The following is a 44,133-nucleotide window of genomic DNA, read 5'->3' on the forward strand; positions in this document are numbered from 1 at the left end:
TCGATCTCCCCTACTTTTTCATGCTGAACGGTAACACTTGCATTTTTTGCTCGTTGAATTACTGCTTTCATCCCTTCGAACTCCTTTTATTTATATCCGTTCTGATTTACACCCTTTTTTGTGTGAAGGTTTGCCCGCCTTAATGAAGTGTGCGGGTTACTGTATAAACATCTTTAATCTGTTTAATCCTGTCTACTATTCTCTGTAAATGATTTGTGTTTTGAATCATAATCGTCAGCTGAATGACAGCCATTCTGTTTCTGTCGGACCGGCCGTTTACATACGTAATATTCGTTTTGGTTTCATTTACTGCCTGCAATACTTCATTGACTAAACCGCGCCGGTCATAGCCGGAAATTTCCAAGTCAACATGATACTGTTTTTGATGACCCTGGCTTCTCTCCCATTCCACATGGATATGGCGCTGTTTTGCCTCTTCTGTTTGCACATTCGGGCAATCTGACCGGTGGACGGAAACACCTCTGCCTTTTGTGATATAGCCTGTAATTTTATCGCCCGGCACCGGATTGCAGCATTTGGATAAGCGCACAAGCAGATTATCCACACCGGCAACTTTAACACCGGAATCTTTTTTCTGTAACTTTCTTTCATTTACATCAGCGGTTTTAACATCTTCTATCGCTTTGGCGAGGTCCTGCTCCTGTTGTCTTTCACTCCGTATTTTATCTGTCAGACGGGTTGCAACCAGTGCGGCGGTTATCCCCTGATAACCAACAGCAGCATACATGTCGTCCTCATTGCTGAAATTAAACTTTTCAAAAACCCGCTGCAAGTTTTCCTGGGTCAATGCATCTTTCGGATCGATGGAAAGAGCACGAATTTCTTTATCTACCGCTTCTTTGCCTTTAGATATATTTTCTTCGCGCTTTTGCTTTTTAAAAAACTGTTTTATCTTATTTTTTGCCTGTGACGTTTGCGTAATTTTTAACCAGTCCGTTGATGGACCATAGGAGTGTTTGGAAGTCATTACCTCTACAATATCTCCATTTTGTAGATTATAATCAAGCGGCTCCATCTTACCGTTTATCTTCGCACCTACTGTCTTATTGCCAATCTCCGTATGGATTTTATAAGCAAAATCAAGAGGTACAGAGCCTTTCGGAAGTTCAATGACATCCCCTTTAGGTGTGAAAACATAAACCATATCGGAGAATAAATCAATCTTCAGCGTTTCCATAAATTCCTCGGCATCATGCGTCTCATTTTGCCATTCCAGTATTTCCCTGAACCAGCTTAGTTTCTTTTCAAATGATTCTTTGTTATTTACTGATTTCCCTTCCTTATACGCCCAATGTGCTGCAATCCCGTATTCAGCTATCTGATGCATTTCTTTTGTGCGTATTTGTACCTCCAGAGGATCCCCTTTAGGACCAATCACTGTTGTATGCAATGATTGATACAGATTTGGCTTTGGCATCGCAATATAATCTTTAAACCTGCCGGGCATTGGTTTCCAGCATGTATGGATGATGCCGAGCACTGCATAGCAGTCTTTAATGCTGTTGACCAGAATTCTTACGGCAAGTAGGTCATAAATCTCATTGAACTGCTTATTTTGCTTGGTCATTTTTCGGTAAATACTATACAGATGCTTTGGCCGCCCTGATAATTCAGCTTCAATATTCACTTCATCCAGCTGTTTGGACACTTCTTCCATAACATCTTCAATATAGGATTCCCTTTCTTCCCTCTTTTGTTTCATTAATTGGACAATACGATAATATTGCTGAGGGTTTAAATAGCGTAAAGCGGTATCCTCCAGCTCCCACTTTATCGTGGAAATACCTAGGCGATGTGCAAGCGGCGCAAATATTTCCAGTGTTTCATTGGAAATACGAAACTGTTTTTCAGGCGGCAAATGCTTCAGTGTACGCATATTATGCAGACGGTCTGCCAGTTTAATTAATATTACCCGGATATCCTTTGCCATTGCTACAAACATTTTACGGTGATTTTCCGCTTGGATCGCTTCCTGGGATTTATATTTAATTTTACCAAGCTTGGTAACGCCATCTACAAGCATGGCAACCTCATGATTGAATATATCCTCAATTTTTTCCAATGTAATCTCTGTGTCCTCGACGACATCATGCAAAAATCCGCCTGCAATTGTTTCAGCATCCATTTCCAAACCCACTAGTATTCCGGCTACCTGGACCGGATGAACAATATAAGGTTCTCCTGATTTTCGAAATTGATCTTTATGCGCCTCTTTTGCAAATTCATAGGCTTTGCGGAGAAATGAAATATCATCTGCGGACAGATATTTTTCTGCTTTTTTTATAATTTCTTCTATTGTTAAAATGTCGCCTTTTGCCATATAAAATCACCTTGTCTGTATTCCGATTTACTGTCTGTGTATGAAAGAAGGAGAGGTTTTCTCTCCCTTAAAAAATATTTCTATAATTAGGCTTGTAAAAATAAGAAAAATTAAAAGTATTTTTGTCTAAATATCATTATATTAATAATTATATGCTTTTCTGTTTTATATGTACAATCATACATTTTATATATTAAGAGGGGTCTGACATTGGAATACTTCATTTCCGCCAGACCACATCAATTAACTGCAATCCATTATTCAAATCGCATTAAAGTTAAAACATCATATCCTTCCAGCTTCCTCATTCCTTCCAGATAACCCAGTTCAATAAAGAATGCGCATCCTGCGACGATGCCGCCTAGCTGTTCCACCAGGTTTATCGTAGCTTCAATTGTTCCGCCGGTCGCAAGTAAATCATCTGTTATTAATACACGCTGTCCGGGTTTAATGGCATCTTTATGGATGGTTAAGACATTCTTCCCGTATTCAAGCCCATAGTCTACTTTAATTACATCCCGGGGCAGTTTTCCTTCTTTTCTCACAGGCGCAAATCCTACTTCGAGTGCATAGGATACCGGACATCCGATGATAAATCCCCGGGCCTCGGGTCCGACAACTATGTCAATCTGTTTTTCTTTTGCATAATCTACAATTTCATCAACTGCTGACTTAAACGCCTCTCCATTTTCCATTAATGGGGTGATATCCTTAAATTTAATTCCTTCCTTTGGCCAGTCTTCCACAATTTTAATATGTTGTTTATAATCCATAAAATATTCCCTCCCTGGGACGTTCTGTATAATCCATCCAATTTGAGAACCATTTTTTTAGTTCTGCATAGCTTGAGTAATACAAAGTTTTTTCTATTTCAATGTCATCCAACCTTTGTTTATATGCCAGTGATTCATCCAAATCTTTTTTAATCGGCTGATGACTTACATTGACTATCCCGTTTTCAATGTGCACAAAGGCCAGTTCGTGAAAAACCTGAAACATAAAAATTACCTGGTCTTTATTCCAGCCGCGGGCCTTCATGATTGTTCCTATCGCTTTTTTTACTTCGAGCTGCTTTTGTTTCCGCAATACAATGTAAAGCCATTTGAAGTCCTCTCGTGAAGGCAGTGCCTGTAAATAACTGCTTTTTTCAATATAGTAACAGACATATATATTTTCAGGGTTTGTATATTTTACTAGTTCTTTTAATTTTTCCAGCGTTGGCGGCAGGTTTAAAATATACAGATTCTTTGCTTGGGGAACGGATTCCATCTCTGTTTGATATGTAATTTGCCTCAAATTTCTCAATTGGCTGTATTCCTTGCTGGATACAATAAGGGCTGCAGGATCATCATTTATCATATTTTGAAAGTTCAAACCTCTTTTACCTCTATAATCGAATAACTGCCATTCATCTATTTTCATATCCCTAAATTGAATTTGAAGCTTTCTGTTTCCATTCCATTCGTTCACGCCAAGTTCTCCAACAATGGAAACCGCTGTATCGGCTGTAAGTTTAGTATAATGATTTCCCATTCCGAAACCAATTGCATCCAATTGTGCATTATCTTCCCTAAACTGCAGCTTCAGATGATTTTTATCCGCACCAATCTGTCTTGCTTCCTGAGGAACTGCTTTTACTTCAATGATAGGTTTTGGATTTTTCATTCCAAATGGAGCCAGCATATTTATATCCTTTATTAGTGCTTCGTCAATCTCCGCTATGGTTAATGTTTGACTGATTTCAATCTGCTGTTTAAAATCATCTTCGGACAGCTGGGAAAGAATACGCTTCTTCAATTCCTTCTCCAAGTGAGGTACATTTTCATTAGGAAGCGTCATACCGGCAGCCTGTGCATGCCCTCCGAAATGGGTAAATAACTCTCTTACTTCCATACAATTTGCAAAAAGATCAAATGCAGGAATGCTTCTTGCTGAGCCTTTTACACTTCCTGATTCCGGTTTATACGCCAGGACAATGGCTGGCCTGTCATATTTTTGTACCAGTCTTGAAGCGACAATACCAAGCACCCCTTCATTCCAACCTTCTTTACATGCAATGATCACCGGCTGTTCATATTTATCCGTTGTCACCATTTTTTCTGCTTCACGAACAATTTCTGCTACTATTTTCTGTCTTTCCTGATTAATCTCCTGAATCTCCCCGGCAATTTGCCGGGCTTCTTCCATGTCCTCTGTCATGAAGAGCTCTACCGCCAATCCTGCATCCTGAAGCCGGCCGACAGCATTAATTCTTGGACCAAGCGAAAAGCCTACGTCTTCTTCTGTTACCTTGCCTTCTATATTACAAAGCCGTTTTAAAGCTTTTATTCCTTTATTTGATGTTTCCGTCAGTGCTTTCAGTCCGTAATAGGACAGTATTCGGTTTTCACTAATTAACGGAACCAAATCGGCAATAGTTCCCAAGGCTGCAAACTCCAATAAATGCTTTGGAAAGTAGCCAAGCAGTTTTTCGGCAAACTTAAATGCTACACCAACACCAGCTAACTCCTGAAACGGATAGTCCGGGGAATGTTTCGGATGCACAATCGCAAAAGCATCCGGCAATTCTTCCTGTATTTCATGATGATCAGTAATAATTAAATCAATTCCAAGTTCTTTTGCTACATTGGCTTCATGAATGGAAGCAATTCCCGTATCTACAGTTATAATCAATTTAAATCCCTTATCATGGGCCAGTCTAAAAGCATGCTCATTTGGCCCGTATCCTTCTTTAAAACGATTTGGTATGTAAAAATCACAATACGCACCAAGTTCTTTTAATGCCTTTAAAAGCACTGCTGTAGAACTAACTCCATCTGCATCGTAATCTCCATAGATCAGTATTTTCTCCTGGCGATTGACAGCTTGATGAACCCGCTCACCGGCTTTATCCATCATGGCGAGCTGTTCCGGCTTATATAAATCTTCCAGGGACGGGGAAAGAAACTTAGCTGCAGCTGTTTTTGTTGTTATTCCCCGCTGTAATAAAAGTTCCTGAATTACAGGGGAGTATCCAATGGAGTCATCCATCCACTGATCGAATTCTTCTCTATTCAAGTATTTCCAATTTGCTTTACTCTGTAACATAAATTCACCCCTGACTCACCTATTATACAAAAAGTGAGGCAAGGGGGGCAATGACTTAGTCTTTTTTATCAGATTCAGCCATATTATTTCCTCTTTTTCCCTTTTTATGTTTTACATTTTCCTTCGAAATTTTATGCTTCTTTTTATCCCATAAGCCTTTATCCACCAGTGTTTTGCGCATATAGTCATTTTCCTGCCTCATGACACGGTTTTCTTTTTGAAGCTGAAACACCTTTACTGCCCCGGCTGTACCGGTAATTATGCCTCCCATTAATACCGAAAACAGGATGATCAGAATTAATGGTGATTCTCCGCTCCAAAACAAATAATTTACCTCTACAGCCTCTACATTGGTGATAGCAAATACCGCAACAATAATCACTAAAATAATAGATAATATTACGTATGCTTGCCCCTTCATCCAGGTTCCTCCTTTTTTTCCATTCCAGCCATTAAGGTTTCTTTTTATATTTTATTATTTAAATTACCCATATTCTGCGATGATTAAGCAAAAAAGGATATTCCATTAACATTCAGTCAATAGAATACCCTTTTTTCCCTTTTATACCTGTGGACCTTCTACACGTTTTTTCTTCCTGAAATCAATTGGTTTATCCTTAATGGTTCTCCCTCGCCATGTGAGCCACAGCTGTGAAGCGAGGAAAAGAGAAGAATATGTTCCGGCTAACAAGCCAACTGCCAAAGCAACTGCAAAACCGAAAATAGACTCTGCTCCCAGTACTAAAAATGCCAGAACTGCGATTAGCGTACTGAATGAAGTATTAATCGTACGGGTTAATGTTTGGATCAGACTCTTATTCACAATACCAGCAAGCTGTTTGTATGTTTTCACCTGTTTTTCTTTTCGCACATTTTCCCTGATCCTGTCAAACGTCACGATAGTGGCATTAATCGAATAACCTATAATTGTCAGAATTGCCGCTACTATGGTTACTTCAAATTCCATCCTGGTTATACTGAAAATAACCAGTACGAAAAAAGCATCGTGTAATAAAGCAATGACTGCCGTGATCCCAAAGAACAATTCAAAGCGGAATGCCACATAGATAATCATAAACACAGAAGCAATGGCTACTGCATAGATAGCGTTTTTAACCAGTTCTTCTCCAACAATGGGGGAAACGACACCCACGCTTGGTTCATTCCCGTATTCCTCTATGAAATATTCAGTAACCTCAGCTATCTTACTTTCAGAAAGCACTGTATCAAATCTTGCAGCAGCCCCCTCATTATTTTCCCCGGAAAGTACAATGGATTCTGCTTCTAGCTCAAGCTCTGCCAATGCATTCTCTACTTCTGCAGCATCCAGGCTTTCCTCTGCAAGAATCTCAATACGGGATCCGCTAGTAAAGTCAATGCCCGGGTTAAGCTGAAACATAACGAGTGATGCCGTTCCAATTACAACTAAAATTAACGTGGCGTAAATGAACTTTTTGCGGTGCTTGACAATATTTGGCTGTCTATTAAACACCTTTGCCTCCGGCTCTTTCTTTTCCGATATATCCTGTATATCTTCTTTCTTTACAGCAAACCAGCTTTTTCGCTTGTTCAAGAACCGGCTTTTTACCCATAGGCCCAATAACAGCCTGGTGCCAAATACAGCTGTCAGGAAGCTGACTAAAATACTTACGATCAGCATCGTGGCAAATCCCTGGACTGAGCTAGTTCCGAAGATAAACAATACCACTGCAGCAATCATTGTCGTAATATTAGCATCCACTATAGCGGACAGAGAATTTTTTGTTCCCGCTTTAAAAGCAGCCATGATTGATTTTCCTGCTCTCAATTCCTCTTTTATCCGTTCAAATGTAATAACGTTGGCATCTACTGCCATACCCATTCCGAGAATTAATGCAGCAAGACCGGGCAAGGTCAAAACGCCATTCATTAATTCGAACACAAGTAAAACAATGTAAATATATATAATTAAGTTAATCCCTGCTACTATACCCGGAAAACGATATACTATTATGATAAACAGCAGGATTAAGCCTATACCTATAAATGCGCTGAAAACGGTTTGATTTAAAGCCTGTTCTCCGAATTGTGCCCCAACAGAAGTGGAGAAGATTTCATTCATATGTACCGGCAGCGACCCCGAATTAATTATATTTGCCAACTGCTGAGCAGATTCCACGGTGAAATTACCGCTAATCATGACATTTGCTGTATTCAGGGGTTCCGAAACACTGGGTGCAGAAACATATTTGGGATCCTCTTTCGTCATTTCCTCCCTGAAAGAGTCTCCTTCCTGGTAATCCATCCAGATAACCAATAAATTATCGGGCACGCCTTTATTCATAATTTCCGTCGTTACTTCGGCGAATTCCGAGGCATCTTTCAATTGAAGTGTTACAATCGGTGCATTCGTATTTGGATCAAAATCCTGTTTTGCACTTCCCTCTTTAACATCGGAACCGTCCAGCATTTCATTATCATCAACATCCCGAAATGAAAGTCTGGCGGAGGTTGACAGTAAATCACGCGCTTCTGTCTGATCATCCACACCGGCAAGCTGAACCCTTATCCGGTCTTCTCCTTCAATATCTATACTGGCTTCACTTATACCTAAACGATTAACACGGTCATTTAAAGTCTGAACCGTGGATTCCATTAATGTTCTATCTATTTCCTGCCCTTCATCCACTGGTTCCACTTCATATAATACTTCAAATCCTCCCTGTAAATCCAAACCCAAATTAATGTCTTTTGCAATTCCTGTAACCGTTGTCCCAACCGTTATAAATAATGTAATAACGATGAGGAAAAAGGCAACAATTCTGCCTCTCTTTTTCATTTAACCCAATTCCTCCCTTTTGTCTCCTCCATAGCTTTATGTAAGTCAATCATTTATATTTTCCGTTCCCCCCTGCATTACTGCACTAATGGAATCCATTAAATCGGAATCCTGATAGACTTTTAATGTAAGAAAATTCATGTAAATTGTTGCACTCAGGTGAAAGATATCCTCTATTACTTCATGGATTCTTTTTTCAGGATCTCCTTTCCAGACCTTTTGTTCTAAACAATTCCAAATTTCCTCTTTGGTAGCTTTTGGATAGCCCATTAAATGCAATTCGCTTACTTTGGATTCCAATGCAGGCTGAACGGTTTCCTTCCATCCTGACACCCTTTGTTTAACTTCCATCTATGTAACCCCGCCTATCATGAGAATATATTATTATTATGTTTTCTCTTGTCATGCTTGGCCCACTGCTTTGCATATATATCATTGTATATGAAATTTTATAATTTGAGAAGGCAGGTCGACAATAATGACCAAACAAACATTTTTGCAAGGTACATTGATACTCATAGCCGCCGGAATGATTACACGATTTCTCGGTTTTATTAACCGCATTGTAGTTGCCCGGCTGATGGGGGAAGAAGGCGTCGGCCTTTATATGATGGCCCTGCCCACCCTATTTCTGGTTATGACCTTAACCCAATTGGGACTTCCTGTTGCGATATCAAAAAGAGTTGCCGAAGCGGAAGCATTGAATGACCAGCAAAAAATCAAAAAGATACTAGTCGTTTCATTGGTTATCACCGGCACTTCCAGCATGATTTTTATGATTGGCATGATAATTTCGGCACCATTAATTGCCACTACTTTATTAACAGATGAACGTACATTGTACCCATTGCTTGCCATCAGCCCGATTGTTCCGATCATTGCAGTCAGCTCCGTGCTCAGGGGCTATTTTCAAGGGAAGCAAAACATGAAGCCGCAAAGTTATTCCCAAGTAATAGAGCAGATTGTCCGCATTTCTTTTGTCGCAATATTTGTAAATCTCCTGCTGCCATATGGTGTTGAATTTGCGGCTGCAGGTGCAATGATCAGTATTATTATTGGTGAATTTGTTTCTCTCTTGTACATGCTGTTTCAGTTTAAAAGAAAAAAAGTTATCAAATTGCGGCACCGATTTTTTTCCTATTTAAAAACAAGCAAATCCACCCTTAAAGAGTTGTTTTCAATAGCACTTCCAAGTACAGGCAGCCGGGTAATCAGTTCCATATCCAATTTTCTGGAACCGATATTGGTTGCCCAGAGTTTGGCACTTGCTGGAGTTTCCAGCACACTTGCCACGAAACAATATGGAGAACTGACCGGATATATTTTCCCACTTTTATTTTTGCCGACTTTTATTACGCACTCTTTATCAGTAGCTTTGGTTCCTTCCATATCGGAAGCAGAAGCCAACTTGAATAAACAGCTTGTCCATTACCGGATTCATCAATCGGTAAGAATATCCTTCGCTTCCGGGGCGTTGGCCACTATTGTACTGTCACTTTTTTCGGTACCCATTCTATCATATATGTACGGGACAGCAAATGCCAGTCATTTTTTAGTTTTAATGGCTCCTTTTTTCATTTTACTTTATATTCAGGCACCATTACAAGCTGCTTTGCAAGCGCTTGATCTTGCAAGACCTGCAATGTGGAACAGTTTAATAGGCGCCGGATGTAAATTAGCTGTTTTATTTTTTCTTGCTTCCAATCCCAAATTTGGAATTACGGGAGTTGCGATCGCTATGTCAGTAAGTGTAGTATTGGTCACTTTATTACACATGGCATCATTATATAAAACGATCCATTTCCGCCTGCCGCTTAAGGATATTATTAAAATGGTTCTGTTATTATTGCTGACATGGCAGGCAGGCACCATGGTCAAGCGGTTATATGACACGCTAGAACCAAATTTAATTCTATTCCTGCTTGCTTTATGCATTCTCAGTCTGATTTACGGAATATTACTCTTCCTTTTAAAATTCATTACGAAGGATGAGTTACGACAAATCCCTATTATTCAAAAATGGGTATAAGTTAACCACATTAGTGCTCATTTTAATTAAATATCCAGATACTGATTTGGAAATAGATTGTAACATTCGCTGATATATGGGCCAAACGTGCTTTGTTCCGGATACTGTACATGTTACGGAAAAACTTCTTTCTTGAACAGTAATCAACTGCGTGGTTATCATATATAAGGTAAATTTTAAAAACCAAATTTTTTATCCTCAAAACAATATCACAAGCGGTCATTTAACGATATACGCCCCGCATCCGGCCAATACGGCGGATCAGTAGTGAAACTCCTCTGCATGCTTAACCTGTCATTATCATCCGCAAGCCGGGGGACTGTGATGAAAGAAATTATTCTTATCTTTAGTCATCAAAAAAACCTGACATTAAAATGTCAGGTTTTTTTGACCATGATAAGGTGAAACACATTTCTACTGTCCCATATAAGGCAATAAATACCGGAAATAAACATAAATACTTGAAATTATTAGTGACAAAATTACAATTGGGATACCATAAATCATAAAACGGAAAAAGGAAATTTTCTGGTTTGCCCCTTCAGCAAGTCCTGCTACAACCACATTAGCAGATGCTCCGATCAACGTGGAGTTTCCTCCCAGACAGGCACCTAAAGCAAGCGACCACCAAATCGGATCCAAATATACCATTCCATAGCTTTCCAATTCCTGTACAACCGGGATCATGGCAGCAACAAATGGAATATTATCCACCACTCCCGAAAATAAACCGGACACCCATAATACAAGTAATGCCGTCTTCGTATAATCTCCATCTGTAGACATTACGATAAACCTTGTTATTTCATCGATAATACCTGTTTCCTGCAAACCGCCAACGAGCATAAAAAGCCCCATAAAGAAAAATAAAGTCACCCATTCCACTTTTTCAAAAATATGTTCTGCTGCCAGCTCTTTTTCTGTAAGCAATAACAGCAATATTGCACCCGACAATGCAATAATAGTCAGATCTGCATGCACAAAAGCGTGCATTAAAAACCCGGTTATTGTTACTGTCAAAACGGAAACGGACTGATAGAGCATGGGTGTTTTCTTTAACTGGGAATGCGCATCCAAATTCAACAGTTCTTCCTTTTCGGCTTCTGTCTTAGTCAGCGATTTTCGGAAAATGACATACAGCCCTGCACATAGAAGTATAAACAACATAATAGCAATTGGAGACATATGTACAAGAAATGACAGAAAAGTTAAGTGTTCTACTGCCTGTCCAATCATAATGTTTGGAGGATCACCGATTAATGTTGCAGCCCCGCCAATGTTGGAGCTGAAAATAATAGCAAGCAAGTACGGGAATGCCGGCAGTTTTAACAGCTTGGTTATTTTAAGAATAACCGGTACAAAAATAAGTACCGTTGTTACATTATCCAGCAATGCAGAACCGAATGCAGTCAGTGTGGCTGCACCCATCAATAATGGCAGGGGCTTACCTTTGACCAATTGGGCAAACCTGATTGCTATATAGGCAAATAACCCGGTTTTTTCTGTTATTGCAATTAAGATCATCATGGAAAATAACAGTGCAATAGTGTTCCAGTCAATATACCTTATAAAAGCGTCCTCCGGTGTGTAAATGCCTGTCAGCAATAATAAAACACTCCCGGCAAGCGCAACTACAGCGCGGTTAATTCGGTCCGTCATAATAAAAATATAGCTGATAACAAATATAATACTTGCAAGAATAATATCCATCTTTCACCTGCTTTCACAGAATGCCGGAAAATTTTCTATCAGCTTAGGGAGCAGAATGAGATACAAGTAAACTTCTCAACATGTCCACTCTTATAAATCTATATGAAGCAAGAAGTGAAATTATTTATTCTATTTTTAAAAGAAATGAATAGGATAAATATAAATGGACAATCTTAGGGGGGGATTTTGTTGCGAAAACATCAATTTATTGGGCTATTGTACGGCTGGATTATCGTACTAGGTTTAATTCTACTGGCAAGTATTGTGTTAGGCTTTCTTCTCCGGTTTACAACTTTCCATGAACCGGCACTAACGTGGGTTGCATTGGTTATAGGATTAATATCGCTGTTCATAGGAGGATTGGTTGCCGGGATTAAAGGAAAAGAAAAAGGGTGGTTTTCCGGCATATTTACCGGAATTGGTTTCACTTTATTTACTTTCCTAGTTCAATATATGGGATTCGATCAGGGATTTTCCCTGGAGCAATCCATTCATCATGCAGCCTATATACTGGCAGCATTATTCGGGGGCGTAGCCGGAGTAAACATTTTAAACTCCAATTAGAAAAAAGGTTTCACTTGTCTTTTAGTAAATGTGTTAGGTTCTTATACTTAAGACTTAAAAATTTTTGCTTTCTCAAAACTGCTTATCGGCACAGCTGTTCCTCGTCCCACCATAAACATTTGGGACTGCGGTACAGCTGTTCCTCGTCCCACCATAAACATTTGCTGAATATCATATTTTTTTAACGTGAGGGTAAAAACAGGCTGTCCCAAAATAGGTTTGGGACAGCCTGTTTTATATGAAGATAAGGAATCAGCAGGTTACTGCTTCACTTCACGTACTGCTGAACGGTCATATGTAAGTTTTGTACCGTCACTCGATTGAATCACGATTGTATCCTCATCTATGGCATGAATAGACCCATGCAGCCCGCCAATTGTAACTACACCATCACCTTTTTGCAGATCTGCCTGCATTTGCCTTACTTGCTTCTGACGTTTTTGCTGTGGACGGATTAACAAGAAGTAAAAAATCACAAACATTAAAATAATCGGTGATAACGAAATTAACAGTTCCATGTATTTCCCCCCTTTCCGTTTTGAGCTAGAAATTCTTAGCGTCTGGCTTATTAAAGCCATACTGCTCAAAGAATATTTGTTTAAAGTCACCAAGTCGATCATCGCTTATCGCTTCTCGTACTTGCTCCATTAATTTTAACAGAAAATGCAGGTTATGATAAGTAGTAAGTCTGAAACCGAAAGTTTCATTGCATTTTATTAAATGCCGGATATATGCACGGCTGTAATTTTTGCATACATGACAGCTGCAATGCTCATCAATCGGCCTAAAATCACGGCTGTAAGCTGCGTTTCTTACTACAAGTCTCCCATTTGAAGTCATGCATGTCCCATTCCGGGCAATTCTCGTTGGAAGGACACAATCAAACATATCGATGCCGCGAATTGCACCGTCGATTAAGGAATCCGGCGATCCCACACCCATTAAATACCGGGGTTTATTTGTCGGCAATAACGGGGTTGTATACTCCAGCACCTTATTCATTACATCTTTTGGCTCACCAACCGACAGTCCGCCAACAGCATAGCCGGGAAAATCCAAGGATACTAAGTCCGCCGCACTTTGTTTTCTTAAATCCTCGTATTCTCCTCCTTGAATAATGCCGAATAAGCCTTGTGTATGCTCATTCTGATGTGCGCTTAAACATCGTTCTGCCCAACGGGACGTTCGTTCCACCGATTTTCTCATATACTCATGGGAAGCCGGATATGGCGGGCATTCATCAAAAGCCATCATGATATCGGAGCCAAGCGCATTTTGAATTTCCATCGCTTTCTCCGGTGAAAGAAACATCTTCTCCCCGCTTAAATGGTTTCTGAAATGGACACCCTCTTCCTTTATCTCTCTCATATCACTTAAGCTGAAAACCTGAAAACCGCCGGAATCAGTTAAGATGGCGCCATTCCAGTTCATAAACTGGTGCAGTCCGCCAGCTTCCCGAATAATATCTTCTCCAGGGCGCAGCCATAAATGATATGTGTTGGATAGAATAATTCTTGCATCCATCTCCCGCAATTCTTCCGGACTCATCGTTTTTACCGTTGCCAGTGTTCCTACCGGCATAAAAGCCGGAGTATCAAATGAACCATGCGGTGTGTGAACCCTTCCCAGTCTTGCACCGGTTTGTTTACAGGTTTTAATGTATTCATATGTTATAGGTGTCATATATTATTCGTTCCTTTTTATAAAATTAACATAGCATCACCGAAACTAAAGAAACGGTAACGTTCCTTCACGGCTTCCTCATATGCATGGAGGACGGTTTTCCTGTCAGCAAGTGCACTAACAAGCATAATCAATGTAGATTTAGGCAAATGAAAATTTGTTATCAGGGCATCCACCGCTTTAAACTCATAAGGAGGATAAATAAAAATATCCGTCCATCCGGTTGATTCCGTGAAAATCCCCTCGTTATCCCGCATGATTGTTTCCAAAGTTCTTGTAGAAGTAGTCCCTACGGAAAAAATTTTTCCGCCGTTTTCTTTCACTTTATTCAGTATGTCAGCTGCACCCTTTGACATATGAAAAAATTCAGCATGCATATTATGTTCTTCAATGGTTTCCGCACTAACCGGACGAAAAGTCCCAAGCCCTACATGCAAAGTAATAAACACAATCCTTACACCCATGTCTTTTATTTCATCCAGCAATGCCTTCGTAAAATGCAGTCCCGCAGTCGGTGCAGCAGCGGAACCTTCTTCCTTTGCAAATACAGTCTGGTATCTTTCCTTTTCCGGCAGCTGCTCTTTGATATATGGAGGCAGTGGCATTTCCCCGAGCTCATCGAGCACTTCATAAAAAATGCCTTCATAAGAAAATTCAAGAACCCGTCCGCCGTGCTTTTTCTCTTCGGTGCAAATTGCCTTAAGCCTTCCATCGCCAAAGATAAGTCCGGTACCTTGTTTCACTTTTTTGGCAGGTTTTACAAGCACTTCCCACCTGTCTTTTTCCTGTTGGTGAAGAAGCAGGATTTCTACATTTGCTTTAGTATCCTTCTTCGTGCCATACAGCCTGGCCGGAAGAACCCGGGTATCATTGAGAACCAGACAATCCCCCGGGGAAAGGTGCGATTTTATGGAAGGAAAATATTTATGCTGTATTTCGCCGGTTTTTCTGTTTAATACTAGCAGCCTTGATGCTGATCTGTCTTTTAAAGGTGTTTGTGCAATTAATTCATCCGGTAATTCAAAATCAAAATCATCAATTTTCATGATGCATCTCCTTTAGCGAAACCTGCCTATGATAAAAAATATTAACGTCAGTATAAGACTGACTACAATGGAAGTCATGATTGGAAAATGGAATGAAAAATTTCCTTTCCTGAAACTTATATCACCGGGCAGGCGTCCAATAAACGTCCATAGTAACCCTATAATCAGAAAAATAATACCGAGGATTATAAAGAGTTTGCCAAAATTCATCTTTCATCATTCACTTTCAAGTCAAAGTGATGGTAGGCCTTCTCTGTAACTATCCTTCCCCTTGGTGTACGCTGGATAAACCCAAGCTGCAATAAATACGGTTCATACACCTCTTCAATCGTCTGGGATTCCTCCCCAATCGTAGCCGCAATAGAATCAAGGCCAACAGGCCCGCCTTTGTAATGCTCTATTATCCCTTTTAGCAATTTGTGATCAATATGATCCAGTCCCTCTTTATCCACCTGCAGCATCTTAAGTGCTTCACCGGTTGTTTCCAGACTGATTTCCTTCTCGCCTTTTACTTGGGAAATATCCCGCACGCGCTTTAACAGCCGGTTGGCAATCCTCGGTGTGCCTCTTGACCTTTTGGCTATTTCCTCCGCAGCTTCCTTGGTAATTGCCGTTTCAAAAATATCGGCAGTTCGTTCAATAATCGCACATAAATCCCCTGTTTCGTAGAATTCCAATCTGCTTAAAACACCGAATCGATCGCGCAGCGGGGCAGACAAGAGACCTGCCCTTGTTGTGGCACCGACTAGTGTAAAAGGCGGCAAATCAATGCGGACAGATCGGGCGCTTGGACCGCTTCCGATGACAATATCCAAAAAGAAATCTTCCATAGCAGGATATAATACTTCTTCCACCGATTTTGGCAAACGGTGTATTTCATCAATGAACAAAACATCCCCTGGCTCCAGCGAGGAAAGAATAGCTGCCAGATCACCAGAACGTTCAATAGCAGGGCCGGAGGTAGACCGGAACTGGACACCCATTTCATTAGCTATAATCAATGCTAAAGTTGTTTTCCCCAGACCGGGCGGTCCGTAAAGCAGAACATGATCAAGCGGTTCCTCCCGCATTTTTGCAGCCTGGATAAAAATCCCCAGATTTTCCCTTACTTTTTGCTGGCCGATATACTGTTTTAACGTATCCGGGCGGAGGCTTAATTCTACTGGTTCATCCTCTTTTTGCATTTCACCGGTAATGATTCGATCTTCCATCATGGGCCCCCCTTCCTAGTTCTTCATTAATAACGATAATGCCGTGCGGATAATTTCATCTGTTTTTGCATTTTCCAGTTTACGGAGTTCAGGCAGAACAGCTTTTATTTCTCTATCCGTATAGCCAAGCGAAAGGAGTGCCTCCTGTGCTTCCTGGAGACCGGAATTCATTTTTTCGCTTATTTCTTTTTTTCCGCTGCCTTCACCGGAAATGGAGATTTCCGATGTAAGCTTTCCTTTTAGATCCAAAATAATCTGTCTTGCTGTTTTTTTTCCGACACCCGGAAATCCCGTCAAATACTTTTCGTCTTCCTGTTCCACAGCAGCCGCGAAATCCTGAATATCAACAGATCCCAAAATAGCCAGTGCTCCTTTTGGCCCAATGCCGGAAACAGAAATCAGTTTCGTAAATAAGTATTTTTCATCCCTGTTCTTAAATCCGTAAAGCAGCTGCTGATCCTCCCGAACATAATGATATGTATAAATTAATAATTCCTGGTTTAAATGGGATTGAAAAACAAAGGGATTGGGACAGATAACTTCATACCCAACACCCTGGACATCCACGATAACCGCATCATCCTGAATCGTGGAAAGATTTCCTTTTATATATGCAATCATTTCCTCTTCTCCTTTATTTTCTCTCCCCATTTTAACATAAGCAAGGAAAAAGGCTAACTTAGCTTCCGGAGGGGCAACTGTAGCCAAAATTATGGGGGCATCGCTTTAAGAGGGATTATTCATTTTCCTGTGAAGATGAAAAGTATTGAAGGCAAGAATAGGCAGGGCTTTCCTGCCTTGTATTTCCTACCTCTTAGAAGCTGCGTCTTCCGTGGATTAATTATCAGACACCTGTAAATTGTGGTGAATATCCTGTACGTCCTCGTTTTCCTCCAGGGCCTCTATCATACTTTCCAATTTACTTTCATCTTCTTCTGAAACTGTATTATAATTCTGCGGAATTAATGTAACTTCTGAATCAGCAACTGTATAATCATGATCCGTTAAATAAGCAACTACTTCACGAAAGCTTTCCGGCGCAGTATATATTTCATAAGCTCCGTCTTCCACAACAATGTCTTCAGCTCCTGCTTCCAGCACATCCATCGTAATAGTATCCTCATCAATATTTCCCTCTTCATTTTCTATGAGAATATAACCCTTTCGGTCAAACATGAAAGAAACACTGCCGTTTTCCCCAAGATTGCCGTCATTTTTCTTGAATGCATGCCGTACTTCTGCTGCAGTTCTGTTCTTGTTATCCGTCAGTGTATTAACAATAACTGCCACACCGCCGGGTCCATAGCCTTCGTAGGTAATTTCTTCAAAGATGGCACCATCAAGAGTGCCTGTTGCCTTTTTAATCGCACGATCAATATTGTCATTTGGCATATTATCCGCTTTGGCTTTATCTACCGCTGCCCTTAAGGATGCATTCATGGACACATCCCCGCCTCCTTCTTTGGCTGCCTGGTATATTTCTTTTGCATGACGCATAAATATTTTGCCCTTCTTTGCATCCTGGGCATTTTTTCTTCTTTTTATGTTATTCCACTTAGAATGACCTGCCATCGGACATTCTCCTCTCTCATAGTGAATCTTACTTCTTCTCTACTTTGCAATAAATTCCCTTTTTACTATAACAAAATATAATGCTTTCATAAAGGCATAATTTTGTATGAATCTTTTTAGTAAAAATACTCACTCACTTGTCCTTTCGTAAAGCACTTAAATTACTGTATGTGATTTCTTTTTGTTCGCTGCATGCAGCTTTATGGGGAGCAGGGATTTTGGAACTGCGGTACGCGGTTCCTCGTCCCACCAAAAACACTTGGGACTGCGGTACGCAGTTCCTCGTCCCACCAAAAACACCTGGGACTGCAGTACGCGGTTCCTCGTCCCACCAAAAACACCTGGGACTGCGGTACGCGGTTCCTCGTCCCACCAAAAACACCTGGGACTGCGGTACGTGGTTCCTCGTCCCACCAAAAACACTTGGGACTGCGGTACGCGGTTCCTCGTCCCACCAAAAACACTTGCTAGAAATTTAGGCTTTTAATGTTCAAATTAAAAAGCCTTTGCATCAACAAAGGCTTTACTCATTCTCCATATTAAAAAAGTTCTGAAGCATTTCACCAAGCTCTTCTCCTGTTTCCCTTGCCTTCCATCGGCCATCAAGGTTTTTCATCCGATCCCAGTATACATCATCCGTGTACACAACAATCTGCTTATTTGTTCCTGGAAGTATATTTCTGACTTCTTCTTCAATTGACGCGCTTACATCTGCGTCACGATTCGTTCTCTCCGGAAGTATAACAGCTATTACAATCCGGTCGTCTGTCTCTGCAACCTGTGCCTGAATAATCTCCTGTTTCCCCTGTAAATATTCAGCAATTTCCTCAGTGCGGTCATTAGTATAAATATCTGAATACCCGCCTTCATAGTCCTGCTCATTAACATTTTCCTGTTGGGTCTGCGGGTAGCCGCCACGTTCTCCAATTGTTTGTTCCCGAACATTCAGGCGGTCTTTTTGTTCCTGTTCTGTTTCAAAATGAATCGGCTGGGTAACATTGTCATTTTCCATGCCAGTTTCTTCTTCACCATTATTTCCACATGCAGTCAGGAAAAGAAATAGTAAACTGCATGGTACAATGATCCGTTTCATCATACATAAAACCTCCCTACATTCATTAGTTTGCATAAGGGAGGTTTTTTTACACTGTTAATTACAGGGAATTAACTTCTTTTATAACGTGGAAGCGCATCACGTTTATGGGCAGTTTTTGCGTGCATTGATTCAATGATATTTTTGTCTTTTTCAGGAATTTCTTTCCCTTTTAAATAGTCATCAATTTTGTCATAGGTTGTGCCCATTTCATCTTCATCTGTTTGGCCTTCCCATAAATCGGCACTCGGTTTTTTCCGCACAATATCGGAAGGAACTCCTAAATAATCTGCCATCTCCCTGATTTCCTTCTTGGTAAATTCCACGATCGGCAGAATATCCACTCCCCCGTCACCATATTTCGTGAAGTATCCCGTATAATATTCTGAAGCATTATCTGTTCCAACCACTAAATAATTATAATTTGCTGCCAAAGCATATAATGCGCTCATCCGCAGTCTGGCCCGCAAATTGGCTGAAGATAATTGGTCATTAGCATCAATAAAAGAATTGCTTTCTTCCAACTGATTTTTTATTTCCGAGTACATCGTTTTATGCGTATCGGTCAAGTCAATAGTAATATCGTTAATCCCGCAGCTTTCTATCACATCATGAGCATGACCCATATTTTCCTCTGATGTGTAAATCGGGAGTAAAACACCAAGGGAGTTTTCCGGCACTGCTCTTTTGATTAAATGTGCCACAACGGCCGAATCCAGCCCGCCGCTCACACCTACAACCAGTCCTTTTGTCCCTGACGCTTTAACCTGATTTTGCAGCCATTGAACAATACCGTCCACATGCTCCTTCATAACTATCACTCCTGCTTTCCATCTTATTGTATTTAGTTTAGCACTTTTCTTATACTTTTAAAAAAATATTGCCGATAGGTCCACTCTTGGTCGAGTGAAGTTAAATATTTAGAAACATCTGCCGGCTTCTTATTCAGAAAATGGAGCCACTCCCTTATTATATCGCTTGGTACAGCCACTGCATAAGCCCACATTTTTTGTTGATTTTCCGGGATCATATTATACTTTGTCAATTCTTCTATTTCCCATTTTTCATATGGAAGAAACCTTTGCCCAAGCTGAATAAAATCATATATCTGTGCTGTACAATGCAATAGGTCGAAGTCAATAATGAAGGTTTGTTTTGCGGTTTGAATTAAATTATGAGATGCTACATCCCCATGGACCCAGGTGCCATTACGTTGTGCTCTGTTTTCAAGCAGCTTCCATGGAAATTGACTCAGAAGCTGTAATTGAAAAGCTGTTGTTTGAACAATATCTTTAAATAAAAAATCAAAACCATGTTTATAAAATAGGTCTTCAGTTTGCTTAAATGCCAGCAGCCGGTCATGCCATTTGACAAGAAAATGTTTTCTCGTCACCGGTCTTTTAAGGTAAATATTTCTTGCTTCCCGGTGAAAGTTTTTAATTGTATATACTGCCGCTTTTCGATCTTCGGCACTTTTATAATTTAATTTCTCCCCTTCTGTGTAGGGTGCTATTGTAAAGTAATTGTTTCTATAAGATAAAAACTCACGGCCATTAGGAAAAGGATGGAAAGGAATAACAAACTCATTATGGATGGATTTAAAAAAATCCCATTGTTGCAAAAGCACTTCTCTGTTTTTATGTCTTTTTAAAATATATTTTTGATTATTTTGTGTCTCCATAAGTAAAACATGCGCCTTTATACCGGATACTTTCTTTATATTCAATTTTCCTTCTTTCCACAAAAAAGAAGAGAGACGATTTGTTAATTCGTCTCTTCTTATATCTTTACTCTTCATGTTCAGTTTGTTCCTTATCTTTTCTATAATAGTTTTGCGGATACCCCGGAGGATTTGGATAAGCTTGGTTCATGTCCGTGGAAAATGGCGGCGGATACAAATTTGATTGCTGCTGAGGCGACGGTCCAAAGTTGGGTTGTTGCTGCGGTTCCGTGGTATAGTCGGTATGTTGCTGCTGATGTGGTGACATGAAACCGGATTGCGGCATATTTTCATTATTGACATCCTGATACATTGGGTACGGCATCATATTTTGATATGGCATTGGCGTACCCTGACAGCCGCAATCATTTTTTCCGTGCTGCTCCGTTGGTAAAGCAGCGTGATGATGGTGGTTAAATGCCGGTGCCATCATTGGGTATGGTGCTGCCGGAAAACATGGATGAACCATATAACAGCAAGGCGCCATAGGCACTGGCATTGGTTGAGAAGCAGGCATCATCTCTTTCTTCTCTTCTTTGATTGGTTTTGGTGTCGGTAATGGTTTGGGCTGCATTTTTGGCTTTTCTTTTTTCATTTCAGGCTGCTTTGGCATCTCCGGAAATTTTATCGTTGTATGATAATCGTAATCCTGTTCGAGTATTGGCATTTGTATTATTGGCTGCAGCGGCATCTGCGGCATTTTCGGCAATTCCGGCTGGACTTTTTTAGGGGGCTTTTTATCATCCTCTTTGATCACAGGCATAGGCTTTGGCGATACATCTTTATAAGGCTGTTTCACCTGCTCCTTCTTCGATTCTTTTGCTGTTTTACCATCATGCTTTACTGCTTTTGTGGATGAGGGCACTTTAATTTTCATACCCGGCATTATCATATCCGGGCTGGAAAGATGGCTATTCAGCTGTTTTACTTCCTCAAAATCCACCCCATATTTTTGCGAAATTTCCCACAATGTATCTCCCTTTTGAACAACATGTATTTTCAAAACAATCTAAACTCCTTTCATATCGCTGGGCTAATTACTCTATATCAACATATGCATAAATTGGGTAAAAGTTGAACCAAATTTATATTTTTTAACATACCATCATAGAAACAGGAATAAAAAACATCAATTAGGCATTTTTCATGCAACATAAAGAATTTCATTAGCTCTGCCTTTTCAGAAGTCTTTTATTTAGTAAATCGTATGAAAGTTTATTGTTTACTACCTGGAAATGAAAAAAATCGCCCTTTTGTTTGGGCGATTTTTTCTTTTCATTCATACGGTTTAAATTTTCATTTGATATACCGGATAGCTGCCAAGAAAAGTAACCTGGCAGCCTAAAGCCTCCAGTTCCCCTTTTACGCCGGGGAATAAAACGTCATCATAGGGCTGGTTCACATCAATAATAAAAAAATAATTTCCCAATCCTGTTTTCATTGGACGGGATTCTATTTTGGATAAATTCATTTTTCTCCATGCAAAGGCTGATAATACCTGATGAAGTGATCCCGGCTGGTCACTTGGCAGCGTAACAAGCAGCGTTGTTTTTTCCAGCTTGATATCATGCTCTATATGAAGCGGCTGTTTGCTGTTTTTACTCACTGCAAGAAAACGTGTATGGTTGTTTGGAAAATCATGAATATTTTCCTCATAAAGCCGCAATCCATATTCTTCTGCTGCCAAATAGTTGCCAATTGCAGCAATGGTACTGTTGCTTTCCCCGACTATTTGTGCTGCTTTCCCTGTAGAAGAAGTAAATGCAAGTTTTGCATTTGGCAGATTTTTATGTAGGTATTGATGGCACTGGGCAATGGCGTGACTATGGGAATGAACCTCTGAAATATCTTTTAAATCTCCTTTGAACTCCCGATGCACAAGTAAGTGCTGCTGAATAGGCACAACAATTTCTGCCATAATAGGCAGCCGCACCTGATGAACCAGATAATCAACCGTTAATTGAACGGTCCCCTCAATCGCATTTTCAAGCGGCACCACACCTATATCGATCCGTCCCTCCCCCACTGCATCTATACATTCCGGTATCGTTTCAAAGCTTTCCTTAATTTCACCATTAAAAGCTGTATCAACAGCCAGTTTCGTAAATGTTCCTTTTGGACCTAAATAACCGATCTTCGTTGCCAACACGTCTCCTCCTCAAATTATCCCATTATCCCTGTACATTTACACCTTACTCAATAAATTCAAATTCATAATTCAATAGCCGAATCGTATCCCCGTCTTCAGCACCACGTTCCCTCAGTGCATCATCGACCCCCATTTTCCGCAATTGCCTGGCAAATCTTTGTACAGCTTCATCATGGTTAAAGTCAGTCATTTTAAACAGCTTTTCTATTCTGTCACCGGATAAAACGTATGCACCATCATCATCACGGCTAATTGTGAATGGAGCTTCCTGTTTCTGGTGGCGATATACTACCTTCTCCTCCACCTCTTCTGTGATTGGCGCAGTTTTTGGAATGGTATCCAGTATATCAGCAATGGCAAACAGAATATCTCTCAATCCTTCTTTAGTCAAAGCCGATATTTCATAAACAGGGAATCTTTCATCCAGCTTGTCCTTAAATTTTCTCAAATTCTTTTCCGCATCCGGCATATCCATTTTATTTGCAGCAATAATCTGCGGCCGCTCCAGGAGTTTCGCATCATATTCCTGTAATTCTTCGTTAATTTTAAGAAAATCTTCATACGGTTCCCGGCCCTCTGTTCCAGCCATATCAATGACATGCACAAGTAATCTAGTCCGTTCTACATGGCGAAGAAATTGATGTCCCAGCCCGATTCCTTCATGGGCACCTTCGATTAAACCCGGCAGGTCCGCCATGACAAAGCTGCGCTGATCACTTGTATCCACCACACCCAGATTAGGGGACAATGTCGTAAAATGATAATCGGCAATCTTTGGTTTGGCTGCACTGACGACAGAAAGAAATGTAGATTTGCCGACACTCGGGAAACCTACGAGCCCGACATCGGCAATCAGTTTCAATTCCACTTTGATTTGTCTTTCCACACCGGGTTCCCCATTTTCCGCCATATCCGGCGCTGGATTCCTCGGAGTGGCAAAGCGAGTATTCCCTCTGCCCCCTCTGCCTCCTTTAGCAATAATTGCTTCCTGTCCATGTTCTGTTAAATCAGCAATGGTTTCTTGCGTTTCTTCATCAATAACAGTTGTCCCGGGCGGAACTGAAATAATATAGGGATCTGCGTTTTTTCCATGCTTATTTTTACTCATCCCATTTTCTCCGCGTTTTCCTTTAAAGTGGCGGTTATACCGAAAATCCATTAACGTATTGAGACCTTCATCAACTTTAAATACAATGTCTGCGCCATTTCCGCCATCTCCGCCAGCAGGGCCTCCTTTTGGAACATATTTTTCCCGGCGGTAGGCAACAAGGCCATTTCCTCCATCTCCTGCTTTTACAAAAACACTAACCTGATCTACAAACAATATAATTCACCTCAAGTATTTAAATCAATTTGAAAACTGCATAACATTCCGGAAGGTGTTTGTCTTACTCGTACATGATCATGAGTTAAACTGCTCAATTCCATTCTCTGCCTATTTTCCCCTTTAATCAAAAAACTTATTTCCACGATCGGGGAATTTGGCACATCTTTTATTTCCATGCTTATTTCATATAATCTATTAGTTCCATATGTTTTATTTACGGCAGATAAAATGTTTGTGCATTGGGATTTTAAATCATTATCCAAATGGGACAGTTTTTTTTCCGTTGAAATGTAATATTCGAATTTAATATGATCAAACCTGATATTCATCTGCAGGACCCAAAGTGTAAACACAGGAATATTCAAATGCATTAATTTTCGTTCTTCATTATAATGCACGATCGTCTCTTTTAACTTTTGTTCTGCTTTGTCACTTTTGTTCATACTAATGTAGCCCTGTACAATCTGCAAATGATTCATTAAATCATGACGATAATGCTGCAGGAGTTTTACTACCTCGGCATCTTCCATTATACCGCCTCCTTATGTAACAAGAAGTATAGCAGAAAATCCGGTAAAGGTCATGCCTGAAAATGGATTTATTTGGCTTTATGGAAACAAGCAAATGCTTTAAAAACCTATAAAAAAAGAGAGGCTGTTAATGAGCTGCAGCCTCTCTCTTATATCTTCATGAATCCATTTTTATGCTTCCTGTGCAACAGGATAAACACTTACTTTTTTGCGGTTGCGGCCAAAACGTTCAAATTTCACAACGCCGTCAATTTTGGCAAAAAGTGTATCATCTCCGCCCCGGCCTACATTTTCTCCCGGGTAAATTTTAGTGCCTCGCTGACGATAAAGGATTGCTCCACCTGTTACAAACTGGCCATCCGCACGTTTCGCTCCAAGGCGTTTGGACTCTGAATCACGACCGTTCTTTGTGCTACCCGCACCTTTCTTCTGAGCAAAAAATTGCAAATCCATACGTAGCATATTCATGCACCTCCTTATCCACTGTATACTTTTATAAACTTACTATATTCTTCTTCAATAGATTTTAATGAAATAACCATGCCTTCAAACAAAAGTTGCAATTTTCCCATATGCTCTTCCGAAACAGAATCCGGAATGCGTACATAAAGGTAACCGCCTTCATCCCCTTGCTTTACCTCAAGATCTGTTTCAGTCAGTACGGAAGCAGCATTTACGGTACCAATCGACACTGCCGAGACAGCGGCACATACTAAATCAAATCCATAAGGGCCGCTTTCAGCATGTCCGGTTAATTCAAAGGCTGTTATTTCATTGCCTGAGCGGAATACAGTTGCTTTTATCATAATAAATCCCTTTAAGCCTGGATTTTATCAATAACCAGTTTTGTAAATGGCTGTCTGTGGCCCTGTTTACGCTTATAGTTCTTTTTTGGCTTATATTTGAATACAGTAACTTTCTTTTGACGCCCCTGCTTTTCCACTTTGGCAGTGACAGTTGCACCTTCCACATATGGTGCTCCCACTTTCACATCATCTCCGCCAAGGAAAAGCACTTTGTCGAATGTAACAGTTTCTTCTGCATCTGTATCCAATTTTTCCACAAAAATTTCCTGGCCTTCTTCCACTTTCAATTGTTTACCGCCTGTTTCAATAATTGCGTACATTTCTGCACCTCCTTAATAAACTAAGACTCGCCATACAGGCACCCGTATTCCCGAGTTTAGAACCTGTTCTGTGCGGTTGTAGCAACGGTGCTACGATGAATAACGTATTGATATTATCATATTTAAACCGGGTTTGTCAACGACAGCACCAGCTTTTTCTATTCCGGAATGCTATAGCTGATCAGCAAATCAGCCGGTATTTTCTGCAATTTCTCCCATTGTTTTATTATAATGCTTCAAGTAAAAATAGTTGCGCAAACAATCACTTTCATCCATCATGATTCTTTTATGATCAGGAAATGTAATATATACCGCATGCTTTTTTTGCCGTTTAAAGAGGGAAAACACATCCATCAAGGAACTGTTATGCGGCAAAACAATAGATTTAATTCCATTAACCGAACTTTCCCCTTCATAGCGTTTTATTAAAAACCGCATGAATACAAAATAGCGATGTTTCCATTCCGCCCTGTTTTCCATAAACAAAAAAAGCATAATTAATAAAGCACTTAAAGTAAATGGAAACACTAATAGCTGCAATAGAAGCAGAAAAATACTCATGCACATGGAAAAAAGAATAATAAAATGATAAGCTTTTTTAAAAGAAAACTGACTTGACAAAAATAAAAACAGCAGCTTTCCACCGTCCAGCGGCCAAACCGGCAATAAATTAAAAAGCAGTATAACGGTGTTATAATAAAAAATAAGTTCTATAACCGAGGCTGGCAAAAACTGCATACCGGACATAATTAATATGACAAAATAAATGACCACATGCTGAAAAGGACCTGCTATTATTACAAGAGCCTCTTCCCATATTGGCCGATTCCCGTGCTCTTCCGTTTCCATCACACCGCCAAATACCCACAGCATAATCCTTCTTATCCGCCATTTAAAGAAGGCAGCCGTTACAAAATGACCCAATTCATGAATGAATACAATGGATAGAATGATGCCCAATTCAAAGAAAGTACCTGTAAGAAATGAGATAAGTATAAAGACGATCAGGATGGGATGGATATGAATTTTTTTAATGTTATTCCTGATCATCAACTTGGATCACCTGTACCGGGTCAATATAATCATTATCTTTTTCGATAGCAAAATAGACAGTGTCACTTTCTGACGGTGAAAATTGGCCGACCCGTTGATTGCTTCCCACATACTGGTATAAATGAACATCAATGGAGCTTAAAAAGCCATACGTAGAGTTAGTGCCATCCGGATGCTGAATAATAATGGTTTTATTCGTTTCCTTGTCATTCCCGGCAAAAATTACGATCCCTTCACGAAGTGCAGCCACATCCGTTGTTTCACCAGGTTCAATCATTATTCCCTTTCCATTTGACTGGAATGTTTCCGTAACATTTCCGTTTACCGGCAGTGCAAGCAGATCATCCTGTACGGCAGCGCTTTCGGATCGAGGTGTGAATGCCAAGGGACTCCCGAATGTTTCCTGGTACCACGCATTAACTTTTGCAAACGGAAAATGCTGGGTTAAAGCAATGCTTGACCATCTTTTAGGGGATTCCAGCACTTCTGAATCTGTTTGCCACAGCAAGGCCGCACCAAAAAAAAGCATGATGGAAAGCGTGCCTTTCAGGAAAAAGCCTGAAACGGCTCTATCCTTCTTACTGCTGACCGAGGCATCAGAGAAAACCGGAAGATACCCATGCTTTTCCTCTTCTTGAGGCAGAGGTGACATAATCTGTTTTTTACTTTCTTCCCTAAAAGGATACCCGCGTGTTTTTTTTCTTTGCTCAATTGATTTGCGAACCTTCTTTACTCCTCTTTTCATTTATCCTTCATTCCTTCACATGCTTTTGTTCCATTGTATGTGAAGGGTGTACAAGTTATGATGAAAGAAAATATAGCAATGGAAAAAGATGAAATACGATAACAGTGCTTTTTTTCCAGCGTTTCCCGTTTCGTAGATTATCGCACTTGTCCCATCGCAGTTCTTATAATGGAAATCTCCCTCTTCAGTACAGCAGATAAAAGTGTACGCCTGCACATTGATCAAGCGTCTTCTTTATTTCAGTGAAGGCAATAGAAGTCTGGGCCTGCAGTAAATACAACCCCGCCAAAATCCCCGGGACCACGCTGAAAGGTTCGCCCCAACAAAACTTATTCCGGATACCGGATGCGGGAGACAGTCATGGATGTAGATTTAAAAATTTGTCCACAGCTTAAAGCTATTGATAAGCAATGAAAAAAGCAGAAGAAAATTCTGCTACTTTCTTCTGCTTTTTCATTATTATAGGGTTAATTGGCTACCCTAACAACTGATGTTAACTGCGCATTCCAAAAAGCCTCTTCACGCGCTGCATCATTCCTTTATTATCCTCAAGGGATTGTAAAGGCACACTTTCTCCTAATATTCTCCGAGCAATGTTCCGATAAGCAATGGAGGCTTTTGACTTTGGCTCCATTGCCACTGGCTCCCCGTTATTGGAAGCTTTGATTACATCTTCGTCATCAGCGACAATGCCAATTAAATCGATGGAAAGAATTTGAATAATCTCGTCTATATCCATCATTTCCCCATTTTTCATCATATGATTCCGTATGCGGTTAATAATTAAACGGGGGGATTCCACCTCTTTATTCTCCAGTAATCCTATAATTCTATCAGCATCTCTGACACTGGACTTTTCCGGCGTTGTAACGACAATTGCTTTATCCGCACCTGCTACAGCATTTTGGAATCCTTGCTCAATGCCCGCAGGACAATCTATTATTATATAGTCAAATTCCGGCTTTAAAGCATGGATAATCTTCTTCATTCCCTCTTCTGTCACTGCTGTCTTGTCACTTGTTTGAGCTGCAGGAAGCAGGGAAAGGGATTCAAAACGCTTATCTTTAATCAGTGCCTGATTTAGTCTGCATCTTTCCTGAATAACATCAACTATATCAAATATGATGCGGTTTTCTAACCCCATAATGACATCCAGGTTTCTCAGCCCAATATCTGTATCAATTAAACATACCTTTTTCTCCATAAGCGCCAAAGCAGTACCGATATTGGCCGATGTAGTGGTCTTCCCGACTCCTCCTTTACCGGAAGTAATGACAATCGCTTCACCCATATTGCATTCTCCTTTCGAACCCGCTGATTTCTTCTCTTTTATGTGACAGAACCTGCAGTCGATCAATAACTATTTTATCCTGTTCTTCATCAATGAGACCACATTCCATATACACACCATCAGATTCATAATCCGGAGCACGGCTGATATAATCAGCAACCCTGAGTTGGCTTGGCTTCATATACGATGCGGCAATGAACGCTTTTCGGTCGCCATCTGTGCCTGCATGCGCAATACCGTATAAACTTCCCATTATGTAGACATTTCCTGTAGCGGCTACTTTCCCTCCCGGATTAACGTCTCCAATTAATAACAGATCACCTGTAATTTCCAAAACCTGGCCCGATCGGACAATTTGGTTTATGGCTTTTATTTCACTTTCTTCTTTCCATTGGATTGCATCTTTTTTACGAATCACATCGGTTTCAATTTTATCGACCTTAAACCGGTTTTCCTCCGTAAACAATTCCATTAGCCGCCCTTCCGTTTCTTTTGTTAAATAACGGTTGCCCAGTTTCACTTTCACAGATATAACCGGCTCGTCCTCTTTCGGACGGCTGTTTTTTATTTTATCATGAAGCTCATGCACAGCATGATCAAAGGAACAGGAGTCATCAATAAAAAAAGTAAGACCATCCCTGGTGCCTTTAATTGTAACTAGCTGTTGATTATCAAGCACTTCTTTCTCACCCCAAATCACCATGGCATAATAATATATTTGAAATTATAATGAATCACTTCCTGCTAAAAGCCCTTCACTCCACTTACTGAGCCTTTTTGCAAATAAGGGATAGAGAATGAGTATAAATACAATATTCGAAAGTACAGTTGGCAGCAATCGATATATTGCATAGTCATTCCAAACCATTTGAATCACACCGGCTGCTGAATAAATAACATGAATTGCTACGTCAGCAAGCATTACACTTATTATACCTAATAATAAACTTACGTAAATATTTCCATGGAAAACTTTTCTTAAGCCGAGGACCAGATAGATGACAAGTGCATAGGAAAACATATACACACCAAGGACTCCCGTATAAACGACATCTATCAGCAAACCAAAAATAAGAGCATAAATGATAGAAAAATACGTTGTGTCTTTTTCATAAAACATGGCAGTCAACACTAAAAATATTAAAACCCAGTGAGGGACGATCAATAATTCACTTGTAAGTAAAGCAACCGGCAAAAGCTCCAGTGCCACCCCTTCCAGGATAAGGAAAAAAAAGAGGAAAAGCGGTATATACAAGTGTTTCATCAATCGGTCTCCTCCTCTTCTTCATCTTCCGCATCAGACAATGCCCGGTCCACGACAACTACATGATTAATATCATACATATCAGCTGCAGGTTCAATCAGGGCAGTTCGTGTTAAGCCGTATTGATCAGCTACAACTTCTACTACATTGCCAATAGGCAAACCGGCAGGAAAAACACCGCCCATCCCTGAAGAGACAACCAATTCCCCCTCTTCCAAATCCTGATCCGACTCTTCAATAATCCGGAATAGAAGCGATTCCGATTCCTCATCATAGCCTTCGATCATCCCGAATATATCATCGCTATCTTCACGGGAAATGGTAGCGGATATCCGGTTGAATTGATCAAAGCCTGTCAGCAGCTGGACTGTTGAGGTAAATTGGGACGTGGTTTGCACTTTACCAATCATTCCTTCGGCAGTAATGACTGCCATATTTGTCGCAACGCCGTCCTGCAGCCCTTTATTTATGGTAACTTGTTCCACCCAGCGCTCCGGTGAACGGGAGATTACTGTTGCCTGAATTGGATTGAAGTCTCTGATTGATTCATTATCCATCCATTCCATCAAATTTCTGAGTTCCTCATTTTCCTCACTTAATTCCTGATTTTCATAAATAAGCCCTGTGTATTCTGCCAGCTTTTCTTTTAACAGTTGATTCTCATTATACGTATTTCGAATATCTTCAATATTTGTAAACACATCGGTGACAAAATTCACCGGGGCATGTATAATACGCTGACCCCAGCCGACTGTATCATTGATAAACTGTTCGGCCGTCGTTATATTTTCCCTGCCACTTATGGAATAACCAATTAATACGACCAGAACAATAAATGCAATCAAAAAAATAAAGAGTCTTTTCTTTCGGAATAAATTCATGTAAACACCTGCTTATTTGACTGTAGGACGAGAGGATACATTTGGGATAGAACGGAAATGTTCAATGTATTCCAGTGACTTGCCTGTCCCGACTGCTACACTTTCCAAAGGATCTTCCGTAACAAATACAGGCATTTTTGTTTCATCACTAATGACCTGGTCGATATTCTGCAGTAAAGCTCCGCCCCCGGATAAAACAATGCCGCGGTCCATAATATCTGCGGCCAGTTCCGGCGGTGTTTTTTCCAGCGTATCCTTTACAGCATCAATAATAGATTGTATCGTATCTTCCAGCGATCCGGCTATTTCCTCCGCAGTAATGGCAATTGTCTTTGGCAGGCCGGTTAACAGATCTCGTCCCCTGATTTCCATTTCTTCGTTATTTTTAACTGTACCGGCAGCTCCGATTTCAAACTTGATGGCTTCTGCTGATCTTTCCCCTATCATTAAACTATACGTTTTCCGTATGTGATTTGTTATCGCCTCATCCATATCATCTCCGGCAGTCCTTATGGAAGCACTGGTTACTATTCCGCCTAAAGAAATGACTGCCACCTCTGTCGTGCCGCCGCCAATATCAACAATCATGCTTCCGGTTGGTTCCCAGACGGGCAAACCGGCTCCTATGGCTGCAGCAAAGGGTTCGGCTATTGGAAAGGCATCTTTCGCACCAGCTTGTTTTGTCGCATCAATGACCGCTCTTTCTTCTACCATTGTAATCCCGGATGGGACACAAACCATAATACTCGGTTTTTTAGCTAAAAAAGCGCGTTTTCGCATCGCTTTTTTTATATAATATTTCATCATGGCTGCTGTTGTATCATAATCGGCAATTACCCCATCCTTCATCGGACGAATGACTGAGATATTGCCGGGAGTTCTCCCGATCATATTATAAGCATCCCTTCCAACCGCTTCAATTTCCCCGATTTCCTTATTTCTGGCGACAACGGAAGGCTCGCTTAATACGACTCCTTTACCTTTTAAAAATACAAGCGTATTTGCCGTACCTAAATCAATTCCAATATCCTGTGAAAAATTAAATATACCCAAGAAAAATCTTCCCTTCCATACTGCATTCGATTTCCTGTTTTTAGCTTTACTATATCTGTACATTTTATGTGCAGCAATAGCATCATTATAATATGTAATGCTCTATATCAAAAGCCTTTTTTACATCATCAAGAAGAATAAACGCCACTTTCAACAACTTGAAAAATGGCGTTATCCTTTCATTCTTCTATTCAATTATACGAAAAAAATAGTAAAATAGATAGTATTTATAAGTATCCTTTTTCTTTCAGGGAAACAAACTTCCTGTCACCGATGATCAGGTGGTCCAATACATCGATGCCGATTAGTTTTCCGGATTCCAAAAGTCGTCTTGTTACATGAAAATCCTCCTGGGATGGACTGGGATCCCCGGAAGGATGGTTGTGCACAACTATAATTGAGGCTGCTGATCGCTTTACTGCTTCACGGAAAATTTCTCTTGGGTGAACAATCGAGGCATTGAGACTTCCGATAAAAATCGTCTGCCTCTGTATAATTTGATTTTTGGTATTCAGAAAAAGTACAACAAAATGCTCTTGATTCAGATTTCGCATTTCCTCCATGACATAATCCGCCCCATCTTTTGGGGAACGAATGACGTATTTTTCATTGGGTTTATACTGATTCATCCTTTTCCCAAGCTCTATAGCAGATAGAATTACTACCCCCTTTGCTGTTCCTATCCCTTTAATCGCTGTTAATTCTTCAATGGCTGCATCCTGCATAAGCGTCAGACCTTCAAAATGCATAAGAACGCGATTTGATAAGGACATAACAGATTCATCCTTTGTTCCGCTCCCGAGTAATATAGCCAAGAGCTCCTGGTTGGATAAATGGCCTGCACCGAATTTCAGCAATCGTTCCCTGGGCCGGTCATCCTTTGGCACATCTTTTATCATAATGGTTTGAGCAGTCATTTGCTTTACCTCCTTTCCTAATGTAAATATAGTTTAGAGGCAAAGCATAGATTTAACAAACCGGCAAAAAGTGATTTCTAAACAGAAATAATGTTGGGATATTCATAATCTGTCCCGGAAAAATACAATATTTAAGGTGAAAACAGGTGTAGAAATTGAAAAAAGCAGTATTTTCTATTACCTGCTTTCTTCCCCCAATGCTTCGTATAAATGCCATAATTCCAATAGATTTTTATCGCTTATTTTATTTCCTTTATTTATGCCGCCCAGTTTTTCATATAAAGGAACAAGCTGATTGGAATTATTTGGAAATTTTTCTGTCAATTGCTTCAGCTGTTCCTCAGTCTCTTGAGAGGACGGGGACGTTAACGCCTGATTCCACCATGTTAAAAAGGAATTTAACCATTCTGCTTCACTTTGGCTTAATGATAATTCAAACTGAGGTGTACTCCACTCCTTACTGTATAGCTCCAGTTCCTCTGTTTCCAATTCGCTGGCAACACTTGCCGCTTGTTCAGCCGAACCGGCCACACCGGCAAATACAAAATACTGACCATCCCTCTCCCAGATCATTGCAGGTATATTCGCTTTTTCATAATTTTCAGCCGCGGCTGCTGCATTTTCTTCTTCGGAATAAATCCCTGCCTGCAGCACATGTGCAGTAACAGACTCGAACTCTGCTGTTTGCGTGTTTTGATCCGATGTATTATCCGTACGTTCCTCTGCATCATCCGTAATAGCTGCCGCAGGATTTGGATTGCTTCCCAAATCAGGAGAAGCGTCCATGGTAACAAACATACGAAGCATAATGAAACCGAAAATGGAGCCGATGACTAATGCAGAAATAACAGCAAGTATTACAGGCTTAAGCAGGTTCCTGTTTTGACTGTTTTTCCAAACTCCGGAGTGATTGGAAATTCTCCTGATTGCGGTTAATGGTTTATTGGCACTCTCAAGGGTTGCAGCCTGTTCATCTTTTTTTCTGTTTGCGTGCAGCTTGTTAATATGGAGTTTTGGTCTATATTTTTTCTTTTTGCCGGCCACTTTCTTACACCCCCATGAACAATTGTAAATCAACTCTAGCACAGGAGGTATAAAAAGTAAGACGAACATTGTCAAATAGAAAAAGTTTCGTTCTGCAATTTGCGAAATATTGTTTTAAAATTCCGTTTTAATTGACAATCGGAAAAACTATTTGTCATTGGTAAAGTACTTTCTCACCCTTGAAATAAATTCAAGCGAGCCTGTTACGAAATATACGGAATGATCGTCAGTCAGCTTCCTCATTGCTTCCTGCCAATTCTCTGCCAGGAAAAGGTTTTTCTTTTCTGCTAAATATCTCAAATCTTCCAGGGAAGCAGACCGGGGATGATTGAATACAGTTAATGTAACTGAAGCAAAATGCGGGACTGCATACTCCAGCATTTCTTTCATTTCCTTGTCTTTAAACACGGCAAAGATCAGGTGTCTTTTCCTGTCCTCATAGGCAGTAAGCACTGTTTCGATAAATGCCTCCATGCCTTTTGCATTGTGTGCACCATCCAGGATTACCTCAGGATTTTTTCGAATGATTTCAAATCTGCCGGGCAACCGTGTCTGTGAAAAAGCTTTTGCTGTCAGGCCAATATTAATTTGGTGTCCAAGCTCTTTCAAAAGTGTGACCGCCCTGAATGCAACTGCCGCATTTTTAATTTGATGCTCCCCAAGCATGGAAATTTCCAGCGGCAATTTGCCGTTCCATATAAATTGCTGGCAGCCATTGCCAGCATCCGTTTTATGATAGGTAAAATCCCGCCCGGCCTGATATAGGGGAGCACACAAAAAAGCTGCTTCCTTTTCTATCTCTGTGAATGCATCCCTCGACATTTCCCCAGTGATGACAGGACTATTTCTTTTGATTATTCCTGCTTTATGGTAGGCTATTTCTGATGCGGTCGTACCGAGAAACTGCTTATGGTCAATAGAAACATTTGTAATGATCGATAGAAGGGGATCAAAACAATTTGTTGTATCCAGTCTCCCTCCCATACCAGCTTCAATAAGTGCAATATCTACATTTTTTGAAAAATATATAAAAGCAAGTACTGTAATAATTTCAAATTCAGTAGGAGAGTCGCCATACCGGTCCAATTGCTTAATAGCAGGATAAAGCTGATTGCATAATTCAACCAGGATATCTTCCCTTACAGCGGAATTATTATGGCGGATATATCCGGGTAAACCTTCCGGACTGGGTGAGGTAAATACACCGGTCTGATAGCCATTGGCCAGAAGTGCATCATTCATAAATTGTACCGTGGACCCTTTTCCATTGGTTCCCGCGATATGAACGGCCCGGATGTTTTTTTCGGGATTTCCGGCTTTTTCAAGCAATGCACGCATCCGCTCCAATCCGGGTTTAATTCCCAATGATTTTCTGGCGGACAGAAACACTTCCGCCTGCTGCAGATTTTGAAACATTTAACCAGCCTCCTCCTACTTTAGATTATGACTATTACAGTATAGCAGAAAGGACTTTTGCAATGCATGTACATGGATGGATTATTTATAACGGCAGTCTGCCGGGAAATAAATTTGTCGATTTTGCCGAATGGCTGCAGGAAGCAGCGTTAAACAGAAAAACTTCGGCAGCGATTTATAAAAACAGTGAGCTTTCAATTATGACCGGTCAGACAGACCTCGAGCTTATAAATAAGCAAAATTTTCCGGACTATGTCTTATTTACAGATAAGGATATTTATTTGGCCAGGCAGCTGGAAATGATGGGAATACCGGTTTTTAATTCTTCCAGCGCAATAGAAACCAGTGATGATAAAATTGCCACCTATCTGGCTTTAATAAAAAAGAAGCTTCCTATTCCAAAAACTATTATTCACCCTAAAATTTTTGAAAATGGCTTAACTGACCACTCTATTATTTCCACAGCCATTCAACAACTCGGCTTCCCCATGGTCGTAAAGGAGGCATTTGGCTCGTTTGGCGAACAGGTCTATCTTATTCATAACGAGGAAGAGCTCATCCGTAAAGTAAAGAAATTAAAAGATAAGCCATTTGTTTTTCAGGAGTTTATTTCTTCAAGCTGCGGCAGGGACATCCGGCTGCATGTTGTCGGTTCTAAAGTTGCAGCAGGAATGAAAAGAACCTCTTCCACTGATTTTCGGGCCAATGTTACTTCAGGAGGCAACATGGAAGCATATGAAGCAAGTAATGAGGAAAAAGCACTGGCCATTCAGGCAGCGGAAGCAATTGGCGCCGATTTTGCCGGGGTGGATTTATTATTTGGACCGGATGAATCCCCTATCATCTGTGAAGTGAATTCCAATGCACATATTCGGAACATGTACGACTGCACTAATATTAATGTTGCTGATCATATTATAGATTATATTCTGCACAAAATCGGGTAGCCGGCAGTTCCGGTTCCATGAAGAGGTGATGAACATATGTATTCAGGGTGGCTCATTTATGAAAAAAAAGATGCAGTAAATAATCAATCATTTATTGAATGGTTTATAGAGGAAGCACATCTGCAAAATATGGCGCTTACATTAATTTTGCGGGAAGAAATAATGATTGGTATCAAACAAAACAGTCCGGTCATTTTTATAAACAGAAAAGAAGCGGGACTGCCGGATGCTGCCATTGTCAGAACGATGGATCCTTTTTTGAGCAGTCATTTGGAAGCTTGCGGGGTTTCTGTTTTTAATTCTTCCCATGTTTCCCGGATTTGCAATAATAAGGCACTCACCCATCAATATATATCGGAGCTTTCCATCCCTATGGTGGATATGGTTTTTTCCAATCGTGAGCAAATACAGGAAAAGCAGCCGTTTGATTACCCGTTCATCATAAAGGAAATGTCCGGCAAAGGCGGCACGGGAGTGTACTATATTGAAAACAGAAAAGATTTGCAGGCATGTATGGTAAAAATATCCCATCCGGAAATTATAATTCAAAGATGCAATGTGCAGCTTGGCAAAGACGTTCGGGTTTTTGTTGTCGGAAAGGAAATTGTCGGCGCGGTTTTAAGGGGAAACAAACATGATTTCAGGGCCAATTTTAAACTTGGAGGCAATGCTTCCCTTTACCATCTGAATGACCGGGAACGGGACATGGTGAAACAAATCATGAATATTTTTGATTTCGGTCTGGCTGGGATAGACTTCTTAATTGGCTATAACGGGGAGCTCATCTTTAATGAAATTGAGGATGTGGTTGGTTCAAGAACGCTTTCGGCTGTCAGTAATATTAATATATTGAATAAATACATGCATTATATTACGGCAAATTTAAAAAGTCGGGATTTCAAAAACTGAAATCCCGCTTTTTTTCTATCCTTTTAATTCTATTATACGTGCTTTTACTTTTTCTTGTTTATTCAAATAATCCTTTTCCTTTTTTCGTTCTTCCTCCACTACTTTTTCCGGTGCTTTATTGACAAATCCTTCATTAGACAGCTTTTTCTGAACCCGATTCACTTCTTTTGTCCATTTGTCCAATTCTTTTTCAAGCCGGTTTAATTCCTTGTCAACATCAATCAATCCCTCCAGCGGCAAAAATAATTCTGCGCCAGTGACTACTTGTGACATGGATTTCTCGGGGACATCAATATTGCTGGAAATAATCAATTCACTCGGATTACAGAAACGAACCAGGTATTCACGATGGCGTTCCAACTCCGAAACAATCGTTTCATTTTCAGCCTTTATAAACAATTTTACTTCCTTGGACATCGGTGTATCCACTTCTGACCGAATATTGCGGACAGATTTAATAATGGATACGAGCCGCTTCATTTCTCCGGAAGCTTTTTCATCATGAAATTCCTTTCTAGGTTTCGGCCACTGACTGACAGTAATGGAAGATCCTTTATGCGGCAGCTGCTGCCAGATTTCTTCTGTAATAAATGGCATGAATGGATGTAAAAGACGCATTGTCTGATCGAATACATAAGCTAAGACAGAGCGGGTTGTCTGTTTTTTCTCTTCATCTTCCCCGTACAGTGGAAGCTTTGCCATTTCGATATACCAATCACATAGTTCATCCCAAATAAAATTATACAGATGGCGGCCAGCTTCTCCGAATTCATATTTGTTTGTGTTTTTTGTTACATGCTCAATCGTTTCATTCAATCGAGTTAGGATCCATTTATCGGCAAGTGACAAGTCACCGGTCAGATCAATGTCCTCATACGTAAAGTTTTCCATATTCATTAATGAAAAACGGGCAGCATTCCAAACTTTATTGGCAAAGTTCCAGGTGGACTCCACTTTCTCCCAATGGAATCGCAAGTCCTGTCCCGGGGTGGAACCCGTCAGAAGAAAGTATCTTAGTGAATCTGCACCATACTTTTCGATCACATCCATCGGGTCTACTCCGTTGCCCAGCGATTTGCTCATTTTTCGGCCTTCTGCATCCCGGATTAATCCGTGGATGAGTACATCTTTAAAAGGTCTTTCTTCGGTAAACTGCTTTGATTGAAAAATCATCCTGGCTACCCAGAAGAAAATGATGTCATAACCGGTTACAAGTACATCTGTCGGGAAGTACCGTTTAAAATCCGCTGACTCTTTATCAGGCCAGCCCATCGTGGAAAACGGCCATAGCGCCGAAGAAAACCACGTATCAAGCACATCTTCATCCTGTTCCCAGTTTTCAATATCCTGCGGGGCTTTTTTTCCAACATAAATTTCCTTTGTTTCTTTATGGTACCATGCAGGAATCCGGTGACCCCACCAAAGCTGTCTGGAAATACACCAGTCACGAATATTTTCCATCCAGTTTAAATAGGTTCGTTCAAACCTTGACGGTACGAAGTTTACCTTATCTTCCCGCTTCTGCAGTTGAATGGCAGCATCAGCAAGGGGCTGCATATTTACGAACCATTGGGTGGATAGATATGGTTCAACTACGGCGCCGCTTCTCTCAGAATGGCCAACCTGGTGTGTATGATCTTCTATTTTAAACAATACTCCCTGGTCCTGAAGATCCCTAACTATCTGTTTTCGGCACTCGAACCGGTCAAGTCCTTCATATTTACCCGCATTCTCATTCATGGATCCATCCTCATGCATTACAAGAACGCGCTCAAGCTGGTGACGGTTTCCGATTTCAAAATCATTCGGGTCATGGGCCGGAGTTATTTTAACGGCGCCTGAACCAAATTCCATATCAACATAATCATCAGCAACAATGTCAATTTCACGTCCAACGATCGGAAGAATTACTTTTTTTCCGATTAGATGCTTATAACGGTCGTCTTCGGGATGAACGGCAACCCCTGTATCTCCGAGCATCGTTTCAGGTCTTGTTGTGGCTATTTCTATCATTTCATCACTGTCTTTAATCGGATAGTGCATATGATAAAATTTACCCTGCACTTCTTCATAAATTACTTCTATATCGGATAATGCTGTTTTCGTTTTCGGATCCCAGTTGATAATATACTCTCCCCGATAAATAAGACCCTGTTCGTAGAGTTTGACGAATACTTCCCGAACCGCATCGGACAGCCCCTCATCCAAGGTAAATCGTTCCCGGGAATAGTCGAGTCCAAGACCCAGTTTTTCCCATTGAGACCGAATAAAATCGGCATATTCTTCTTTCCATTCCCAGGCCGTTTCAAGAAATTTGTCCCTGCCCAGTTCATATCTGTTTGTTCCCTGCTCCTTCAGTTTTGCCTCGACCTTCGCCTGTGTGGCAATGCCAGCATGGTCCATGCCCGGCAGCCACAGCACGTCATATCCCTGCATCCGCTTCATTCGGGAAATTGTATCCTGCATCGTCGTATCCCATGCATGACCCAAGTGAAGCCTCCCGGTTACATTCGGAGGTGGTATAACGATCGTAAATGGCTCTTTTTCCTTATCCCCGGTAGCTTCAAAATATTTGCCTTTCAGCCAAAATTGATAACGGCCTTTTTCCACTTCCGCGGGCCTGTATTTTGGTGATAGTGATGTTTTTTCTTCCTTTTCCATAAAAATTTCCTCCTTTTCAATCGTGATTTAGTAATCCTGTATTTTAAAATTAAAAAAAACCCTTCTCATCCTCATAAAAGGACGAAAAGGGCATTTTCCGCGGTACCACCTTTGTTTACAGATCCGCAAATTCAAATCTGTACACTTCCTTGTTCTAACGGTAATTTTACCGGCATTCTTCTACTGATACAGTAGTATGTTTACTGTAAGTTTCAAAGAAGCTGCATCAAGGGCGACATTCCAGTCATACCATCCGGGAAATTCTCAGCATGCTTTCCCTCTCTGTAGGCGTTATTCCTGTACTCTTCCCTGTCATAACATTTCTTTTATCCATTATTATTACATATTTTATCGATAACTTCTTAAAGCGTCAAGCCTTTATTAAAGTTGTTGCACAAAGTACTGCTTCTCATACATAGTATATTATAAAGTTTTTTACAAAGTGAAATAAGCGAAACGAGGTGAAGACATGGCTCGATACTATCGCTACCGGCTTCCGCCATGGGCGTTAAAATGTATTCTTATAGCAGAGAAAGTCACATTGCCGATTCTCCTATTCCAATTGGTGCGTACATTATTTTTTCCGACAACATTGGATGTCTTTCTGCTCGGTATATTTGTATTTATTTATATTGCGTTTTCTTTAGGCTGGATTTAGCTTTCCAAATCATCTAACTCAAGTAATTCATATTCTTTCTCCACATAATTGGACCATTTTAACCCGAATCGTAATTGCCGATAAGTTTGCTGCAGCATTTTGGTCTGATTTACCATCGATTCAGCGGATCTGCGTTCTGTATAATTTTGCAGCTTTTTGATATAAGGAACAGGGTCGAGCAAGTAAATAGCCAACAAATTAAGTTCTATTTTTGTCAGTTCATTTTCATTCATGTAAACTTTAAATAAATCAATCATATCTTCTGATGGAGCATCAAAATGTTTCATTTCATTTCTAAAAAATGCCGCCAGGTCCATCGCTGCATTATCATAACGGACTTTTTCCCAATTTATTATATGCAGCTGGCGTGTTTTAAGCATATGATTAAATTGTAAATCAGCGTGACATAGATTCAAGGTCCATGGTACTGTTTCCTCTCCGATATCCATGAATTGCTGAATGCGCCTATTTATTTCTTTCAGCGAATAATCAATATCCCGGTAATGGGTGCAAACGGAGAGTTCAAATGGAGACATATACCTGTTTTTCTCAAATCTCTCCACAAAACCGAGCAGGGATTCCTGTACATGATGACAGTAAGAAGCATATTCCTGAAAACCGGGGAGAAAGTCTGTTGTTGCAATGGTTTGTACTTGCCTTGTTTTTGCGTGTATATTTCCAAGAACACGATAGAACTGTTCTATCGTCGATTTATCCTTTTGTACACCCGCTCCTTCCAGCCACGGAGTCAGGTAGTAAACATGTTGGTTATGAATCGCATATAATTCCCCGTCTTTTGTCAAATAAACCGGTAAAATTGTTAAAAGATTTTGGTTGTATGCCTGTTCATATGTGTGTCTCCATAACTGTATTTCCCGTTCATTGTTCAGACCGCTCCTTTTCAAGGCATAGTCTCTGTTGCCATCGCTGACTTTATATACATTATCGGTAATTTTCTCAATATGAAGCGGATAAATATGATAGGCAGCAAGTACTTTTTGAGCAACTTCCATGTTCATTCAGCCCCTAAATAATAGTATACCCGTGTCTTTCTAAACCTAAGTTATCCTGCTGAAAGGATAGTTTTTTCCCCCGCCATCAAGTATGAAAATGATACACCTCTCCAAGAAAATTATAAGAATTTCCTGCCTGCATAGTAAAAACATTGCCCCACTGTTTTTAAGCAAGGGGCAATGTTCTGCAATTATTGGTAGTGCGTAGGACAATGACTTATACTCAGCCCCGAGCAGGGCAGCGGCCTCCATTTATGAGTTTACTGCCATTTCTGCGGGATCAGTATTATATATTTTGCTGCCTTCCGCGTATGATGGCAGATAGCTATTAAGGAATATATAATAATTGGCCGGTTCTAATTTCAAATTCCTCGTCAAGGCCGTTCTGCTTGATCAGCTGCAATGCAGTTATTTCATATCGTTCTGCAATGGATTCAATGGTATCCTTATCCTGCACGATGCAAACTCTTAATTTTGCATAGGCTTCCTCTTCCTTTCCGCGAAACATTGCGGATAAATAATTTACATCTTCCTGCAATGGCTCTTCTCTGTCTTCACTGCTAATTTCAAAAGAGGTTGATGAAGATTCACTTTCATAGCTTTCAATCCATTCATCTGTTGAATTACTGTTTTCTGAGCTGGAGGAGGAGCTGCTCTCTGATTCCCCAGAAGGCATTTGTGCAAAGAATTCTTTTAATGTTTTAGTTTCTTTATATTTCCATCTGTCTTTTTCTGAAGGTTCTTCCACAGATTCCTGATCATCCTGCCTATCATTTTGTCTTTCCTCCAAAACGGGCAAATGATCGGTATGAGAGGATTCCTGCTCAGGAGAAGGTTCAGCCTGCTCCTTCCATTCAAATTGAAAACTATCCTCTTCAGGTGATTCAAAATCAACCGTTTCCTCTTCCGTGTCTTCTTCCACAATCTCTGCATCCCGTTCTTTTACCGTCTCATGAATCCCATGAATTTCAATTGTGGAATACAGCTTCAAATGGTTATCTTCCGGCAATTCATAATCAAAGGATTCAATATAAACTGTCACATCATTTAAATCTGTAATTCTATATGTCGGTACGGAAATTTCCACGGGAAAACGATGTAAGAAAGTCGCATCTCCATCCTCAGTATCAAGAACTCGCTCTACATAATGTTTTGACTCGAAATTATCAAGGTCAAAGACATTTTCTTCATCCTCTTCTTCATATTCTTTCTTTTCATATTCACCTTGCAGTTCAATGACCCCTCTGATGGAAATGTAATCATTATACGGTTCTATTGTTATATCCGGGTCAAGTGAAATTCCCTTCATTTCAGATACTTCCTGTCCCTTTTCAAAATAAATGGATTCATTCAGTTCAAAACGGAATTTCTGATTTCCTTGTGACAAAGTACTTCCTCCCTTCCAAAAATACTCCAAATATTCCTGTTCTAAGTTAACTATATGAACCGGCAAGTGATAATATGCAATTTGCTTTACGGTTAATTTAAGGGGAAAGGTAAAATGTTTTCGTATCTTAAGGGTTTCTCAGCTTCAATTAACGGAGGGAATTTCTTTCTTATCAGAATCCTGTGGCGGATTCTCGGAAAATTCGTCACTGAAAAATGTGATACCAGATCGAGTAGGAGGAGGTGACTAACCTCCGACCTCTCACACCACCAGTACGTACGGTTCCGTATACGGCGGTTTCATTTAAGTCCAACGCTTTGTTTGATATCTAAGATGTAGACTCTTAAGCCCTTGCGCAGTCCAGTATTGGTTACCGAGGGCTCTTTGTAGGATTGGGCTTTTGGCTATTCGCCAGTAAGCCTTCCTGGTATTTGCCCATTCCCACGCCTTTTCTTTCTGAATTCCAAGTTTCATGAGATTCTTATGTTTGGTTTTCACTTTCTTCCATTCTTTCCACCGTATCCTCCGAAGCCTTCTTCGTATCCAGCCATCCAATTTCCCAAATACAGAAGGTGTTTCAGCTAACTGATAATATCCCAGCCAGCCTACCAGGTATTGATTTAATTTCTCAATCCTGTCACTCATGTTCATGGATTTCTTTCTGGAAGTTAGTTGTCGAATACGCTGTTTGAAGCGTTTGATACTTTCTGGAGAGATCCGTATTTTCAGTTCTCCTTTGTGGAATATGAAAGAGAAACCAAGGAATTTGCGTTTCCATGGGCGATCTACAGCACTTTTCTCTTCATTGACTTTCAGTTTAAGTTTCTTCTCTATAAACTCTGTGATACTATGCTTCACACGTTGACCAGCTCTTTTCGAACGAACATA

General features: G+C 40.4%; 44 protein-coding genes and 2 other annotated features (1 of these 46 cut by a window edge). Of the genes, 5 read left to right on the forward strand and 39 right to left on the reverse strand.

The genetic code is table 11. From position 1 onward, the window contains the following. The 7 genes from dtd to GHD25_RS09845 all read right to left on the reverse strand — a co-directional run. Positions 1–71, reverse strand: the start of a protein-coding gene (gene dtd, locus GHD25_RS09815; RefSeq protein WP_164216312.1) for a D-aminoacyl-tRNA deacylase. The gene continues 376 nt to the left of window position 1, outside the view; 71 of the gene's 447 nt are visible here — the first part of the coding sequence; it begins with the start codon at positions 69–71; the stop codon falls past the left edge of the window. 68 nt (positions 72–139) lie between these two features. After that, positions 140–2,341: a RelA/SpoT family protein gene (locus GHD25_RS09820; RefSeq protein WP_164216314.1), complete on the reverse strand. Its 2,202-nt coding sequence runs from the start codon at positions 2,339–2,341 to the stop codon at positions 140–142. A gap of 257 nt (positions 2,342–2,598) precedes the next feature. After that, on the reverse strand, positions 2,599–3,114 hold the full coding sequence (locus GHD25_RS09825; RefSeq protein WP_164216316.1) for an adenine phosphoribosyltransferase: 516 nt from the start codon (positions 3,112–3,114) through the stop codon (positions 2,599–2,601). Then, positions 3,104–5,428: a single-stranded-DNA-specific exonuclease RecJ gene (recJ, locus tag GHD25_RS09830; protein ID WP_164216318.1), complete on the reverse strand. Its 2,325-nt coding sequence runs from the start codon at positions 5,426–5,428 to the stop codon at positions 3,104–3,106. The genes GHD25_RS09825 and recJ overlap by 11 nt, the downstream gene beginning before the upstream one ends. A 55-nt stretch (positions 5,429–5,483) precedes the next feature. Beyond that, complete coding sequence (locus tag GHD25_RS09835; RefSeq protein WP_164216320.1) at positions 5,484–5,849, reverse strand: LapA family protein; 366 nt, start codon at positions 5,847–5,849, stop codon at positions 5,484–5,486. Positions 5,850–5,990: 141 nt separating this feature from the next. Further along, positions 5,991–8,246, reverse strand: a complete 2,256-nt coding sequence (gene secDF, locus GHD25_RS09840) for a protein translocase subunit SecDF (protein ID WP_164216322.1) — start codon at positions 8,244–8,246, stop codon at positions 5,991–5,993. 45 nt (positions 8,247–8,291) lie between these two features. Then, the gene (locus GHD25_RS09845; protein WP_164216324.1) at positions 8,292–8,597 is read right to left on the reverse strand and encodes a post-transcriptional regulator; all 306 of its coding nucleotides are present in this window, start codon (positions 8,595–8,597) and stop codon (positions 8,292–8,294) included. A gap of 127 nt (positions 8,598–8,724) precedes the next feature. Here GHD25_RS09845 and spoVB point away from each other — a divergent pair, with 127 nt between their 5' ends. Continuing rightward, on the forward strand, positions 8,725–10,275 hold the full coding sequence (spoVB, locus tag GHD25_RS09850) for a stage V sporulation protein B (RefSeq protein WP_164216327.1): 1,551 nt from the start codon (positions 8,725–8,727) through the stop codon (positions 10,273–10,275). A 414-nt stretch (positions 10,276–10,689) separates the two neighbouring features. Here the strand turns inward: spoVB and GHD25_RS09855 are convergent, their stop codons facing one another. Further along, positions 10,690–11,985 carry an ArsB/NhaD family transporter gene (locus GHD25_RS09855; RefSeq protein WP_164216329.1) on the reverse strand — a complete coding sequence of 432 codons (1,296 nt, stop codon included), beginning with the start codon at positions 11,983–11,985 and terminating at the stop codon, positions 10,690–10,692. A 189-nt stretch (positions 11,986–12,174) separates the two neighbouring features. Between GHD25_RS09855 and GHD25_RS09860 the strand changes: the two genes are divergently transcribed. Further along, a complete protein-coding gene (locus tag GHD25_RS09860; protein ID WP_164216331.1) occupies positions 12,175–12,549 on the forward strand; it encodes a TIGR04086 family membrane protein in 375 nt (124 codons plus the stop codon). Between the two features lie 260 nt (positions 12,550–12,809). Here the strand turns inward: GHD25_RS09860 and yajC are convergent, their stop codons facing one another. The 27 genes from yajC to GHD25_RS09995 form a co-directional block, all read right to left on the reverse strand. Continuing rightward, on the reverse strand, positions 12,810–13,067 hold the full coding sequence (yajC, locus tag GHD25_RS09865; RefSeq protein WP_164216333.1) for a preprotein translocase subunit YajC: 258 nt from the start codon (positions 13,065–13,067) through the stop codon (positions 12,810–12,812). A gap of 25 nt (positions 13,068–13,092) precedes the next feature. Further along, positions 13,093–14,232, reverse strand: a complete 1,140-nt coding sequence (tgt, locus tag GHD25_RS09870; protein ID WP_164216335.1) for a tRNA guanosine(34) transglycosylase Tgt — start codon at positions 14,230–14,232, stop codon at positions 13,093–13,095. A gap of 17 nt (positions 14,233–14,249) precedes the next feature. Further along, positions 14,250–15,278, reverse strand: coding sequence for a tRNA preQ1(34) S-adenosylmethionine ribosyltransferase-isomerase QueA (gene queA / locus GHD25_RS09875; protein WP_164216337.1), 1,029 nt, complete (start codon positions 15,276–15,278; stop codon positions 14,250–14,252). Between the two features lie 12 nt (positions 15,279–15,290). Then, positions 15,291–15,488 (reverse strand): DUF2905 domain-containing protein, encoded by a 198-nt coding sequence (locus GHD25_RS09880; RefSeq protein WP_164216339.1) that lies wholly within the window; start codon positions 15,486–15,488, stop codon positions 15,291–15,293. Beyond that, complete coding sequence (gene ruvB, locus GHD25_RS09885; RefSeq protein ID WP_164216341.1) at positions 15,485–16,489, reverse strand: Holliday junction branch migration DNA helicase RuvB; 1,005 nt, start codon at positions 16,487–16,489, stop codon at positions 15,485–15,487. The genes GHD25_RS09880 and ruvB overlap by 4 nt, the downstream gene beginning before the upstream one ends. 15 nt (positions 16,490–16,504) lie before the next feature. Beyond that, positions 16,505–17,110: a Holliday junction branch migration protein RuvA gene (gene ruvA / locus GHD25_RS09890; protein WP_164216414.1), complete on the reverse strand. Its 606-nt coding sequence runs from the start codon at positions 17,108–17,110 to the stop codon at positions 16,505–16,507. Between the two features lie 216 nt (positions 17,111–17,326). Beyond that, positions 17,327–18,061: a YebC/PmpR family DNA-binding transcriptional regulator gene (locus GHD25_RS09895; protein ID WP_164216343.1), complete on the reverse strand. Its 735-nt coding sequence runs from the start codon at positions 18,059–18,061 to the stop codon at positions 17,327–17,329. 523 nt (positions 18,062–18,584) lie between these two features. Then, complete coding sequence (locus GHD25_RS09900) at positions 18,585–19,157, reverse strand: YhcN/YlaJ family sporulation lipoprotein (protein WP_164216345.1); 573 nt, start codon at positions 19,155–19,157, stop codon at positions 18,585–18,587. A gap of 68 nt (positions 19,158–19,225) precedes the next feature. Beyond that, a complete protein-coding gene (gene nadE / locus GHD25_RS09905; protein ID WP_164216347.1) occupies positions 19,226–19,966 on the reverse strand; it encodes an NAD(+) synthase in 741 nt (246 codons plus the stop codon). Between the two features lie 32 nt (positions 19,967–19,998). Then, on the reverse strand, positions 19,999–20,952 hold the full coding sequence (locus GHD25_RS09910; RefSeq protein WP_164216349.1) for a phosphotransferase: 954 nt from the start codon (positions 20,950–20,952) through the stop codon (positions 19,999–20,001). Then, entirely contained in the window at positions 20,942–21,877 is a 936-nt protein-coding gene (locus tag GHD25_RS09915; protein ID WP_164216351.1) for a LysM peptidoglycan-binding domain-containing protein, read from the reverse strand. Before GHD25_RS09915 ends, GHD25_RS09910 begins: the two co-directional genes overlap by 11 nt. A gap of 285 nt (positions 21,878–22,162) precedes the next feature. Beyond that, positions 22,163–23,023, reverse strand: coding sequence for a prephenate dehydratase (gene pheA / locus GHD25_RS09920; protein WP_164216353.1), 861 nt, complete (start codon positions 23,021–23,023; stop codon positions 22,163–22,165). Between the two features lie 43 nt (positions 23,024–23,066). Further along, positions 23,067–24,347, reverse strand: a complete 1,281-nt coding sequence (gene obgE, locus GHD25_RS09925; RefSeq protein ID WP_164216355.1) for a GTPase ObgE — start codon at positions 24,345–24,347, stop codon at positions 23,067–23,069. An 11-nt stretch (positions 24,348–24,358) separates the two neighbouring features. Then, a complete protein-coding gene (locus tag GHD25_RS09930; protein WP_240452293.1) occupies positions 24,359–24,880 on the reverse strand; it encodes a Spo0B domain-containing protein in 522 nt (173 codons plus the stop codon). Positions 24,881–25,051: 171 nt separating this feature from the next. Then, entirely contained in the window at positions 25,052–25,342 is a 291-nt protein-coding gene (gene rpmA, locus GHD25_RS09935; RefSeq protein ID WP_164216357.1) for a 50S ribosomal protein L27, read from the reverse strand. Positions 25,343–25,356: 14 nt separating this feature from the next. Further along, entirely contained in the window at positions 25,357–25,686 is a 330-nt protein-coding gene (locus GHD25_RS09940) for a ribosomal-processing cysteine protease Prp (protein ID WP_164216359.1), read from the reverse strand. Between the two features lie 11 nt (positions 25,687–25,697). Then, positions 25,698–26,006 carry a 50S ribosomal protein L21 gene (rplU, locus tag GHD25_RS09945; RefSeq protein ID WP_164216361.1) on the reverse strand — a complete coding sequence of 103 codons (309 nt, stop codon included), beginning with the start codon at positions 26,004–26,006 and terminating at the stop codon, positions 25,698–25,700. Between the two features lie 13 nt (positions 26,007–26,019). Then, positions 26,020–26,094: a sequence feature (ribosomal protein L21 leader region), on the reverse strand. A 101-nt stretch (positions 26,095–26,195) separates the two neighbouring features. Next, positions 26,196–27,056 (reverse strand): M50 family metallopeptidase, encoded by an 861-nt coding sequence (locus GHD25_RS09950; RefSeq protein WP_164216363.1) that lies wholly within the window; start codon positions 27,054–27,056, stop codon positions 26,196–26,198. After that, a complete protein-coding gene (locus GHD25_RS09955) occupies positions 27,043–27,804 on the reverse strand; it encodes a M23 family metallopeptidase (protein ID WP_164216365.1) in 762 nt (253 codons plus the stop codon). Before GHD25_RS09955 ends, GHD25_RS09950 begins: the two co-directional genes overlap by 14 nt. A 493-nt stretch (positions 27,805–28,297) precedes the next feature. Further along, positions 28,298–29,095: a septum site-determining protein MinD gene (minD, locus tag GHD25_RS09960; RefSeq protein WP_164216367.1), complete on the reverse strand. Its 798-nt coding sequence runs from the start codon at positions 29,093–29,095 to the stop codon at positions 28,298–28,300. After that, complete coding sequence (gene minC, locus GHD25_RS09965; RefSeq protein ID WP_164216418.1) at positions 29,088–29,774, reverse strand: septum site-determining protein MinC; 687 nt, start codon at positions 29,772–29,774, stop codon at positions 29,088–29,090. The genes minD and minC overlap by 8 nt, the downstream gene beginning before the upstream one ends. 45 nt (positions 29,775–29,819) lie before the next feature. Then, positions 29,820–30,359 carry a rod shape-determining protein MreD gene (gene mreD, locus GHD25_RS09970; protein WP_205601348.1) on the reverse strand — a complete coding sequence of 180 codons (540 nt, stop codon included), beginning with the start codon at positions 30,357–30,359 and terminating at the stop codon, positions 29,820–29,822. After that, entirely contained in the window at positions 30,359–31,240 is an 882-nt protein-coding gene (gene mreC / locus GHD25_RS09975; RefSeq protein WP_164216371.1) for a rod shape-determining protein MreC, read from the reverse strand. Before mreC ends, mreD begins: the two co-directional genes overlap by 1 nt. A 12-nt stretch (positions 31,241–31,252) precedes the next feature. After that, entirely contained in the window at positions 31,253–32,293 is a 1,041-nt protein-coding gene (locus tag GHD25_RS09980; RefSeq protein WP_276207818.1) for a rod shape-determining protein, read from the reverse strand. Between the two features lie 227 nt (positions 32,294–32,520). Further along, positions 32,521–33,210: a RadC family protein gene (gene radC, locus GHD25_RS09985; protein ID WP_164216375.1), complete on the reverse strand. Its 690-nt coding sequence runs from the start codon at positions 33,208–33,210 to the stop codon at positions 32,521–32,523. Positions 33,211–33,387: 177 nt separating this feature from the next. Further along, positions 33,388–34,254, reverse strand: a complete 867-nt coding sequence (locus GHD25_RS09990; RefSeq protein ID WP_164216377.1) for a hypothetical protein — start codon at positions 34,252–34,254, stop codon at positions 33,388–33,390. Positions 34,255–34,401: 147 nt separating this feature from the next. After that, on the reverse strand, positions 34,402–35,670 hold the full coding sequence (locus GHD25_RS09995; RefSeq protein WP_164216379.1) for a bifunctional folylpolyglutamate synthase/dihydrofolate synthase: 1,269 nt from the start codon (positions 35,668–35,670) through the stop codon (positions 34,402–34,404). 62 nt (positions 35,671–35,732) lie between these two features. Here GHD25_RS09995 and GHD25_RS10000 point away from each other — a divergent pair, with 62 nt between their 5' ends. Then, on the forward strand, positions 35,733–36,617 hold the full coding sequence (locus GHD25_RS10000) for an ATP-grasp domain-containing protein (protein WP_164216381.1): 885 nt from the start codon (positions 35,733–35,735) through the stop codon (positions 36,615–36,617). Positions 36,618–36,653: 36 nt separating this feature from the next. After that, complete coding sequence (locus tag GHD25_RS10005; RefSeq protein ID WP_164216383.1) at positions 36,654–37,526, forward strand: ATP-grasp domain-containing protein; 873 nt, start codon at positions 36,654–36,656, stop codon at positions 37,524–37,526. Positions 37,527–37,541: 15 nt separating this feature from the next. On the opposite strand, the gene GHD25_RS10010 is transcribed toward GHD25_RS10005, so the two are convergent. Continuing rightward, positions 37,542–40,187, reverse strand: coding sequence for a valine--tRNA ligase (locus tag GHD25_RS10010; protein WP_164216385.1), 2,646 nt, complete (start codon positions 40,185–40,187; stop codon positions 37,542–37,544). Positions 40,188–40,261: 74 nt separating this feature from the next. Continuing rightward, positions 40,262–40,512 (reverse strand) — a binding site (T-box leader). A 144-nt stretch (positions 40,513–40,656) separates the two neighbouring features. Between GHD25_RS10010 and GHD25_RS10015 the strand changes: the two genes are divergently transcribed. Beyond that, positions 40,657–40,845, forward strand: coding sequence for a hypothetical protein (locus GHD25_RS10015; RefSeq protein ID WP_164216387.1), 189 nt, complete (start codon positions 40,657–40,659; stop codon positions 40,843–40,845). Here GHD25_RS10015 and GHD25_RS10020 read toward each other — a convergent pair. The 3 genes from GHD25_RS10020 to GHD25_RS10030 all read right to left on the reverse strand — a co-directional run. Then, positions 40,842–41,858 carry a phosphotransferase gene (locus GHD25_RS10020; RefSeq protein ID WP_164216388.1) on the reverse strand — a complete coding sequence of 339 codons (1,017 nt, stop codon included), beginning with the start codon at positions 41,856–41,858 and terminating at the stop codon, positions 40,842–40,844. The two genes, GHD25_RS10015 and GHD25_RS10020, sit on opposite strands and share 4 nt — an antisense overlap. A gap of 328 nt (positions 41,859–42,186) precedes the next feature. Then, a complete protein-coding gene (gene spoVID / locus GHD25_RS10025; RefSeq protein ID WP_164216391.1) occupies positions 42,187–43,245 on the reverse strand; it encodes a stage VI sporulation protein D in 1,059 nt (352 codons plus the stop codon). Between the two features lie 303 nt (positions 43,246–43,548). Further along, positions 43,549–44,133: group II intron maturase-specific domain-containing protein (locus GHD25_RS10030; RefSeq protein ID WP_276207819.1), on the reverse strand; the 585-nt coding region annotated here is incomplete at its 5' end.

The organism is Virgibacillus aidingensis, from assembly GCF_010994035.1.
GTDB lineage: Bacteria > Bacillota > Bacilli > Bacillales > Amphibacillaceae > Virgibacillus_N.

What these genes read in the sequence shown, in the direction of transcription:
- GHD25_RS09820 (WP_164216314.1), bottom strand. Translation starts at nt 2,341, where the DNA reads ATGGCAAAAGGCGACATTTTAACAATAGAAGAAATTATAAAAAAAGCA.
- GHD25_RS09825 (WP_164216316.1), bottom strand. Translation starts at nt 3,114, where the DNA reads ATGGATTATAAACAACATATTAAAATTGTGGAAGACTGGCCAAAGGAA.
- recJ (WP_164216318.1), bottom strand. Translation starts at nt 5,428, where the DNA reads ATGTTACAGAGTAAAGCAAATTGGAAATACTTGAATAGAGAAGAATTC.
- GHD25_RS09835 (WP_164216320.1), bottom strand. Translation starts at nt 5,849, where the DNA reads ATGAAGGGGCAAGCATACGTAATATTATCTATTATTTTAGTGATTATT.
- secDF (WP_164216322.1), bottom strand. Translation starts at nt 8,246, where the DNA reads ATGAAAAAGAGAGGCAGAATTGTTGCCTTTTTCCTCATCGTTATTACA.
- GHD25_RS09845 (WP_164216324.1), bottom strand. Translation starts at nt 8,597, where the DNA reads ATGGAAGTTAAACAAAGGGTGTCAGGATGGAAGGAAACCGTTCAGCCT.
- spoVB (WP_164216327.1), top strand. Translation starts at nt 8,725, where the DNA reads ATGACCAAACAAACATTTTTGCAAGGTACATTGATACTCATAGCCGCC.
- GHD25_RS09855 (WP_164216329.1), bottom strand. Translation starts at nt 11,985, where the DNA reads ATGGATATTATTCTTGCAAGTATTATATTTGTTATCAGCTATATTTTT.
- yajC (WP_164216333.1), bottom strand. Translation starts at nt 13,067, where the DNA reads ATGGAACTGTTAATTTCGTTATCACCGATTATTTTAATGTTTGTGATT.
- tgt (WP_164216335.1), bottom strand. Translation starts at nt 14,232, where the DNA reads ATGACACCTATAACATATGAATACATTAAAACCTGTAAACAAACCGGT.
- queA (WP_164216337.1), bottom strand. Translation starts at nt 15,278, where the DNA reads ATGAAAATTGATGATTTTGATTTTGAATTACCGGATGAATTAATTGCA.
- GHD25_RS09880 (WP_164216339.1), bottom strand. Translation starts at nt 15,488, where the DNA reads ATGAATTTTGGCAAACTCTTTATAATCCTCGGTATTATTTTTCTGATT.
- ruvB (WP_164216341.1), bottom strand. Translation starts at nt 16,489, where the DNA reads ATGGAAGATCGAATCATTACCGGTGAAATGCAAAAAGAGGATGAACCA.
- ruvA (WP_164216414.1), bottom strand. Translation starts at nt 17,110, where the DNA reads ATGATTGCATATATAAAAGGAAATCTTTCCACGATTCAGGATGATGCG.
- GHD25_RS09895 (WP_164216343.1), bottom strand. Translation starts at nt 18,061, where the DNA reads ATGGCAGGTCATTCTAAGTGGAATAACATAAAAAGAAGAAAAAATGCC.
- GHD25_RS09900 (WP_164216345.1), bottom strand. Translation starts at nt 19,157, where the DNA reads ATGATGAAACGGATCATTGTACCATGCAGTTTACTATTTCTTTTCCTG.
- nadE (WP_164216347.1), bottom strand. Translation starts at nt 19,966, where the DNA reads ATGAAGGAGCATGTGGACGGTATTGTTCAATGGCTGCAAAATCAGGTT.
- GHD25_RS09910 (WP_164216349.1), bottom strand. Translation starts at nt 20,952, where the DNA reads ATGAAGAGTAAAGATATAAGAAGAGACGAATTAACAAATCGTCTCTCT.
- GHD25_RS09930 (WP_240452293.1), bottom strand. Translation starts at nt 24,880, where the DNA reads ATGGAAGATGCCGAGGTAGTAAAACTCCTGCAGCATTATCGTCATGAT.
- rpmA (WP_164216357.1), bottom strand. Translation starts at nt 25,342, where the DNA reads ATGCTACGTATGGATTTGCAATTTTTTGCTCAGAAGAAAGGTGCGGGT.
- GHD25_RS09940 (WP_164216359.1), bottom strand. Translation starts at nt 25,686, where the DNA reads ATGATAAAAGCAACTGTATTCCGCTCAGGCAATGAAATAACAGCCTTT.
- rplU (WP_164216361.1), bottom strand. Translation starts at nt 26,006, where the DNA reads ATGTACGCAATTATTGAAACAGGCGGTAAACAATTGAAAGTGGAAGAA.
- GHD25_RS09950 (WP_164216363.1), bottom strand. Translation starts at nt 27,056, where the DNA reads ATGATCAGGAATAACATTAAAAAAATTCATATCCATCCCATCCTGATC.
- GHD25_RS09955 (WP_164216365.1), bottom strand. Translation starts at nt 27,804, where the DNA reads ATGAAAAGAGGAGTAAAGAAGGTTCGCAAATCAATTGAGCAAAGAAAA.
- minD (WP_164216367.1), bottom strand. Translation starts at nt 29,095, where the DNA reads ATGGGTGAAGCGATTGTCATTACTTCCGGTAAAGGAGGAGTCGGGAAG.
- mreD (WP_205601348.1), bottom strand. Translation starts at nt 30,359, where the DNA reads ATGAAACACTTGTATATACCGCTTTTCCTCTTTTTTTTCCTTATCCTG.
- mreC (WP_164216371.1), bottom strand. Translation starts at nt 31,240, where the DNA reads ATGAATTTATTCCGAAAGAAAAGACTCTTTATTTTTTTGATTGCATTT.
- radC (WP_164216375.1), bottom strand. Translation starts at nt 33,210, where the DNA reads ATGACTGCTCAAACCATTATGATAAAAGATGTGCCAAAGGATGACCGG.
- GHD25_RS09995 (WP_164216379.1), bottom strand. Translation starts at nt 35,670, where the DNA reads ATGTTTCAAAATCTGCAGCAGGCGGAAGTGTTTCTGTCCGCCAGAAAA.
- GHD25_RS10000 (WP_164216381.1), top strand. Translation starts at nt 35,733, where the DNA reads ATGCATGTACATGGATGGATTATTTATAACGGCAGTCTGCCGGGAAAT.
- GHD25_RS10005 (WP_164216383.1), top strand. Translation starts at nt 36,654, where the DNA reads ATGTATTCAGGGTGGCTCATTTATGAAAAAAAAGATGCAGTAAATAAT.
- GHD25_RS10010 (WP_164216385.1), bottom strand. Translation starts at nt 40,187, where the DNA reads ATGGAAAAGGAAGAAAAAACATCACTATCACCAAAATACAGGCCCGCG.
- GHD25_RS10015 (WP_164216387.1), top strand. Translation starts at nt 40,657, where the DNA reads ATGGCTCGATACTATCGCTACCGGCTTCCGCCATGGGCGTTAAAATGT.
- GHD25_RS10020 (WP_164216388.1), bottom strand. Translation starts at nt 41,858, where the DNA reads ATGGAAGTTGCTCAAAAAGTACTTGCTGCCTATCATATTTATCCGCTT.